Source organism: Prevotella sp. AM23-5 (genome assembly GCF_003473645.1).
Classification (GTDB): Bacteria; Bacteroidota; Bacteroidia; order Bacteroidales; family Bacteroidaceae; genus Prevotella; species Prevotella copri_A.
Genome location: NZ_QUCG01000007.1, coordinates 7079 through 64749, shown reverse-complemented (window position 1 = coordinate 64749; position 57671 = coordinate 7079). Strand labels below are relative to the sequence as shown.

The following is a 57671-nucleotide window of genomic DNA, read 5'->3' as shown; positions in this document are numbered from 1 at the left end:
AGCTCTCTCGTGAGCTCCTGCCACAGAAAACACGTGGTAGAGTGGCTGTAATCGGTTCGGGTCCTGCAGGACTTACCGTAGCCGGTGATTTGGCAAGACAGGGATTCAATGTAACGATTTTTGAAGGACAGGCTGAACCGGGTGGCGTACTGATGTACGGTATTCCGGAGTATCGCTTGCCAAAGACTGTGGTGCGCGATGAGGTGAGCAAGATTGCTGCCTTGGGCGTGCAGTTTATCACAAACTGTATGGTGGGCGAAAACAATGTCACCATCGACAGTCTCTTCCGTGCCGGTTATGATGCCATCTTTATGGGTACGGGTACCAGTGTGCCTCAGAATATGGACTCTACACCGGGCAGCAAGCTCCATGGTGTAAGCCAGAGTACCTACTTCCTGCACAATGTAAATGCCTATAACGAAGGTGCCCTGACCCGCGATATGGTTCCTTTGCGCGATGGCGAGAAGGTTGGCGTAATCGGTGGTGGAAATGTGGCGATGGATGCTGCCCGAACTGCCATCCGTCTGGGTGCTGACGTTACCGTATTGTACAGAAAGACCCAGGAGGAAATGCCTGCCATCAAGAGCGAATACGAGGATGCTGTAAAGGAAGGTGTGAAGTTTGAATGGAAAACTACCGTAGAAGCCTTTCTGAAGGGCAAGAATGGCAGACTGGGAAGCTGCGTGCTGAATACACCTGAGGGCGAAAGGGTAGAGAAATTTGATAGAATCTATCTGGCTATCGGTTCGCGACCAGCCAACCGTATCGTTTCTACTACTGCCGGAATCGAGGTGGATGAGAAGGGATATGTGAAGGTGGTAGATCGTCCTTTCGGAATGACTACCCGTCGTGGCGTATTTGCAGGAGGTGATGTGGTGCATCGCCCTCAGACCGTAGTGCTGGCGATGAAGGCTGCCAAGGAGGTGGCTCAGGGTATCGCGCAGTATGTGGATGCCATCAAGCTCCTGGAAGAAGCCAAGCGCATCGAAAAAGAAGGTACCTGTTCGTAGAGGTTAATATCTGCTTAATCTGGTTAATATCTATTGCAATATTTTGCGGAATGAAGGATTCTTGTTATTTTTGCCTACAAAAAAAGCAAAGATTATGAAGAAAATTATATTTTTGATGATAACCCTGTTGTCAATGGCTTCCATGGTCTATGCGCAGAAAACATGCGTCATCGCATCTGCCGAGGATCATGTGCCTATCCGGGAAGCCCTCATTCATACGAACAATAACCATTGGGCGCGTACTGACTATCGGGGCTACTGGAACATGCGCTACCAGTTTGATTCTGCTACCGTATCCAAACCGGGCTATATCAAGGCAACCATCCGCTATCAGGAGTTGCCTGATACTGTTTTTCTCCTTCCCGAAGCCAAACAGATTGGTGAAGTGACCGTTTGGGGCAAGAACCAGGAGCATATCGACAATATGGAAGAGCAGATACAAGAGAAGGTGAATTCTGTGCCAACATCACCGGGAGGAATCGGCTTCGATGCCTTCGGCTGGATGGACAAGCAGGGCAGCCGCGACCGGAAGCACAAGAAGCAGGCTCAGGAAATCTTCAAGAAGATGGACAGAAAGGATCCTATCGTCTCTGCCTACGAAAAGGCTACGGGAAAGAAGTATGAACTGAAAAATCCTATCAATCTGAGCGCTAACAAGAAAGAAACTTTGGAAAAGCAGGATGAGACCAGGCAGGAATCATCAGAGAAAACGCTTCCAAATGTTCAAAATGAAGCAAAAGAGCAAGAAAATGAAAAATAATCGAGATTGAGTTGGCTTTCTCGGAAAAAGTTCGTAACTTTGTGCCCGAAATAAAAAAGTACAATTAAGAACATGTTTGAAAATTTAAGTGATAGATTAGAACGTTCCTTCAAAATTCTGAAGGGTGAGGGTAAAATTACCGAAATCAACGTGGCTGAGACCATGAAGGATGTGCGCCGTGCACTCCTCGATGCCGATGTTAACTATAAAGTTGCCAAGGAATTCACCAACAAGGTGAAGGAAAAAGCACTCGGCATGAATGTTTTGACAGCCGTGAAGCCAGGCCAGCTGATGGTGAAGTTGGTTCACGACGAGCTCGCTGAGCTGATGGGAGGCGAGGAAGCTCCATTGCATTTGGAAAGTCGCCCTGCTGTAATCCTGATGAGTGGTTTGCAGGGTTCTGGTAAGACTACCTTCAGCGGTAAGCTTGCCAATATGCTCAAGAACAAGAAAGGTAAGAAGCCTTTGCTCGTGGCTTGCGACGTATATCGTCCTGCTGCTATCCAGCAGCTCCATGTAGTAGGCGAACAGGTGGGTGTGCCTGTATATAGTGAGCCTGATAACAAGGATGTACTCAGCATCGCTGACCACGCTTTGCAGCAGGCTAAGACCAACGGCAACGATGTGGTCATCGTCGATACAGCCGGTCGATTGGCTGTGGATGAGCAGATGATGCAGGAAATCAGCAACCTCAAGAATCATCTCAACCCGGATGAGACTCTCTTCGTAGTTGACTCAATGACGGGTCAGGATGCTGTAAATACAGCCAAGGAGTTCAACGACCGCCTCGACTTCAATGGTGTAGTTCTCACCAAGCTCGATGGTGATACCCGTGGTGGTGCTGCCCTCAGTATCCGCACCGTGGTTACCAAGCCTATCAAGTTTATCGGTACCGGCGAGAAGATGGAGGCTATCGATGTGTTCCATCCTGCTCGAATGGCAGACCGTATCCTCGGAATGGGTGACGTGGTTTCGCTGGTAGAGCGCGCACAGGAACAGTTTGACCTGGAGGAGGCTAAGAAGTTGGAGAAGAAGATTCGCAAGAACCAGTTCGATTTCAATGACTTCTACAATCAGATTCAGCAGATCAAGAAGATGGGTAACATCAAGGATCTGGCTGCGATGATTCCGGGTGTAGGCAAGGCTATCCGTGATGTTGATATCCCAGAGGATGCCTTCAAGGGTATCGAGGCTATCATCCAGAGTATGACTCCTAAGGAGCGTACCAATCCATCTATCCTCAATACATCTCGCCGCCAGCGTATTGCCAAGGGTTCTGGTACCAATATCCAGGAGGTAAACAAGCTCATCAAGCAGTTTGAACAGACACGCAAGATGATGCAGATGATGACTGGCAACAAGATGGCGCAGATGATGGGCCGTATGAAGGGTATGCCAGGTATGCCTAAGATGCCAGGTATGTAATTCTGAAGCAGAGAGCCAAGGCTCGAAGCTTATCAATGTAAAATTCTTAAAATAGAAAAAGTAAGATGCAGCTAATAGACGGAAAGGCGACAGCAGCCGCCATAAAGGAACAGATTGCCCAGGAGGTGGCTCAGATTGTAGCCGCAGGAGGCAAGCAGCCACATCTGGTGGCTGTGCTGGTGGGCCACGATGGTGGCAGCGAAACCTATGTGAAGAACAAGGTGCTGGCATGCGAAAAGTGCGGATTCAAATCTACGCTGATCCGTTTTGAGGAGGATGTTACTGAGGAGGAGCTTCTGCAGTGTGTAGATAAGCTCAACAAGGATGCTGACGTGGATGGTTTCATCGTGCAGCTGCCTTTGCCGAAGCACATCGACGAGCAGAAGATTACCATGGCGATAGACTATCGCAAGGATGTGGATGGCTTCCATCCCGTGAATGTGGGTAGAATGTCGCTGGGTATGCCTAGTTTCATCTCGGCTACTCCGCTTGGAATCCTCACCCTGCTACAGCATTATCAGATAGAAACCAGCGGTAAGAAGTGTGTTATCCTGGGCAGAAGCAACATCGTGGGCAAACCTATGGCCCAGCTGATGATGCAGAAGCAGTATGGAGATGCTACGGTTACCGTGTGCCACTCGCACTCCAAAAATCTGAAGGAGGAGTGCCGGGAGGCGGATATTATCATTGCGGCTATCGGTAAGCCTGATTTCGTAACAGCCGATATGGTGAAACCGGGAGCTGTTGTCATCGACGTGGGTACGACTCGTGTTCCTGACACCACCAGAAAAAGCGGATTCCGCTTGAATGGTGACGTGAAGTTCGATGAAGTGGCTGAAAAGTGTTCTTTCATTACTCCTGTACCGGGCGGAGTGGGTCCGATGACCATCTGCTCGCTGATGAAGAATACGCTTGCCGCAGGAAAAAAAGAAATATATGATTAGATCTCTCTATTCCATTAGGGAGTTTATTAGGTTTAGTTGTTAGGTTGGGGGCAGGTTGCTGTGAAGCATTCTACCCCTTTTTTGTTAACTTTATACGATTTAAGTCGTATCATCGTATATGTATTGTAATACAATTGAGAATCTAAAAACAAGCAAAAAATAAATAAGAAGTAATATGATGAAACCAAAGTATCTACTCTTCTCGGCTGCCCTGTTGGCTATGACCCAAGCTGTGGCGCTGACTCCTGTCAGAAAGCAGACTCAAATGCCAGCTGCCAAGAAACAAGTTAATAAGGCGACTTTGTCTGTTGCAGATAAGGATGCACCTGCCTATACCATTGTGGGTAAGGATTCTACCTGTCAGATTTTCGTGTATTCGCCAGCTCCCAACCAGGGACTGCATCTCGCTTATCTTACAGACGATGAAAGATGGGTGGATGTAGGTCAGCTCTGTGCCTCTGACTTCGGACCTTGGGGCAGTGAGAAAAAGATGTATCGCCCATTCGTTCTCAAGGCAAATGATGGTACCTGGCGGGCTCTTTGGAGTGTAAATAAGACCTCACCACAGTTTGCTGTGGCTTATTCTGAAGATCTCGTAACCTGGCGACCACAAGATTATCCTATCATGAAGGAAAAGAATATCAGTGATGTGGCTGCCTATCAGATGGAAGATGGAACCTTCGACCTTTATCTGAAGACGGAGAAAGGTAAAAGATACGTTCATGCCGACAAGGATTTCCGTACCTTCCAGGAGGATTCGCTGGAAGCTTCTGCCGATGAAATCCTCTGGCAGCGAGATACGGCTACCATCAATGGTAAACTGATAGAGGGTAACGACTTTGAAATTCCGGCCATTCATCTGAACTATATCCGTGCCTGGCATAAGGCTCTGGCTGAGGAAGCAAAGGAAAACAGCCGGAAACTGCCTAAGAATGAGGCTGATCTGAAGGCTTATATCGCTGATGTAGAGGAGAAAATCAAGAATGAGCAAGGTGAGGAGGCTGTCCTTCAGCACGCTAAAATGGTAAAGGAGGCGGATGCAGCAGATGCTTTCACGGCTAAGCTCACGGTGAATCCGAAGCAGAGCCATCGCATCAGCGACAAGCTTATCGGCATCTTCTTCGAGGATATCAGCAGAGCTGCCGATGGCGGACTCTGTGCAGAACTCCTGCAGAATGGCGACTTCGAATACAATGGTGAGCGAAAAGGCTGGAATGCTGCAACTGCCTGGATGGGAATTGAGGCTTCATCTTCTTCAGCATCTTCTTCTGTATCGTCATCCTCTTCTGCCATCATTTCTACAGAAAATGGGGTAAGCGTGAATAATCCGCATTATGCCATTCTCTCATCTACACCTATTTATAATATAGGATGGGAGGGAATCGTCATCAAGCGTGGTGCCGCTTACGAAGTGAGTCTGTATGCCCGTTGTATCGACGGCAAGAAAAAGCAGCTTACTGTAGCACTCGTAGATCAGGAAGGACTTCCGATAGCCCAGGCTAAGCTGAAGGTGCAGGGACCTGATTGGGCTGAATACAAGGCGCAGCTTGTCATCACAGACAAATATAAAGGTGAACTGGGCAAGGATACCCGTTTTGCCCTCTTGCCTAAGGGGGAGGAAAAGGTAGCCGTAGATATGGTGAGCCTGATGCCGCAGGATACCTACAAAGGTCATGGTCTGAGAAAGGATCTTGCTGAGACCATCGCGGAGCTGAAGCCTCGCTTCGTGCGTTTCCCTGGTGGATGTATGCTCCACGGACAGGGACTCGGAAACATCTATCATTGGAAGGAGAGTATCGGTGAACTGAAAGACCGAAAACCGGCTCTCAATATCTGGAACTATCACCAGACCCGTAAGCTGGGATTCTTCGAGTATTTCCAGTGGTGTGAGGACATGGGCGCGGAGCCTCTGCCTGTATTGGCTGCTGGTGTACCTTGTCAGAACTCCCAGCCTAATGCGCAGGGCATCTGCGGACAGCAGGGTGGAATCCCAATGGCAGAAATGCCAAAGTATGTGCAGGATGTTCTCGACCTGATTGAGTGGGCGAATGGTGATCCTGCCACATCGAAGTGGGCAAAGATGAGAGCGGATGCTGGACATCCTGCTCCTTTCAATCTCAAGATGGTAGGTATCGGAAACGAAGATCTGATTTCCACCGATTTCGAACAGCGCTATCTGATGATCTGCAAGGCTCTCAAGGAGAAGTATCCGGAAATTGAAGTAGTGGGCACAGTAGGTCCATTCCATTATCCATCTTCCGACTATATCGAGGGCTGGAAGATTGCAAAGGAGAATAAAAAATGGATTGATGCGGTAGATGAGCACTATTATGAGCAGCCAGGATGGTTTATCAATCATCAGGATTACTACGATCATTACGACCGTAAGGCTCCGAAGGTGTATCTGGGCGAGTATGCTGCAAATGGCAATAATGAATTAGACCGCGCTTTGGCAGAGGGTATTCATCTCTGTAATGTGGAGCGTAACGGAGATGTCGTGGAAATGACCTCTTATGCTCCTCTGCTCTGCAAGGATGGCTATCATAACTGGAACCCGGATATGATCTACTTCGATAATTCGGAGAAAATCCGACTCACCGAGAGTTACAAGATGCAGAAGATGTTTGGTCAGCATTCCGGTGATACTTATATTGTATCTAGCCTGAACCTTCCTGCGGCTCTTAAGAAGTACGTGGGCACCAGCGTGGTAAAGGATTCCAAGACCGGTAAAACCTGGCTCAAGGTGGTGAATGCCTTGCCTCGTACGTTGAAACTCCAGGTGGAAGCACAAGGAGCTGGTGCTGGTAACAAGCAGGTTGAGGTGAAGGCTCGTTCTGCCGAGGTATTTGAACTCTAATCTGTTTGTATAAGACATATATGGACCCTTGTATTATTGCACAATCGGGCTGCTTTTGTGTAATGGTTCTAATAAATTGTAAGCAATTTAGCTTATTTTCTAACAAAAATCCGCAAAAAATGAAAGTTTTTGCGGATTTTGTTGTTTGTTTCATAAATTCTCACTATCTTTGCAGTCAAAATTGTAAGAAGAAGGCTTGAGAGAGACCTTCTGGCAATAAAGAACAAGATAATATAAAGAGATAATAACGATATGAAACATCCATTAAGAAGTAGCGTCTGTACTGAAGGCAGAAGAATGGCAGGTGCCAGAGCTCTCTGGGTAGCTGCAGGTATGAAACATGAGCAGTTTGGCAAACCTATTATCGCCATCGTGAACAGCTTCACACAGTTTGTTCCGGGTCATACTCATCTTCACGAAATCGGTCAGATTGTCAAGAAGGAAATTGAAGCTATGGGTTGCTATGCAGCTGAGTTCAATACCATTGCTGTTGACGACGGTATCGCTATGGGGCACGACGGAATGCTCTATTCACTCCCAAGTCGCGATATTATTGCTGATTCTGTGGAATATATGGTGAATGCGCACAAGGCTGATGCTATGATCTGCATTTCCAACTGTGATAAGGTTACCCCAGGTATGTTGATGGCGTCTATGCGTCTGAATATTCCTACAGTGTTCTGTTCTGGTGGTCCGATGGAGGCTGGTCGCTGGAAAGGCGAGAATGCTGACTTGATTACCGCTATGATTAAGGGTGCTGATACCAGTGTCAGCGATGAGGAAATGAAGCAGATTGAGCAGTGTGCTTGCCCTGGATGTGGTAGCTGCTCTGGTATGTTTACCGCTAACTCTATGAATTCTCTCACAGAGGCTATCGGTTTGAGTCTTCCTGGCAATGGTACTATTCTCGCTACTCACAAGAACCGCATCGAACTCTTCAAGGCTGCGGCTCGTCAGGTTGTAAAGAATGCCTACGCTTATTATGAGGATGGCGATGAGAGCGTATTGCCACGTAGCATTGCTACCCGTGATGCCTTCCTCAATGCCATGACTCTCGATATCGCAATGGGTGGTAGTACAAATACAGTGCTCCATCTCTTGGCTGTGGCTCAGGAAGCAGGTGCCGATTTCAAGATGGAAGATATCGATCAGCTCAGTCGCAAGGTTCCTTGCCTCTGCAAGTTGAGTCCTAATACTCAGAAGTATAGCGTTCAGGAATGTAACCGTGCCGGTGGTATCCTGGGTATCCTGAATGAACTTAATAAGGGTGGTTTGATTAATGGTGCTGTGAAGCGTGTGGATGGCAAGACTCTCGATGAGCAGATGAAGAAATACGATATCACAGGTGCCGAGATTGATCCTGAGGCTGACCGCATCTATCATTCTGCTCCAGGCAGAAAATTCTCTACTCAGATGGGTAGTCAGGATGCACAGTGGGAGAGTCTTGATACAGATAGAGAGAATGGCTGTATCCGTGATCTCGAGCATGCATATACCAAGGATGGTGGTCTTGCAGTACTCTTCGGTAATATCGCGCAGAATGGTTGCGTAGTGAAGACTGCAGGTGTGGATCCTGTGCTTTGGCATTTCGAGGGTCCAGCAGTATGCTTCGATTCTCAGGAAGATGCCTGCGAGGGTATTCTCGGTGGTAAGGTGAACTCTGGTGATTGTGTTGTTATCACACACGAGGGTCCTAAGGGTGGTCCTGGTATGCAGGAGATGCTGTATCCAACTTCATACATCAAGAGCCGTCACCTCGGTAAGGAGTGTGCCCTCATCACAGATGGTCGATTCTCAGGAGGTACATCTGGCTTGAGTATCGGTCACATTAGCCCAGAGGCTGCTGCTGGTGGTAACATCGGCAAAATCAAGGATGGCGATATCATCGTTATCGATATTCCTAGCCGTTCTATCAATGTGAAGCTTTCCGACGAGGAACTTGCTGCTCGTCCACAGCAGCCGCTGAAGCGTAATCGTCAGGTTAGTAAGGCTTTGCGTGCATACGCACAGAGCGTAAGCTCTGCTGATAAGGGTGGTGTAAGAATCATCGACTAATCCTTTCCTGGTTTCCCAGGCAAGAAGGTTTGTCTTTGACAACAAAGAAAATAAAGTTTTTGAATTATTCAGAATAAGATATAGATAAATGGCAAAAGAAGTAATAACAGGAGCTGAAGCATTGATGCGCTCCCTGCATAACGAAGGGGTTAAGACCATCTTCGGTTACCCAGGTGGTAGCATCATGCCAGTGTTTGATGCACTGTATGGTTACACGAGAGGAGAGAAGAAGATGTTTGATCACATCTTGGTTCGTCACGAGCAGGCTGCTGCTCACGCTGCACAGGGCTACGCCCGAGTCAGCGGCGAAGTGGGTGTTACTCTCGTTACTAGTGGTCCTGGAGCAACTAATACGCTCACCGGTATTGCGGATGCCATGATGGATTCTACACCTATCGTGGTCATCGCCGGACAGGTGGGTGTGGGCGCTTTGGGTACTGATGCCTTCCAGGAAGTTGACCTGGTGGGCGTTACCCAGCCTATCTCTAAGTGGTCTTATCAGATTCGTCGTCCTGAGGATGTGGCATGGGCTGTAAGCCGTGCCTTCTTCATCGCTCGTAGCGGTCGTCCGGGACCTGTGGTACTCGACTTTACCAAGAACGCCCAGATTGCTACTTGTGAGTGGGAACCGGTGAAATGTGAGAAGGTTACATCTTATAATCCATATCCGAAGATTGATGAAAAGGCAGTGGCTGAAGCTGCTGAACTCATCAATCAGGCAAAGCGCCCTTTCGCTCTCGTCGGTCATGGCGTAGAACTGGGTGGTGCTCATAATGAACTGGTTGAATTCCTGGAGAAGGCTGATATCCCGGCTGGTCGTACCCTGCTCGGTCTTTCTGCTCTTCCTAGCAACCATCCGCTTAATATGGGTATGCTCGGTATGCATGGTTCTTATGCTACCAATATGAAGACTCAGGAGTGTGATGTGCTCATTGCCATCGGTATGCGATTCAGTGACCGTATCACGGGCGTTCCTTCCAAATATGCTAAGCAGGCTAAGATTATCCATCTTGATATTGATAAGTCGGAAATCGATAAAGTCATCAAGACTGATGTGGCTGTGATTGGCGATTGCAAGCAGACGTTGCCTGCCATCACTCGTCTCTTGAATAAGAATGTTCATCGCGAGTGGAGAGATTCCTTCGAGGAATATCGCAAGCAGGAGCAGGAGAAGGTTATCGAGAAGGATATTCATCCTACTGAAGGCCCTCTGCTGATGGGTGAGGTAACCAATGTGGTGACTGAAGCTACCAATAATGAGGCTGTTCTCGTGAACGACGTTGGTCAGAACCAGATGATCAGTAGCCGCTACTTCAAGTTCACCAAGAAACTGAGTATTGTTACCAGTGGTGGTTTCGGAACCATGGGCTTTGGTCTTCCTGCTGCTATCGGTGCAACATTCGGCGCACCAGACCGTACCATCTGCTGTTTCTTCGGTGATGGCGGTTTCCAAATGAACATCCAGGAATTGGGTACCATCATGGAGCAGCAGGCACCAGTGAAGATGATTCTCTTGAACAATAACTATCTGGGCAATGTACGCCAGTGGCAGGATTTGATGTTTGAGGGACGTCGCTCTTTCACCCACATGCTGAACCCTCGTTATGAGGAAATTGCCAAGGCTTATGGCATTCCTTACGATGTGGTAATCGACCGCAAGGATCTGAAGGCGAAGGTTGAGAAGATGATCAGCACCAAGGGACCTTACCTTTTGGAATGCGCCATCAAGGAAGATGAGGATATCGTTCCTATGACTCTGCCTGGAAAGAGTGTGGACGAAATGCTGCTTGAGCTCCACTATTAATGGCTTTCGGCTATATATATAATAAGGTGTAACTATACATTTTAAATAATAGAAATAAAATGGAGAATAACAACGATAAGAAATTATATACATTGCTTGTCTATTCTGAGAATATTGCAGGTATCCTGAATCAGATTACCGCTGTATTTACAAGAAGACAGGTGAATATCGAGAGCTTGAATGTGTCGGCTAGCAGTATCAAGAACATCCACAAATATACTATCACGGTATGGAGTGATGCTGAGCAGATTGAGAAAATCAATAAGGCAATAGAGAAGAAAATTGATGTGGTGAAGAGTGATTATTATGCAGATGATCAGATTTTCATCCACGAGGTAGCACTCTACAAGATTTCTACTCCTATTCTCTTGGAGAATCCTGAGGTTTCCCGTACTATCCGCAAGCACGATGCCCGTATGATGGAGGTGAATCCTACCTACAGTACTGTGCTCTTGGCGGGTCTTACTGAGGATATCGCTGATCTTTTCCATCAGCTCAACAGTTTCGATTGTCTTTTGCAGTACAGTCGAAGTGGTAGAATTGCCGTTACAAGAAGCTTCGATGAGCCTATCTCTGATTATCTGAAAAAGAATTCAGAAGAATAGTCTCGGACAGGAATTCTGAAAGAATATATTGATTCTGGAACAAACAGATTTAAACGAGGAAAATCCCTTTGCTTACCTGGTTGGAAGACCAAGAGCAGAGGGATTTTTAGTTTCTTGTATGTAATAAAGATATAGGGGACTTCGTTATATATATATATAATAAGGTATAAAACAATAAATCAAAAACCGAAGAATATGAAACAGGAATTATTAGATAAGGTAGGTTGCTACGAGTTTCTGGCAGAACCTTTTCATTGCGATTTTGCAAGTCGTCTGTTTATGGGGCATTTGGGAAATCATCTTCTGAATGCTGCCGATTTCCATAGTAACGATCGTGGTTATGGAATGAACTATCTGATGCCCCGACACAAAACCTGGGTCTTGAGTCGTCTCGCTATCGAGATGCAGGAAATGCCAAAGTCTTATGATAAGTTTTATGTAGAGACCTGGGTAGAGAGTGCGATGAAGTACTTCACTAGCCGAAACTTTAAGATCTGTGCATCAGTTTCGGATGGTTCTGAAGCTGAGAAGGTATATGGCTATGGTAAAAGTGTCTGGGCGATGATTGATACTGAGACCCGTCAGCCAGTGGATATTTTCAGTATCCATGATGGACTTATCAAGGAATATATAGAAACAGAGAAACCTTGTCCTATTGCAGCCAGCTCTCGTGTCAAGATGGGTAAGGATGCAGAATTGGTACGTACTATTCATACCTATTATAATGATGTGGATGTAAATGGCCATATTAATTCTGTGAAATATATCGAGCATGTACTCGATCTTTTTGACCTGGATTATTACAAGACTCATTTTTTACAGCGCTTCGAAATCGCATACGTAGCAGAGAGTCATCAGGGCGATCAGCTGAATTTCTACGTAGAGAAGGTGGGTGATGGGGGAAAAACAGAAAAAGACGCTTCTGTTAACGAACCTCAAAAAATGGAAGAATTTTGCATAAAAATAACAAAAATAAGCCAAAATAGCGATATTGAGGTAGAAGTTGTAAGAAGTAAGGTGAAATTTATAAAAAAATGAAAGAAAAATTTGGTGGTTTCATAGAAATTCATTACCTTTGCACTCGAAATAAAAAATAAACCCAGTGCCGCTTCCTCGTGTAGGTGGTGGACGGATCAAACAGGCTCTCTTTGGATAAGAATACAGCTCGCATCCGTATGGACAAGTATAACCCGCGGCTCCACAATAGGCAAGCCGCACAAAAATTAAGTTACAATTATGGCAGAAATGAATTTCGGTGGCGTAATGGAAACTGTTGTCACCAGTCATGAATTTTCATTGGAGAAAGCACGTGAAGTATTGAAGAACGAAACTATCGCAGTTATCGGTTACGGTATCCAGGGTCCTGGTCAGGCTTGCAACCTTCGCGATAATGGTTTCAACGTCATCGTCGGACAGCGTCAGGGTAAGACCTACGAGAAATGTTTGAAGGATGGCTGGGTACCAGGCAAGACTTTGTTCTCTATCGAGGAAGCTGCTGAGAAGGGTACTATCATCTGTATGTTGCTTTCTGATGCCGGTCAGATTGCTTGCTGGCCAAAGATTAAGCCACACCTCACACCAGGTAAGACTTTGTATTATTCACATGGTTTCGCTATCAACTGGAGCGATCGCACAGGCGTTGTTCCACCTAAGGATATTGATGTTATTATGGTTGCACCTAAGGGTTCTGGTACTTCTCTCCGCACTATGTTCTGCGAGGGTCGTGGTTTGAACTGTTCTTACGCTGTTTACCAGGATGCATCTGGCAAGGCAGAGGAAAAGACTATTGCATTCGGTATCGGTATCGGTGCAGGTTATCTGTTCAAGACTACATTCCAGCGTGAGGCTACTTCTGACCTTACTGGTGAGCGTGGTTCTTTGATGGGTGCTATCGAGGGTCTCTTGGAGGCTCAGTACGATGTACTCCGTGAGAATGGTCACTCTCCATCTGAGGCATTCAACGAGACTGTTGAGGAGTTGACTCAGAGCCTTGGCCCTCTCTTCGGTGCTAAGGGTATGGATTGGATGTATGCTAACTGTTCTACAACAGCTCAGCGTGGTGCTCTTGATTGGGCTCCTCGTTTCCGTGAGGCTATCAAGCCTGTTATGGAATGGTTGTATTACTCTGTTAAGACTGGTAATGAGGCTCAGATTTCTATCGACAAGAACTCTCAGGCTGATTACCGTGAGAAGTTGAACGCAGAACTCGAGGCTATGCGCAACAAGGAGATGTGGCAGGCTGGTGTTACTGTACGTAAGCTTCGTCCTGAGAATAACTAATTTTTTTCTCGTACATAATGTTATAAAGGGAGCGGTCCGCGATGGGTCGCTCCCTTTTACGTATATGATAAAGCCGAAAGGAGGTTGCTTTTCCAATCATCCTTTCGGCTTTCAATCATCCTTTTATCTTTTCAATCATCCTTTCGTTTTTCTATGACTTTGAGGTCTTCTATGATGATTTCTTCTTCTGCAATCTTTCTGCGGAATTCCTTTTCTTTCTCTTCCGTTTCCTTCGCCAGGCAAACATCACACTGCTGGCATTTCGTTTCATTATGTTCACCAAAATAGGCGAGCAACTGGCGTGAGCGGCATATCTCATCATTTTTGGCATATTGCAGCATGCTTTGAATACGCTTCATATATTGCTCTCTTCGGCCTTCCCATACCTCTTGCGGAATCTGTACCTTGTTGCCATCTACTCGGTCGCGTGTATAGCTGATGAAAGGTATCTTGCGGCGGGGGATGAATTTGATGATGTGGCGGGCTGCCAGGTTCTTTAATGCAAAATATACCTGCTGGATGTTTAATTCCGCCTGGCGGGCAATAAGATGCTCGTCTATGAAGGTAAGATCCACAAACAGACTGCCGTAGCTGCGCAGTAATGCTGTGATGACCGCCTCCAGTGTAGGAGGAAGCTGATCGAGTATATAAAGTTCGTTTCTGCCCAGGAGAAACATAACGCGGGCTTTACCATCTGGATCGTCCTCGTAGTGCAGATAGCCGCTTCGTTCAAGAATCCTGAGGGCAGAATCTACTTTGGTAGGGAAAAACTTGTAGGTGATGCAGAATTTATCGATGTCAAACTCGAAGGTCTTGCCACATCCGCTACCTACACCTATCTGGTAGAAGTAGGCAAGATGTTCGTAAACGTCCTGTATCATTTCTTTAGGAGGAAAGGTATCATCTATTCGTTTCTTGAGTTTCGACTCGTCGCTTCTGTCAAAAAGCAGTACTGCATAGGATTTCTCCCCATCTCTTCCGGCACGTCCAGCCTCCTGGAAGTAAGCCTCAAGTGAATCGGGACAGTCTATGTGAATCACCATCCTCACATCGGGTTTGTCTATTCCCATTCCAAAGGCGTTTGTGGCGCACATCACCCTTACTTCGTCTGCCTGCCAGGCTTTCTGTCGCACATCCTTCTCATCAGGAGCTAGTCCGGCATGGTAAAAGGTGGCGGAAATACCTTTCTTAGACAATAGTTCAGCCATTTCCTTGGTGCGTTTTCTACTTCGGGCATAGACTATGGCTGAGCCTTTCACGCTTTGCAGGATATGCACCATTTCACCCTGCTTATTGGAAGTGTTGCGTACAACATAAGCGAGGTTCTTGCGTTCGAAGCTCATCTTAAACACATTCTTTTCTGCAAAATGGAGTCTTTCCTGTATATCATCCACAACTTCTGGAGTCGCAGTCGCTGTAAGAGCAAGGATAGGTACCTGGGGAATCATTTCCCTGATTTTGGCTATCTGCAGGTAAGAAGGGCGGAAATCGTAGCCCCATTGGCTGATACAATGGGCTTCATCTACTGTGATGAAACTTACATGGATGTGTTTGAGCTTGGTCTGAAAGAGTTCTGATGCGAGTCGTTCTGGTGAAACGTAGAGAATCTTTACGCCCCCGAAGATACAGTTGTCGAGCGTCTGAAGAATTTCGTTTCTCGATTTGGCTGCATAGATGGCATCAGCCAGTATACCGCGTTCTCTAAGATGCTGTACCTGGTCTTTCATCAGGGCGATGAGAGGGGTGATGACGATACATACACCTTCCTTGACCAAGGCAGGCACCTGGAATGTGATGGATTTGCCGCCACCTGTCGGCATAAGACCGAGGGTATCCCGTCCGCAGGCAATGCTTTCGATGATATTGCGTTGAATGCCTCGGAAATCAGGATACCCCCAATACTTTTGCAGAATAAGTTGAAATTGATCTGCCATTTTTTCTTAGTCATTTGGCCTGATAGCCTCTATTTGAAGTTGGACTTGATTCTTCTTGAAAATATTGTCCTCAATGGTGTATGCAATGTCGAAACTGCGGCGGCTTTTGATGTATCGGGCAGCCGCGCTTTGCCCGAAGGCAATTCCGTTCATTACGGTACTCGATTTAGAATCTACCAATTCCAGTTTGATATGCTCTTGCTCTCTGCCCACCACCTTGCTGGTGCCGTAATCATATACGTTCTGCGTGCAGAATACGGGTTTGCTATTGCATGGACCAAAAGGTGAGAACTTCTTTAAATCTGAGTGCAGCTGTTTCGTTATGTCCTTGAAGTCTATCATCGCATCTATGTTGAGCATCGCTTCCGTCTGTTCGGGAGCGATATGTTCTGCCACGTACTGGTGGAATCTGTCTCTAAACTCCTTCACGTTTTCCCATTTCATCGTAAGTCCGCAGGCATAGGTGTGACCTCCGAAGTTGATAAGCAGGTCGCGGCAACTCTTGATGGCAGAATATACATCGAATCCTGTTACGCTGCGAGCCGAACCTGTTGCAAGGTCTCCGTCACGGGTCAATACTACGGTAGGACGGAAGTAGATTTCCGTAAGTCGGGATGCAACGATGCCGATGACTCCCTTTTTCCAACCTTCATCATAGAGTACGATGCTGGAGTTGTGTTTCTGTGTCTCCAGTCGTGACACGATTAGATTGGCTTCTTCTGTCATCTGCTTGTCTATGTCCTTGCGTTGTTCGTTGTACTCATTGATGTGCTTTGCCATTTTCAGAGCCTGACCGAAGTCTCGCTCTACCAGCAGATCCACGCTTTCCTTGCCGTTCTCCATACGTCCTGATGCATTGATGCGTGGTCCTAGCTTGAAGACAATGTCACTCATAGACAGCTCTCTTCCGTTGAGTCCGCAGATGTCGATAATCGCCTTGAGTCCGATACTTGGATTGGTATTGAGAAGTTTGAGTCCGTGGAAGGCAAGGATTCGGTTTTCATCCACCACAGGCACTATGTCGGCAGCAATGCTCACGGCACAGAAGTCGAGTAATGGGATGAGGCGTGAGAATGGAATGTTGTTGTTCTTGGCAAATGCTTGCATGAACTTGAATCCTACGCCACAACCGCAGAGATGCTTGAATGGGAATGGATCATCCGGGCGTTTGGGGTTAAGTATGGCCACAGCTGGTGGCATCACGTCGTCAGGGACATGATGGTCGCAGATGATGAAGTCTATGCCAAGACTCTTGGCATATTCTATCTCCTGGATAGCTTTGATGCCGCAATCCAGGATAATGATGAGTTTTACACCTGTTTCGTGCGCAAAGTCTATTCCCTTTTTGCTTACTCCATAGCCTTCGTCGTATCGGTCTGGTATGTAGTAATCAATGTTGGAATAAAACTGTTGCAGAAACTTGTACACCAATGCTACAGCCGTGCATCCATCCACGTCATAGTCTCCATAGACCATGATGCGCTCCTTTCTTCCCATAGCATCGTTGAGGCGATCAACAGCGATATCCATATCCTTCATCAGGAATGGATTGATGAGATCAGACAGCTGGGGACGGAAAAACCGCTTGGCTGCAGATTCTGTCGTAATGCCTCTATGGATGAGAAGCTTGGCTAGGATAGGGCTGATACTGAGTTTGTCGGCTAGTTCTTTAGCCGATTTCTCCAGCTCTGGTGTCGGTTCTTCGTAATTCCATTTAAAATGCATTTTAATTATTTTTTATTTCTGCCCCCAAAGTTACGAAAATAAAGTGACAATCGAAAATGTTTATGAAGTATTTTATTTAAAAATACCTAGATTTAAGTAAAAATAATACTTGCAGGTAAACAAAAAGGCAGCAAACTCTACTGTTTGCTGCCTTTGGTTATGTTTATTTTGAATAAATTAGATGCCGAGCTTCTTGCGGATATCCTTAGGAATGGCATTCTTGTTTACCATGAAGTCCATTGTCTTGTAAGCTACGAAAGCCTTGGTCATATACCATGTTCCCTTGTAGTCACCATACTCACCCCATGAGTTCTTTACCATATAGTACTCCTTGCCGTTCTGGTCCTTAGCGATACCATAGATGTGCATACCATGGTCATCGGTAGTCTCCCAGTTGTCGAAAGCTTCCTGGCGCATAGCCTGGGTAGGAACAACTTCTGGTGCGTTTACACCAAGTGAATCGAACTTCTCCTTCTTCTCGTCCTTAGAGAGTTTGAACCAGTGGTCTGCGTCTGTACCTGCCATAGAACGAACCTTCTTGACGTCGTATGCGATACCGAGACCCTTACGAGTGAAGCCGTCCTCTGTTACGTCGCCACCCCAAGCTACTGTGTAGCCGTTGTTGATAGCGTTGTCGATGATTTTGCAAAGGTCATCCATTGGTACGTTGTAGCTCAAAGGCCAACGCCAGTTATCCTGTACCTCAACAGCAAACTTGCTCCACATTGGGTGGTGAGTGTAGCTGGTGATGGTAACATAATCATCGAGGTTCAAGCCGAGGCTCTGGCAGAATGACTGTGGAGTGTACTGCTTGCCCTGATATGTGAACTTCTCAGGAGTCTTACCGATATATGAGTCGATGATACCCTGAAGACCGCTCTTCCAGGCAGAAGAAATCTTCTTAGCGTTGCTCTTAGCTACAGCCTCTACGTATGGAGTCATTACATCGAAGAACTCACCGAAGTTAGCGAGTGAGTCGCCTGTCAAAGTACCAGGAGCTGGCATTGCGCCCTCCGGTACGATTCCGTAGTGCTGCAAAGCATAAAGTACATCGTATGCGCTACCGCCCTGAGAGAAGCTTACGTCACCGTGCATTCTTACAGCCATAGTGGCGCGGTCCATATAAGTCTTGTTAGCTACGAACATCTCGCTGAGGTCGTAGGTTTTACCTGTATGCTTCAGAATCTCGCTTTCGAAGTAGCTGAGTGTAGAGTAAGCCCAGCACGTACCGCTGCGGTTCTGGTCCTTGATGCTTGTAATAGGATTCTGTTTCACAACTGTGAATACAGGCTTGTTCTTTGCAATAGTTGCAGAATCAGTTGCTGATTTCGCATTTGCGCCAGTGGCAACCATGGCCAACATAGCTGCAACGATCATTGATTTCTTCATGAAATTTTTCTCTTAAATTAATAATGTTATTCTATACTTATATCTCTCTATGAAGAATCCTCAAGTATTGAAAACCTTGAGGGTTCTTCGTTCATTTGCTTGAATGGATTTTTCTATTTAAAGAATCTCTCCTCTGTGGGCAGCCATATACTCCTCTACATCCTTTGGATGGTAAGGTATACGGTCGGTTCCGAGGAATCGGCAACCATCCTTGGTGATGAGTACATCATCCTCGATACGGATGCCTCCGAAGTCTTTGTAGGTCTCAATCTTATCGAAGTTGAGGAACTCTGCACAATGACCTGAAGCTTTCCATTCGTCGATGAGAGCTGGAATGAAGTAAACACCTGGCTCATCTGTTACTACGAAGCCTTCTTCAAGGCGACGGCCCATACGCAGGCAGTTTGTACCAAACTGTTCCAGGTTAGGGCGAACTTCATCATCAAAGCCAACGTTTATCTGGTCGAGGTTCTCCATATCGTGAACATCCATACCCATCATGTGTCCCAATCCGTGAGGCAGGAACATAGCGTGGGCACCAGCACGTACAGCCTCTTCTGTATCACCTTTGGCAAGACCTAACTCTTTCATACGGTCGAAGAGCAAGCGGCATACGGCAAAGTGGACATCAGCCCACTTCACACCTGGCTTTGCAACTTCCAGAGCGTAGTCGTGACATGCCTCTACGATAGAGTAGATTTCCAGTTGGCGCTGGCTGAACTTACCGCTGACTGGCATTGTACGAGTATGGTCTGAACAGTAATTGTTCATAGTCTCTGCACCTGCATCACAAAGTGCCAGTCTTCCTTCCTCGAGCAGATTCATAGATGGATAACCATGCTGAATCTCTCCATGCTGGCTGAAGATAGTAGGGAAACTAACCATTGCTCCATAAGAGTGAGCAATTCCGCTTACCTGTCCTGCTACATATTTTTCTGTGATTCCTGGGCGGACGAGCTTCATAGCAGTGGTGTGCATCTTATATCCGATAACAGAAGCACGCTCCAATTCCTCAATTTCCTCAGGAGTCTTGGTAGAACGCATCTTGACAACCGCCTTGATGAGATCCATGCTGGCTTCCTCTTTCTGCTGGTTTGGATGAATTCCAAGGAGGTCAAATACCTGAAGCTTGATATCATAGCGGTAAGGTGGCAAGAAGTGAATCTTGCGTTTCTTCGCCATAGCATCATTGCAGATGGTCTTCAGACTCTTCATTGGTGCAGAATTATGTACGCCCACCTGCTCTGCGAGATTGTGGACGCTATCTACGCTTCCGTACCATACGATATCTACCAAGTCGATATCATCACCGATTAAAGTTTCGATGTCGTTATCTATGTCAATTACACCAACCAAACCGTCTCGCTGCAAACCGAAATAGTACAGGAATGTTGAGTCCTGGCGGAATGGGTAATATCCGTTATTAGGGAAATTACAAGGTGAATTGTTGTTTCCGAAAAGAATGATGACGCCGCTTTTGACGAGCTTCTTAAGCTCTTGTCTGCGGCTGATATAAGTGTCCTTGCTAAACATATTTTTAGAATTTTACTTTATTTTGCTGCAAAGTTAGCAATTATTTCGCAAAAATGTATTATCTTTGCAATCAAAAATAGAAAAAACTAGCGAATTTATAAATAATTAATATAAAAATGCTCTTTTTGAGGGACAAAATGTAAGAAAATGAGTTTTCTCAGAGTGCAAATCGTTAGTAATGCAGAGAGTGATAATCTGTAAGAGTATGAATCTTGATTAGTGTAATGCAATCAAAAAACAGTGGAAGAATAAAGGTTATGAAGTTGAATTTGGAAAAAACTGGTTTGGTCTTGGAAGGTGGAGGTATGCGTGGCGTCTTTACCAGTGGCGTACTTGATGCTTTTATGAAGCATGATGTTTATTTCCCATATACGGTGGCGGTGTCGGCAGGTGCATGTAATGGTATGTCGTACATCAGTCGCCAGCCGCGTCGTGCCCGTATCTCAAATATCGATTATTTGGCGAGGTATCAGTATATCGGCATCCGACATCTGGTAATGCAAGGGTGTATTTTCGACCGTGAGTTGCTCTACGATAAGTTTCCGAATCTGTTGCTTCCTTACGATTTTGATACCTATTTTAAATATGCCGACCGATTCGAGATGGTTACCACGAATTGTCTTACGGGCAAGCCTATGTATCTTTCGGAAAATCATGATCGGCAGCGTGCCCTCGATATTGTACGGGCTTCCAGCAGTTTGCCATACGTGAGTAAAATCGTGGATGTGGATGGTATCCCAATGCTCGATGGTGGAATATCAGACAGTATTCCCGTGATGAGAGCTATAGACAAAGGTTATGAGCACAATGTGGTTGTCTTGACCCGCAACAAAGGTTGGAGAGATACTGGCAAAGATAGAAAGCTACCTTATTTATATAAGAACTATCCGCGCCTGCGAGTGGTCTTGAGTCATCGGCATAAGGTTTATAATGAGCAGATTCAACTGATTGATGATTTGGAGGCTGCTGGCAAAATAACTTGTATCCGTCCGATTCGTCCAATGGAAGTAGGGCGCATAGAGAAGGATACGGATAGGTTAGAGCGTCTCTATGAAGAAGGATTTATGCTGGGAGAAAAGTTTTGTGAGAAATTCCTATGATGAAGTTTGCATCATAGATTCCTAGTTTGAAATTCTCATTATAAAACAGCCTGTTCTCAAAACAAAAAGTCGTGTTTTGAGAACAGGCTATTCTTGTATATATGTTCACCTTAATATATACTCCCCTTAATATATGTACTTATCTTTTATATATGCCCATCCTGCAGATTGGCTTCTGCCTATCAGCCTATTATTCTTTAAGCAAGTCGGGTCTTAATCGCTTGGTTCGTTCCATTGCCTGGTCAAATTCCCACTGGCGGATTTTTGCTTCATTGCCGCTAAGCAGGATTTCAGGAACCTTCCAACCCTTGTAGTCTGAAGGACGGGTGTAGATAGGAGCAGAAAGAATGTCGTCTTGGAAGCAGTCGGAGAGGGCACTCTGTTCATCGCTGATGACTCCTGGTACGAGTCGGATTACCGCATCTGAAATAATTGCTGCTGCCAGTTCGCCGCCCGTGAGCACATAATCACCTACGCTGATTTCTCTGGTAATAAGATGGTCGCGCACGCGCTGGTCGATTCCCTTGTAGTGACCGCAGAGGATGATGAGGTTTCCACCCAGCGACATTTCGTTGGCTATCTTCTGGTTGAAGGTCTCGCCATCCGGAGATACATAGATGACATCATCGTAGTCACGCTCTGCCTTCAGGGCTGTGATGCATCGGTCTATTGGTTCGCATTGCATCACCATTCCGGCGCTTCCTCCGTATGGATAGTCGTCCACTCGTTTCCATTTATCTAATGTATAGTCGCGCAAGTTGTGGAGATGGATCTCTGCGAGGCCCTTCTTCTGCGCACGTGCCAGGATGGATTCATTGAAGAATCCCTCCAGCATCTCTGGTAATACTGTAATAATGTCTATTCTCATAACATCTGCAAAGATAATAAATAATGTGTATAGCGCCAAATGTTTTATCGTTTTTCTTTTTCTTCTGCGATTGTTTTCTGATTTTCTTCTGCTTTTACTATTGTTTTCTTGCTTTTCTGATGTTTTTACTTTGAATTCTTTATTTATAGTGGAAAAACAGCAATCTTTCGTATAAATATGCAACAAATTCATCAAGAATCAAGAAAAATGCTAGCAAAATGATAAATTTTCGATAAAATGTGCTACTATTTGCAGAAAAAGTCGTATATTTGCAAACAAAAAAGTTCGGTAGTGCGTATTTTGCTGTTGTATGGTGTGCGCACACGAGTGTATAATTAATCAAATAATTAGTGAATAAGATGATACTGGACATTGAAATGCTGAGAAGCTTTTATGCTTCGTATTCGGAAAGTGTAAAACAGGCTAAGGCTACTGTGAAACGACCTCTCACTTATGCCGAGAAGGTGCTCTTTGCGCATCTTTTCGACCCTGCTGAGTTGCGCCCATATAAAAGAGGTATAGAATATGTGGATTTCCGACCTAACCGCGTGGCGATGCAGGATGCTACCGCTCAGATGGCGCTCTTGCAGTTTATGAACGCAGGTAAGGATAAAGTGGCTGTTCCAGCTTCAGTACATTGCGATCACTTGATTCGTGCAGACGTGGGTGCTACTCAAGACCTTCCTGAAGCATGTATGACCAACAAGGAGGTATATGATTTCTTGAAGTCGGTATCTCAGAAATATCACATCGGGTTCTGGGGACCAGGAGCTGGTATCATCCACCAGGTGGTACTCGAGAACTATGCCTTCCCAGGCGGTATGATGGTGGGTACAGATTCCCATACTCCAAATGCCGGCGGTCTCGGTATGGTAGCCGTGGGCGTTGGTGGTGCTGATGCCGTGGATGTACTTACAGGTCAGCCTTGGGAACTCAAGATGCCTCGCCTCATCGGTGTGCATCTCACGGGTAAGCTCTCTGGCTGGGCTACTCCAAAGGATGTGATTCTCGAAATCTTGGGCATTCTCACTGTGAAGGGTGGTACCAATGCCATCCTCGAATACTTTGGCGATGGCCTCGACGGCATCTCTACCACGGGTAAGGCTACCATCTGTAACATGGGTGCAGAGCTGGGTGCTACCTGCTCTATCTTCCCATTCGACCAGAATGCCAGCGAATATCTCCGCAAGACGGGTCGTGAGGAGATTGCTTCTCTTGCCCAGAAGAACGCTGCCGAACTTCGTGCTGATGACGAGGTGCTTGCCAATCCATCTGCCTTCTACGACCAGATTGTAGAAATCGACCTCTCTAAGGTCGAGCCACATCTCAATGGTCCGTTTACTCCAGATGCGGCAACCCCTATCTCTCACATGAAGGCGAAGGGTCCTGCTAATGATTATCCTATGGTGGTAGAAGTTGGATTGGTAGGAAGCTGTACCAACTCTTCCTATCAGGATTTGGCCCGTGCGGCAAGTGTGGCACGCCAGGCTTACGAGAAGGGCATCCAGGTAAAGGGGCAGCTCATCATCAACCCTGGTTCTGAGCAGATTCGCTATACTGCCGAGCGTGATGGTATCCTCGATGACTTCAAGAAGATTGGTGCCTTGATCATGACCAATGCCTGCGGCCCTTGCATCGGACAGTGGAAGCGTCACACTGATGACAACACCCGCAAGAATGCCATCGTCACCTCTTTCAATAGAAACTTCCGCCGTCGTGCTGATGGCAACCCTAATACATTTGCCTTCATCGGTAGCCCTGAGCTCACCGTGGCACTCACCATTGCCGGCCGCCTGGATTTCAATCCAGCCACCGATACCTTATTAGATAAGGATGGCAATAGCGTGAAGCTCGATGCGCCTGCTGGTTTCACCTTCCCTCCTAAGGGATTTGCTGTAGAAGACAAGGGCTTCATCGCTCCTAGCGAAGCAAATGCTAACATTGAGGTGGTAATTGCTCCAGATAGCAACCGCCTGCAGAAATTGGCTCCATTCGCTCCTTGGGATGGAAAGGACCTGGTAGATATGCCTCTCCTCATCAAGACCGAGGGCAAGTGTACCACCGACCATATCTCAATGGCTGGTCCATGGTTGAAGTTCCGCGGACATCTTCAGAATATCTCTGATAACCTGCTGATGGGTGCCGTCAACGCCTTCAATGGCGAGAGCAACAAGGTGAAGAACCAGTTGGATGGCAAGTATGTGGAGGTTTCTACCGCAGCCAAGGCTTACAAGGCGCAGGGCATCAGCAGCATCGTGGTGGCTGAGGATAACTACGGTGAAGGCTCATCTCGTGAGCATGCAGCCATGGAGCCTCGTTTCCTGAACGTGAAGGTGATTCTTGCCAAGAGTTTCGCCCGTATCCACGAAACCAACCTTAAGAAGCAGGGTATGCTCGCCCTTACATTCTGCAATAAGGATGATTATAATAAGGTACAGGAAGACGACCGCATCTCACTCACCGGTTTGAAGGAGTTTGCTCCAGGTTCTAAACTCACCGTCACCTTGAAGCACAAGGATGGATCTGAGGATAGTTTCGAGGTAGAGCATACTTATAATGATACACAGATTGCATGGTTCAAGGCTGGTTCTGCATTGAACTTTGCTGCAAAGAAGTAACAGTTATGAATAAAGAATATTTGATATATAAATTAAGCGATGAGGTAAAGAACTCATGCAAGATAGATAAGGATGCATTCACCAAGTTCAATGTAAAGCGTGGACTTCGTAATGAGGATGGCTCTGGTGTGCTGGTAGGATTGACCAACATCGGTAACGTTGTGGGTTACGAGCGCGATGAGAATGGCAAGCTGAAGCCTACCGAGGGTAAGCTCTATTATCGTGGCTACGAGCTTGACGACCTCGTTACTCCTCTCTTGAAGGAGAAACGATTCGGATTTGAGGAGGTTGCCTTCCTGCTCCTTTCCGGTCAGCTGCCGGATAAGGAGGAGTTGGAGGCTTTCAAGGAACTCCTGAACGACAACATGCCGCTCGACCACCGTACCATTACTCACATCATCGAGCTGGAGGGTTCTAACATCATGAACATCCTGGCTCGTTGCGTGCTCGAAATGTACACCTTCGATCCGAACCCTGACGATATCAGCCGCGACAACCTGATGCGTCAGAGTGTGGAGCTGATTGCGAAGTTCCCAACGATCATCGCCTATGCATACAACATCTATCGTCACTCTGTACAGGGCAGAAGCTTGCACATTCGCCATCCACGCGAGAATCTCTCTATCGCAGAGAACTTCCTCTATATGATGAAGCACGAGAACTACTCTGAGCTGGATGCGCGTATGCTCGATCTGCTCCTCATCATCCAGGCAGAGCATGGTGGTGGTAACAACTCTACCTTCACGGTGCGTGTCACCTCTTCTACCCGCACGGATACCTACAGCTCTATTGCTGCCGGTATCGGTAGCTTGAAGGGTCCTCTTCATGGTGGTGCCAACATCAAGGTTATCAATATGTTCCATCATCTGAAGGAGGCTATCAAGGATTGGACCAATGTCAACGAACTCGATATCTACCTGAAGCGCATGCTCAACAAGGAGGCTTATGATAAGACGGGTCTTATCTATGGTATCGGCCATGCGGTTTATACCTTGAGCGATCCTCGTGCCGTAGAGTTGAAGCGCCTGGCTGGCGAGCTTGCCAAGGAGAAGGGTAGGGAGGATGAGTACAACTTTCTGAAGCTTATTGAGCAGGAGGGTATCAAGTGCCTGCAGGAGCATCGTGGCGGCAGCAAGCCTGCCTGTGCCAACCTCGATTTCTACAGCGGTTTCATCTATGAGATGATTGGTCTCCCTCAGGAGATTTATACTCCTATCTTTGCCATGGCTCGTATTGTGGGTTGGACAGCTCATCGTATCGAGGAGCTCAACTTCGAGGGTCGCCGCATCATCCGTCCTGCTTACAAGAATATTCTGGGTGAGTTGGATTATACTCCATTGGGTGAGAGATAAAAAATACATCAAATAATAAATACATAGTATTTAAAAAGGGCAATGCTTCTATGAGTATTGCCCTTTTATTTGGTGTGTACAGGGGGAATATGCTTTTCTTTTTGGCTGTAGTCTTTTTTTCGATACTAAATAGCGTATCTTGTTTTAAAAACGGCTTTAAAAAAATATTTTAGTGAAATATAGTTAAGAAACTGATGCTTGGAGATAAATATTTGCGGATTACAGATAAATGTAGTATCTTTGTCGACGAATTGCATGAAATGCAAGACTACAATAGTAAATTGTTATAATAAATAAGAGTATAAGAGAATAGGTGATGTCTGTAGATAGCCTATTAGACTGGTACCTAAATAAGAGGAGTAATAAAAGTTAATGGAAAAAGAATTTGAAGAGTATTGGAGCGCACACAGCAAGAGAATGCTTTTGAATGCTCCTGGCAACCTGCGGCAGGAATACCTGGAATCAACGAAATTAGATACGCCTATGGATTGGGTGTGTTATATCCTTCCCGTGGCTGCAGGTATTCTCATTCAGCCTCATGTCAATCTGAAGAGTGAGGTGCTGTCTTGGGCCATTATTTTATTGATAGTGGTGGTACTGTTTGTTCTTTTGCAGATGATAAAACCTTTTTTTCAGAAAAAGAAGTCAACCATTCAGGCAATTGATCAAATTAAACAGTATTACTACGAAAGATATAAGAAATATGGTCTTGATAAAATGGAGCCTTGGAATTAAGGCTCCATTTTTTGTGTGATGATGTATTTTTATACGATCATAAAGTCGCTCATGATGTCATCTGATATATAGAGACCTTCATGGGTAAGTGATAGCTTCCCGTTGCTTATCTTCATGAGTCCTCTATGAATATGCTTCTCAGCTTCCTGCATCATCTGTGAAGCTAATTGGTCACCAAACTCCTTTTCCATCTTTTCTATATCAATACCATCGCTTGTCCGTAATGCCGTGGTGATAAGGTCATTGTATCTTGTAGAAAGATCCAGGGATTCGGTTTCACTAGGCAATTCTCCCTTTTGGATGGAAGCGATGTATTCCCTGATATTGTCCACATTCCAGCTTCTGGTGGCTTCAATCTTGTTTTCTTCACCTCTTTTTGTCTCTCGTCTGTAGGAGTGGGCGGCTGCACCTATTCCGATATAGGGCACTTCATGCCAATAGCTGCTGTTGTGGCGTGATCGGTAGCCTGGCTTGGCGAAGTTGCTTATTTCGTAGTGCTCGTATCCGGCAGAGACGAGTTGGGTGATGAGTAGCTCATACATCTGTCGGCTGGTTTCCTCATCGATTTCCTCTATCTTTCCCTGTTCCAGCATTCTGTAGAGAGTCGTTCCTTCTTCGTACATCAAGCTGTAGGCAGAGATGTGTTCTACCCCCAGTTTGATGGCTTCATCAATGTCTTTTTTCCAGTCTTCCAGAGTTTCGCCAGGAAATCCGAACATCAGGTCGATGCTGATGTTGTGGATGTCGATGCCACGCAACCTTTTGATGGCAGCCTTGACATCTGCAGCCTTGTGGCGGCGGTGAAGAAAGCCCAGGCGATGGTCTGAGAAAGTCTGTGCTCCCATGCTTACCCTGTTTACGGGCAGCTGCAGGAGAGTCTTGCAGAATTCTTCTGAGACATCATCGGGGTTGCATTCCATCGTGATTTCCATTTTAGAGAATTCTTCTTCCGGATGATCTGGAGGAAAATAAGCCTTCTTGATACCTTCGAAAAGGTGGATGAGCTGATCGTGGGTAAGCTGGCTGGGAGTTCCACCCCCCAGGTAGATGGTTCTTAAACTGTAATCGTAATCAGTTGCCGTTTTGAAGGGGCGCATCTTCATTTCCTTGCACAGAGCATCAACGTAATCATCCCGCATGCTGAGGGATGTGGTGCTGTAGAAACCGCAGTAGATGCAGCGGCTCTCACAGAATGGGATATGTATGTATAGTCCTGCCATGTTTTTTAAAGTCTGAATTCCTAATCGGCATTTCTGGCTTTAGTCTTATCTTTCTCTATATATAATAAGGTATAAGCCTAGAAGTATGTCTTAACAAGATGCAAAATTACTAATATAATTTAATTTAGAGCAAGTTTTTTGTGAAAAAATTTGCTGGATTGCCGAAAAATGTGTAATTTAGTAGCACGAAACAGAAAAATCGTATGATTGGACTGTCGAATAACTAGCAATTTTAAGTATAACCCTTAAAAATCTATAAGCGTCATGAGAGTATATCAGACTAATGAGATTAAAAACATTGCATTGCTGGGCAGTGCGGGTAGCGGCAAGACTACACTTGCCGAGAGTATGTTATTTGAAGCAGGCGTTATCAAGCGTAGAGGCTCTGTAGAAGCGAAGAATACGGTGAGCGACTACTTCCCAGTAGAGTTGGAGTATGGCTACTCAGTGTTCCCTACCGTTTTTCATGTGGAGTGGAACAATAAGAAGCTTAACATTATAGATTGCCCTGGTAGCGATGATTTCGTAGGTGGTGCCATTACATCACTCAATGTTACCGATCAGGCAGTCATCCTTATCAATGGTCAGTATGGTCCAGAGGTAGGCACCCAGAACAACTTCCGTTATACCGAGAAGTTGAACAAGCCTGTTATTTTCCTCGTTAACCAGCTTGACTCAGACAAGTGCGATTTTGACAACCTCATTGCCACCATGAAGGACATTTATGGTTCTAAGTGTGTGCAGATACAATATCCTATCGAGACAGGTCCTGGCTTCAATGCTCTCATTGACGTGTTATTGATGAAAAAATATTCCTGGAAACCAGAAGGCGGTGCTCCTATCATCGAGGATATTCCTGAGGAGGAAATGGACAAGGCAATGGAACTTCATGCTGCACTCGTTGAGGCTGCTGCCGAAAACGACGAGGGCTTGATGGAGAAATTCTTCGAGAGTGAAAGCTTGACAGAGGAGGAACTTCGTGAGGGTATCCGCAAGGGATTGGTAACTCGCAGCATCTTCCCAGTATTCTGCGTTTGCGCAGGCAAGTCTATGGGTGTTCACCGCCTGATGGAGTTCTTGGGCAACGTTGTTCCTTTCGTAAGCGAGATGCCTAAGGTGCATAATACCCGTGGTGAGGAAATTACTCCTGATACCAATGGTCCTGAGAGTGTTTACTTCTTCAAGACAGGCTTGGAACCACATATCGGTGAGGTAAGTTACTTCAAGGTGATGAGTGGTTCTATCAAGAGTGGTGACGACCTGACCAATTCTGACCGTGGTTCCAAGGAGCGTATCGGACAGATTTATGCCTGTGCGGGTGCCAACCGTGTGCCTGTAGATCAGTTGAATGCCGGTGATATCGGTTGTACCGTGAAGATGAAGGACGTGAAGACGGGCAATACCTTGAATGGAAAGGGTGCTGAGTGGCGCTTCGATTTCATCAAGTATCCTAATCCTAAGTACTCTCGTGCCATCAAGGCTGTCAATGCCCAGGATACAGAGAAGCTGATGGCTGCTCTTCTCAAGATGCGTCAGGAAGACCCAACATGGGTTGTGGATCAGAGCAAGGAGTTGCGCCAGGTGATCGTACGCGGTCAGGGTGAGTTCCACCTCCGTACATTGAAGTGGCGTCTGGAGAACAACGAAAAGCTCAATGTAGTCTTCGAGGAGCCTCACATCCCATATCGTGAGACCATTACCAAGAAGGCTCGTGCCGACTATCGTCATAAGAAGCAGAGTGGTGGTGCTGGTCAGTTTGGTGAGGTTCACCTCATCGTTGAGCCATACGCAGAGGGTATGCCAGATCCGACATCATTCACCTTCAACGGTCAGGAGTTCAAGATGAACATCAAGAGCCGTGAAGAAGTTTCCCTGGAGTGGGGTGGCAAGTTGGTATTCCTCAACTCTGTGGTTGGTGGAGCTATCGATGCCCGTTTCATGCCGGCTATCCTGAAAGGTATCATGGATTGTATGGAGCATGGACCTCTTACAGGTTCTTACGCCCGTGATGTCCGAGTTATCGTATATGATGGCAAGATGCACCCGGTAGATAGCAATGAGTTGTCATTCATGCTGGCTGCCCGTCGTGCTTTCAGCGATGCCTTCAAGCAGGCAGGTCCAAAGATTCTGGAGCCTATCTATGATTTGGAGGTTTACGTGCCAGCCGACTATATGGGTGATGTGATGAGTGATCTTCAGGGACGCCGTGCCCTTATCATGGGTATGGATTCTGAGGCAGGTTACCAGAAGTTGAGTGCCAAGATTCCACTCAAGGAGCTTGCCAACTATTCTATCTCCCTCAGCTCGCTTACCGGTGGTCGTGCTTCGTTCACCACCAAGTTTGCCAGCTACGAGTTGGTTCCTACCGATATCCAGAGCAAGCTGATTGCCGATCATGAGGCTGAACTGGCTAAGGAGGCTGAATAGAGTAGAAAAGATATTTCATCTTTATGATAAAAATGTTGTTTGAAATATAACTTCGAATTATCTCTCTTATATAAATTAAAATTTTATGTTGATATGACCAATGGGGAGCCTGCATGTGATATGTCGGCTCTCTTTTATTTTTATATATGCAATTATAACCGTTTATTTTTGTTAATTTGAGCAAATTGAAATGAAATAATTAACTGTTTTGTGTTAACCAATTAAGAAATTTCCTATCTTTGCCCCTATGAAAAAGAAAACGATTTGGACCATAGCCGTTATTATGGGCTTTTCGTTCCTTGCGCTGCTATTCCTGCAGCTCAGTTACATCCAGGAAATGGTGAACATGAAGAAGGAACAGTTTGACGAGTCGGTCAACAGAGCCCTATATCAAGCTTCAAGAAACTTGGAGCTGAATGAAACTTTGCGCTATCTTGAAAAGGATGTCAATGAGACTGAACGCAAGGCTAGTAAGAAGGATTCTGTGGGAACCCGCAGCGGTCAGCTGGATGGAACCATCCAGCACTCTCATCAGTATTCTGTGGTAGGTAAGGATGGTACGGTCTATTCATCCTTCGAGTTGAAGACCATTGCAACCAATCCTGCCAACAAGCCGAAGGCGATGATTCTGCGCAGCGACAAGAACTCGCTTAATGAGACTCAGAAGTCCTTGCAGGAGATTGTGAAGAATCGCTATGTGTATCAGAAAGCGTTGCTCGACGAAGTGGTTTATTCCATTCTCTACTCGGCATCCGATAAACCATTGAAGGAACGAATCAACTTCAAGCAGTTGGATCAGGATCTCAAGGCAGAGATGATGAACAATGGAATCAATATCCCTTATCACTTTACGGTAACAACCCAGGATGGCAGGGAGGTGTACCGTTGCCCGGATTATACCGACGAGGGTGAGGAATACAGCTATTCTCAGGTACTCTTCCGCAACGACCCGCAGTCGAAGATGGGAGTCGTAAAGGTTCACTTCCCGGATATGAACAGCTACATCTTCTCCAGTGTGCGCTTCATGATTCCTAGTGTCATCTTTACGCTGGTATTGCTCATTACCTTTATCTTCACCATCGTGGTCATCTTCCGGCAGAAGCGATATACGGAGATCAAGAATGACTTCATCAACAATATGACCCATGAGTTGAAGACGCCTATTGCCAGCATCAGTCTGGCGGCACAGATGCTCAACGACCCATCGGTTTCCAAGAGCGAGCAGATGCAGAAGCATCTGGGTGGTGTGATAGATGATGAATCGAAGCGCCTCCGCTTCCTGGTAGAAAAGGTATTGCAGATGAGTATGTTCGACCGCAAGAAGGCAGTGTTCAAGAAGAAGGAGCTCGATCTGAATGAAATCGTTGAGAATGCGGCTCACTCTTTCGCCCTCCGCGTAGAGCATACGGGAGGAAAGATTTACGTGGATATCGAGGCGATAGACTCTACGCTCTATGTGGATGAGGTGCATTTCCAGAATGTGATTTTCAATCTGATGGACAATGCCGTGAAGTACCGTAAACCCGAAGAGCCTCTGTTTGTCACGATGAAGACATGGAATGATGAGCATCATCTCTATCTCTCTATCAATGATACGGGTTTGGGTATGAAGAAGGAGAACCTGAAGAAGATCTTCGACAAGTTCTACCGCGTACATACGGGCAATGTGCATGATGTGAAGGGCTTCGGCCTCGGTCTCGCCTATGTGAGGAAAATCGTGGAATTGCATGGTGGAGAAATCAAGGTTGACAGCGAATTGGGCAAGGGTACTACCTTTACCATCAAGCTGCCGGTGATACATGATTAAAAGACAATGATAAATAGAATATTAACAAGTAAAAATAATAAGAATATGGAAGAGACAGTAAAAATCCTGCTTTGCGAGGATGATGAGAATTTGGGTATGTTGCTTCGTGAGTATCTGCAGACCAAGGGCTTTGCTACAACATTGTGCCCTGACGGTGAGGCAGGCTTCAAGGAGTTCACCAAGAACAAGTATGATATTGCCGTACTCGATGTGATGATGCCTAAGAAGGATGGCTTTACCCTGGCTCAGGAGATTCGCCAGCAGACGGCAGATCTGCCAATCGTATTCCTTACTGCCAAGACTTTGAAGGAGGATATTCTGGAAGGTTTCAAGATAGGTGCTGACGATTATATCACCAAGCCTTTCTCTATGGAGGAGCTGGTGTTCCGTGTAGAGGCTATCCTTCGCCGTGTACGTGGCAAGAAGACCAAGGAATCTACCATGTACCACATCGGTAAGTTTACCTTCGATACACAGAAGCAGCTACTTACCATCGGTGATGAGCAGACCAAGCTGACAACCAAGGAGAATGAGCTTCTTGCTCTTCTCTGTGCTCATGCCAACGAGATTCTTCAGCGTGATTTCGCATTGAAGACCATCTGGATTGACGACAACTACTTCAATGCGCGCTCTATGGATGTGTATATCACCAAACTCCGCAAGCATCTGAAGGAAGATCCGCAGATTGAGATTATCAATATCCATGGTAAGGGCTACAAGCTCATCGTTCCGGATATGGATTAGGATATGGATTGACAGAAAAGCTGTAAACTGTATAAAGCAGTAGAAAGCTATCTATGGAAAAAGAGAAAAGGGATAAGTTTGCAGAAAACCTATCCCTTTTTTTCTTTCATTTCTGAATCGTCTTATCTGAAACATCATGTCCAGGTTCCGTTTCTTATCCCTTCTTCAGCGAATAGACAAATCCGGCAATGCCAGCCAGGATGAAGAACAGACCTGCAAACAGCATGATGTTGTTCTTGATGGCAAAGGCGAAGCTTGCCGCAAGCAGCAGAACGCCCAAAACGATGAAGGTCATACCCATGGAAGGGAGGGTATGGAGCGATTTTTTGAGTCTTTTATCCATATTTTCTTGCAATTAACAATTATTTTCTGCAAAAGTACAAAAAATATTTGGTTAATTCAAGAAAAAGTTGTAATTTTGCACCGCAATTCGTGAAAAGGTGTGTGTTTACGCACACATTTCTATGTTTTGCAAGAGAATTTTAATATTAATTTTTTAATTATTTACAAAAGTAGTATGAATCAATACGAAACCGTTTTCATTTTGACTCCCGTTTTGTCTGATGAACAGATGAAGGAAACGGTCGCTAAGTTCGAGAAGGTACTCACCGATAATGGTGCTGAGATTCTGAACAAAGAGGCTTGGGGTTTGAAGAAGTTGGCTTACAACATCGAGAAGAAGACATCAGGCTTCTACAGCTTGGTTGAGTTCAAGGCTGAGCCAACTGTTATCGCTAAGCTCGAGACAGCTTATCGCCGCGACGAGAAAGTAATTCGTTACATGACTGTTAAACTTGACAAGTATGCTGCCGCTTACGCAGAGAAGCGTCGTGCAAAGCTTGGTAAAAAAGAGGAGGCTTAATCATGGCAGATCAGAAATCAGAAATCCGTTATTTGACCGCTCCTTCTATCGACACAAAGAAGAAGAAGTATTGCCGTTTCAAGAAGAGCGGTATTAAGTACATCGACTATAAGGACCCAGAGTTCTTGAAGAAGTTCTTGAACGAGCAGGGTAAGATCCTTCCACGTCGTATCACAGGTACATCTTTGAAGTATCAGCGCCGCGTGGCACAGGCTGTTAAGCGTGCTCGCCAGATCGCTTTGCTTCCTTACGTAACCGATTTGATGAAGTAATTTAAGGAGGAGAAGAAGAATGGAAATTATTTTGAAGCAAGATATTATCGGTCTTGGATACAAGAACGATATCGTAAATGTAAAGAGTGGTTATGGTCGTAACTTCCTTATCCCTACAGGTAAGGCTGTTATCGCTTCTCCATCTGCTAAGAAGCAGTTGGCTGAGGATTTGAAGCAGCAGGCTCACAAGCTTGAGGCTATCAAGGCTGAGGCTGTTAAGAAGGGCGAGGCTCTCAATGGCATCGTTCTTACTATCGCTGCTAAGGTTAGTGCTACTGGTCAGCTCTACGGTTCAGTTAACGCTGCAACTGTTGCTGAGGAGCTCGCTAAGAAGGGCATCGAGGTTGATCGCAAGATCATCACTATGAAGGATGCTAAGAAGGTAGGCGAGTACGAGGCTACTGTACACTATCACAAGGAGGTTGAGGTTAAGGTTCCAGTTAACGTTGTTGCTGAGAACGCTCCTGTTGCAGCTCCTGCTGCTGAGGAGGCTCCAGCTGAGGCTGTAGCTGAGGAAGAGGCTCCAGCAGCTGAGTAATCCTCAATAATATAATCTCAAATCGACACAAGTACGAAAATTTTCGCACTGTAAAGCAAATTAATATAAAGATCCCTTTTGCCGAAAGGCATTAGGGATTTTTTTTGTTTTCTAGGTATTCTGCGAAGCTTTTGCTCGGTAAAATCGTATAATAGAATGGTAATTTAGTATATATATAACTTTATTTTAGCTTATTCTCTCCCGATTCTCAGAAAAATATTGTATCTTTGCAGCCGAATTCATGGAATTCGCTTTTAAAGAAGAAATTATTAATAATAAATTTTTAAAATAGATAAAAATGAAAGCATTTGTTTTCCCTGGTCAGGGTTCTCAGTTCGTAGGTATGGGTAAGGACCTCTACGACAACAACGCATTGGCAAAAGAACTTTTCGATAAGGCTGATGAGATTCTCGGCTTTAAGATTACTGATATCATGTTCGCTGGTACAGATGAGCAGTTGAAGGAAACCAAGGTTACCCAGCCTGCAGTATTCCTCCACTCTGTTATCTCTGCTCTTTGCCTGGGCGATGAGTTCCAGCCTGCTATGGTAGCTGGTCACTCTCTCGGTGAGTTCTCAGCCTTGGTAGCTGCAGGTGCTATGGCCTTCGAGGATGGCTTGAAGCTGGTGGCTGCACGTGCCAACGCTATGCAGAAGGCCTGCGAGGCTAATCCTGGAACTATGGCTGCCATCATTGGTTTGCCTGATGAGAAGGTTGAGGAAATCTGCGCTCAGGTTAGCACAGAGGGCAACGTTGTAGTTGCTGCCAACTACAACTGCCCTGGTCAGCTCGTTATCTCTGGTAATGTTGATGCTATCAATGCTGCCTGCGAGCAGTTGAAGGCTGCTGGTGCTAAGCGTGCTTTGCCTTTGAAGGTAGGCGGTGCTTTCCACTCTCCATTGATGCAGCCAGCTAAGGACGAACTTCAGGCAGCTATCGAGAAGACTGCTTTCTCAGCTCCTAAGTGCCCTGTTTATCAGAATGTAGATGGCAAGCCTCATACAGATCCAGCTGAGATTCAGCAGAACCTCATTGCTCAGCTTACAAGTTCAGTACGCTGGACAGCTTCTGTTCAGGCTATGATTGCTGATGGTGCTGACGATTTCACAGAGTGTGGTCCTGGCAAGGCTTTGCAGGGTATGATCGGTCGCATCGACAAGACTGTAGGTAATCACGGTATTGCATAATCATCTATCAGAATAATCAAGCGTTTTATCTTCCCGGCAAAGGCGTTGCCGGGAGGGTAAAGCGTTTTATCATTTAAGTAACGACCGCTAAATGAAGGAAAAAATAGTTATTTATCAGGTGCTCCCCCGATTGTTTGGTAACAGGAATACCACTCGTAAGGAGAATGGCACCATTGAAGAAAACGGTTGCGGAAAGCTTAATAACTTTAGTGATGAGGTGTTGGCCCGTATTCATGACATGGGTTTCACTCATATCTGGTTTACAGGTGTGATCCGTCACGCTACACAGACAAACTACTCATCTTATGGTATTCCTACCCAGCATGCTGAGGTGGTAAAGGGCAAAGCTGGATCGCCATACGCCATTACCGACTATTATGACATTGACCCTGATCTGGCCGTGAATGTCAGCCTGAGAATGAAGGAGTGGGAGACTCTTATCGAGCGTACGCACAAGGCTGGTATGAAGGTCATCATGGACTTTGTGCCGAATCATGTGGCTCGTGAGTATCATTCCATCTGCAAGCCGGCAGGTGTACGAGATTTAGGAGAAGATGATGATACCAATATGCACTTCTCTACGAAGAATAATTTCTATTATGCATGGGGCGATCTCGACCTGAATGAAGTTCGCCGCTCTAAACCGGAGTTCAAGGCTTATAATGCTAAGGATGCCAGAATCTATGAGCCATACGAGGAGAGTCCGGCAAGAGCTACGGGAAACGACCGTTTCGACAACCGCCCGGGTTGCAACGACTGGTATGAGACCGTGAAGCTCAACTATGGTGTGGATTACTGCGATGCAGGTGGCAGAAGCTATCACTACGAGCCGGTGCCAAGCACCTGGGGTAAGATGACGGATATCCTGCTCTACTGGGCAAGCAAGGGTGTAGATGGATTCCGCTGCGACATGGCAGAGATGGTGCCTACGGCATTCTGGTCATACGCTACAGCGATTCTGAAGTCTAAGTACCCTCATATCATCGTTATCGGCGAGGTATATGATCCTAACCAGTATCGCAACTACGTGAAGGCGGGATTTGATTATCTCTACGACAAGGTGGGCATGTATGATTGTCTTCGCGGCGTGATTCGTGGTGAGCGTCCGGCAGCCAGTATCACTCACGAGTGGCAGGTGGTGGATGATATCCGCGAGCACATGCTCTATTTCCTGGAGAATCATGACGAGCAGCGCATCGCCAGCGACTTCTTCTGCGGCAGCGCCATGAAGGCGATTCCTGCAGCAGCCATGAGTCTCTTCTTCCAGAAGAATCCTTTCATGCTCTACAGCGGACAGGAGTTTGGCGAGATGGGTATGGACAAGGAAGGATTCAGCGGCAGAGATGGCCGTACTACGATATTCGACTACTGGAGTCCGGAGACCCTGACCCATGCTTATCAGGAAGGAGAGGAGGAAGCATATACTGCAGAGCAGAAATATCTGGCTGCTACCTATCGCCAGCTTCTCCGTCTTGCCAATGAGGAGAAGGCGCTTCGCGAAGGTGATACCTTCGACCTGATGTATGTGAATCCGGGTTCAGAGGGCTTTGATCCACGTACCAATTTTGCCTTCCTTCGCAAGAAGGATAATGAGGTGATGCTCATCGTGCTCAACTTTGCCCAGGAGGCTCGCCAGCTGCAGGTATGCATCCCCGGTCATGCTTTCGATTTTTTCCAGATCACGGAAGAGGAGGTTCTGGTAACTGAACTGTTCTCGGGAGGCAAGAAGAAGGTAGAGTTGAAGAGGGATGGAGTATTCCCGATATTAATGGATGCTAACGGAGTAAGAATCTATAAATTCAATGTCAAGATGGAGGAAAGTGATATCATATTGAATGAGCATCATAAGGAGGAATTCCCTCCTGCTCATACGGCTGAGCATCTGCTCAATCAGTTGATGGTTCGCCTGTTTGGCTGTGAGCGCAGCCGCAATGCACATATTGAGCGCAAGAAGAGTAAGATGACCTTCGTAGTCGATCACAAGCCTACCCGCCAGGAGGAGAAGGAGATTGAGACGGAGATGAATCGCCTGATAGAGCTTGATATGCCTGTGACTTACGAGTTTGTGGATCGCGACCACATTCCTGCAGAGGTGAAACTCGATCGTTTGCCTGATGATGCTAGTGAAACCTTGCGTCTGGTTCGTATCGGCGATTATGATGTTTGTCCATGTATTGGCAAGCACGTCCGCTCAACAGCTCAGATTGGCAAGTTTGTATTGCTTGGTACCAATTGGGATGAGCATGCGCATTCTTTGCGTATCCGCTTCAAGATTGTGCAATAATATAAAAAAACAGCAATGGAGTAGTAGCCATTGCTGTTTTTTTCTTTATATCATCACCGTTTTCTTTCTTTCTTTCCTTTTCTTTCGTGCACATAAAAGTTTTTCTCGAAAAAAGTCTCAAAGTCTCATTATTTGTGGCTAAAACCGATGTATATGATTGATATATAATGGTTTATGAAAATGAGGCTTTTCTGTTTATTTTACAAAGAAGTATCATAGTAGTATCATAAATTCAATAGAAGTATCATAAAATTCAGGTAAGTCGCTTACAAGAAAGCCTTTTTTGAGGATTTATGTCTAGAAAAATAGGAGCAAAAACTAAGAAATGTCTACTATTTCAGTTCTATAGAATTGATAATGTCTACTATTTCTGTTTTATAAAACTGATAGTGTCTACTTTTCTAGTTTATTTAGTATGTCAATATTAACCAGGAATAAGTTGGAAGACTGACAATTGTAGTTAGGAATAAGCACATTGGCTGGTCTCTGAGTGCCCGTCACACGGGCACTCAGAGACCATGTGATGGGCATCGACAGAACAAGTGATGGGCACTTATTGCCCGTACTGTGGGCATCGAGTGCCCATTTTGTGGGATGACTTTTGGGCACTATTTTGAGTAAGCGAATTCGTATTTTTTCTATATGTAGTTGACTACAATTTTGTGTTTTTGTACAATGCTTTATGGTGATTTGATGATACTTCTATCGAAATGTAAGCGGCTCCTCACATCATTTTCATGAAAAATACAGAAAGTTAGAAAAAAACTCTTGAAAGTTTGTCAGTCTCATTTCTTTTTGTTATATTTGCATCCGTAAATATCAGTATATTGAAGATAAAGGCTGATATAATGGATAAATATCATTATAATGATAGATAAATAAATGAAAGAATATGGCAGATTTATATGAATATTCTACTCCAGAGTTGGTACGCTTGCTGGGAGTGAGATTCAAGGAATATAGAATGAGATGCAATCTCACCCAGAAAGAGGTAGCCGAGCTTACTGGGCTTGGCTTGACCACCATCCATAAGTTTGAGAATGGAACAGCAGGCAATCTTTCGCTTGCCACTTTTCTTCTCTTGCTGAAGGTGGTGGGGCAGATTGATGCCATAAATGATGTGCTTCCAGAACTACCCCCTTCACCTTATTTGATGAGAAAGGATGAGAAGAAGGCACAGAGAATACGTCATACAAAACGATGATAGGTGGATCAGTTCCATAGAATCAGCGATAAATGCTCATCTCGTTTCATGGGGGTTGGAGGATAAAGACAACAGTTCTGCTTCTTTTGAGATAGATGGCAAAAGTTGTACTGATGTTCGCATAGAGCAGGCTTACAAAGGCAACTTCCATTTGTATGCAAGCATAGATGGGCGAGACTGTAAGTTTGTCATCGGAAAGAACAAGCCAGAATATGCTACGATTCAAGAGACGGGATTGTCGAATCTTCCGGAGACGATGCTCAGAGATTTGGTTGCGAAATATCTGGTGAGATAGAAGATATTTGATTTAAAATAGAAAAAGCAAAGAAATCCACTTTGCTTTTTCTATTTTCTTTCTAAAAAGTTTGTATAATCAAAGATTATTCGTATTTTTGCACCGTCAGTCCCCCACCAAGCCTCTCAACGATGCTCAAATGTGCGGGTCGTTTTTTAAGGCAGTTACCGCCCCGTTTCAAGCATGTTTTGTTGAATTGCGGTTCTATTTTTGCAGTGATATATTGTTAATAATCAGAAAAACGCTTGTTTTCTGAAATATTATCTGTATCTTTGTACATTAATTATTAAGAGTAAGATTATGGCTTCAAAGAGATATCCTTTGGGAATACAAACGTTCTCCGAAATCGTGAAGGGGAATTACTTCTATGCTGACAAGACGGCTATCGTCTATCAGCTGGCTCATTATGCCAAGTTTCATTTTCTGAGTCGCCCACGTCGATTCGGAAAATCCTTGTTTGTATCTACCCTCCAGGCTTACTTCGAGGGTAAGAAAGAACTGTTCAAGGGACTTGCCATCGAACAGATGGAGAAGGAGTGGACGGCATATCCCGTCATCCACTTGGATCTGAGCTGCGGTAAGTATTATAGTTTGGAGAATACATATTCAATTCTAAACGGAATACTAGAAATAGAAGAGAAAAAATATGGTTTAAAGGTTAATCCGATAGATGAGAAGTCTTTTGGCGCACGTCTCAAGAATATCTTGCTGGCTGCCACGGCTCAAACCGGTAAGCAAGTTGTCGTTCTCATTGATGAGTATGATGCCCCGATGCATGATTCTGTAAGTGACGAAGACTTGCAGAAGACCATCCGCAACATCATGCGAGATTTCTTCAGTCCCTTGAAACAGCAAGAGGGAAACATTCGCTTTGTATTCATCACAGGCATCTCTAAGTTTAGTCAGCTCAGCATCTTCAGCGAGTTGAATAATCTCAAGATTCTCACGTTGAAGGATGAATACAGTAGCTGTTGTGGTATTACCAAGAGTGAATTGTCTCAGTATTTCCGTGAGGGTATTGAGGAGATGGCTGAACATAATGGGCTTACTTATGAGGAGACCTTAGAACAACTCAAGCTGCATTATGATGGCTACCACTTCAGTATCAATAGCGAGGATATCTTCAATCCTTACAGCATCATCAATGCTTTGGACGATAAGGAGTTTAATAGCTATTGGTTTACATCCGGTACGCCTACGTTCCTGGTAGAGTTGTTGCAGCAGAAAAATTTGGATATGCTCAATCTGGACGACCTTTGGGTTAATGACGATCGTTTTGATACCCCTACAGAAAAGCTTACAGACCCGATTCCAGTTCTTTTCCAAAGTGGTTATCTTACCATTAAAGGATATGAGCGAAGAGGAAAATTGTATCATCTCTGTTTCCCAAATCAGGAAGTAAGACAAGGCTTCTCGAAAAGTCTCGTCAGGTATTATACTGCGCAAGACATGAACAGATATGATGCCATTGTGTATGCTTATTCCAAGAATGTGCTCATCAATGACGACATGGGAGCCTTTATGCCTCACTTGAAGGCATTCTATGATAAGTTCCCATATACGATTATCAACAATAATGAGCGTCACTATCAAGCCGTGATATTCACCATCTTCACCATGCTTGGCGAAGATGTGAAGGTGGAGCATACCACTTCTGATGGAAGAATAGACCTTGTGCTCAAGACGGATAAGAGTATCTTTATCTTTGAGTTGAAATATAAGAAGTCTGCCGACATCGCCATGGCGCAAATCAGCGACAAGGACTATGCCAAGGCTTTTGCTGATGATGGGCGGAAGGTTGTGAAAGTGGGTATTAACTTCTCTGAAAACCAGCGAAGTATAGAGGATTGGGTGATAGAATAAATGAAATAGAAGAAAGTTGGTGACCTTCATCAGGTGTATGTCACCACACTATATAGATAAAAATATATCTGAACAGGGGCGGTAACTCGATTTTTTAGGTAGTTACCGCCCCATTTCAAGCATGTTTTGTTCTTTTGTACAGTCGCAGAACTTAGATAATCACCGCTGTTCCGCTGCACGTTACCATCAACATGGAACCGCTGTTGCCCACGGTTTCGTAATCCAGGTCGATGCCTACGATGGCGTTGCAGCCTAGGGATGCGGCACGGTCGACCATCTCTCTGAGGGCTGTATCCTTGGCTTCGCGGAGTGTACTTTCGTAAGAACCGCTTCTGCCACCGATTACGTCACGAACACTGGCAAAGAAATCCTTTACAAAGTTGGTACCGATGATGGTCTCGCCAGTCACTACGCCACGATATTCACGGATAGGGTGCCCTTCTATAGTTGGAGTTGTACTTAAAATCATAATCTTTTCCTTTCTTTTTATGTTATTATCAATATTAATTATAGATTAGACGATAAAAGATAGCAAAAGGTTGCAGGAAATCCAAAAATATTTGTTACTTTTGCATCGAAAGTTTAATATTTATAGGTTATATGAACAAAAAATTGATGTTTTCGGCAGCACTTGTGATGGCGCTGCTTTCGGCAAACGCTCAGAAAAGGGCGTTTACCATCGAGGATTTGTACAAGGTGAAGGGCGTATATTCTGTGAGCCTTTCGCCAGATGGTAAAACTATCTGCTATACCTCCAGTTCTTCCGACCTGAAGAACCAGAAGTCTAGCTCCGACATCTACATCATGAATGCAGATGGCTCTCATGCCAAAGCTTTCACCGAGGATGGCAAAAGCAGTTCTGCCGTGTGGAGTAAGGATGGAAAGAGTATCTTCTTTACCAATTATGAGAAGGGGACGGCTCAGATCTATCGCATGAATCTGGCTACCTGCGAGGCGGAACAAGTAACTGATTATGAGCTTGGTATAGATAATCCGGTTATCTCACCTGATGAGCGGTACATCGCCTTTACTGCCGAGGTGTATCCCGACCTGGGGGCTGATGCCAAGGCCAACATAGCCCGGATGGAGAAGAAGGACAAGGGACCTGTGCAGGCGCATATTGCCGACAAGTTGCTCTATCGTCATTGGACGAGCTATAGCGATGGCAGATGCAGTCATCTCATCCTTTTCGATACACAGACGAAGACTTACAGGGATCTGACTCCGGGTAATTATTCGCTGATATTCATGGCCGGTGGCGGAATCGCCTATGATTTTTCTCCAGACAGCAAGGAGATCTGTTTTGTCTCCAACCACGATGAGCATCAGGAGGCTAGCACCAATGCCGACCTTTGGACGGTTTCTGTGAATGGGGGAGAGCCAGTCTGCATCACGAAGGAAAACAAGGCATGGGATGGTACTCCAACCTATTCGCCCGACGGCAAGTATATCGCTTACCGCTTGCAGCAAGTACCTGGCTATGAGTCTGATCGTTTCCGTCTTGCCATCTACGACCGTGCTGCAAGGAAATCTACTATCCTGACAGAGAAGTTTGACAACTGGGTGGATGATTACAAATGGGCACCAGACAGCAAGAGCATTTTCTTCTTGGGTGAGGTGCAGGGTGCACAGCCTCTCTACAAGCTTGACATTGCCCGGAAGACCATCTCGCCAGTAGTGACAGGCAAGGCTATCTCTGAGTTTGATTTCGACAATAAGGGCATGGTATATTATACTTACAGTACGACAGGCAAGCCATCGGCTCTGTATCGTCAGCAGATGAAGAAGTGGAATGGAACTCCTGTGGCTCGCGGTAAGGAACAGCAGATAACCTTCCTCAACCAGAAGTTGGAGGATGAGGTGGATATCCGTCCATCTGAGAGCATCTGGGTGGAGGGCGCTGGCGGCGACAAGGTTCAGGTATTCATCGTGAAGCCACACAACTTTGATGCCAGCAAGAAGTATCCACTTATCATCAATGTGCATGGCGGTCCGCAGATGCAGTGGATGAATTCCTTCCGTGGCGACTGGCAGGTTTATCCTGCTGCCGGTTATGTGGTGGCTTATCCTAACCCTCACGGTTCTACAGGATATGGGCAGGCCTTTACACGTGCCATTTCCGGCGACTGGGGCGGAAAGGTATTTGAGGATGTGATGAAGGTTACCGACAAGCTGGCAACCCTGGAATATGTTGACTCCACCAGGATGGGAGCGATGGGATGGTCGTATGGCGGCTACATGATGAACTGGCTGCAGGGCCATACCAAGCGATTCAAGTGTCTGGCTTCCATGATGGGCGTATATGACCTGCGTTCTATGTGGGGCAGTACCGAGGAGGTATGGTTCCCTAACTTTGAGCTGGAGGGACAGCCTTACAATTCCGATCTCTATGAGAAGTGGTCGCCATCCTCATACATCAAGAACTTCTCTACGCCAACTCTCGTGATGACGGGCGAGTTAGACTATCGTGTACCTTATACGCAGAGCTTGCAGTATTTCACGGCATTGCAGACCCTGAACATTCCTTCTCGACTGATAGTCTTGAAGTATGATGGTCACTGGCCAAGCAACCTGAAGTCGATGCCGCTCTATTACAATGCGCACCTCGATTGGTTCCATCGCTATCTCGGCGGTGCTCCTGCACCTTGGGACACAGAGAAAATGGTGAATAATGAGATAGAGTACTAAAATGCCTTATATATAATAAGGTGTAGAGAAACTGAAATAATAAAAGCTCCATTCGCATCTGAAATGGCGAATGGAGCTTTTTTCTGAGAATTAAAAACTTACTTTGTTTCCTGTTCTTCCTGCATATCCAGATACTGGTTGTCCTTGTCGTAGAATTCATACTGGAGGAACGCCAGTTTCTGAGATGGAATTACATTGAAGCCGAAACCATACTTAAACTGCCATTTGCGCTTCAGGGAAATGAAGCCCTTGTTGATGAAGGCAGCTACGTAAGGATTCACATACAAAGTGAATTTCTTGACGCCAATCTTGTTGACTAGGCGGTCGATTTTTCTTTCCAACTGGTCGGTGAAAAGGATGCTCGATTTGATCTTGCCCGAACCGAAGCAGGTAGGGCAGGTCTCCTCTACGTTTACGTCCATGGCAGGGCGTACACGCTGGCGGGTAATCTGCATCAGTCCGAACTTGCTCAGAGGCAGGATGTTGTGCTTGGCACGGTCCTTCTGCATGTTCTTGCACATGCGCTCATAGAGCAGCTGTCGGTCTTCGGCAAGATTCATGTCGATGAAGTCCACCACGATGATTCCTCCCATATCACGGAGTCGCAATTGTCTGGCCAATTCATCGGCAGCGCCGAGGTTTACATCGAGAGCATTCGCTTCCTGACCTTTCTCACGAGTACGGTTGCCGCTGTTTACATCTACCACATGCAGGGCTTCGGTATGCTCGATGATGAGATACGCACCATGCTTGTAGTTGACAACTCTTCCAAAACCAGCCTTGATCTGCTTGGTGATGCTGAAGTTGTCGAAGATAGGCACCTTACCGGTGTAGAGCTTGACTATGCCCGCCTTTTCAGGGGCTATTAGAGAAACATAGTCCTTCACCTCGTTCATCACACCTTCATCGTTGACGAAGATGTTCTCGTAAGATGGGTTAAACAAGTCACGCAGGAGAGCGACGGCTCTTCCGGTCTCCTCGAAAGCGAGTTGCGGGCGCTGCTGGGTCTTCTGCACCTTGGCGATAGCATCCTCCCATCGCTTCACCAGGACTTTCAGCTCAGCATCGAGCTCAGCGACTCTCTTTCCCTCAGCCACAGTGCGGACAATTACACCGCAATTCTTTGGTTTTACGCTGTGAATGAGTTGTTTGAGTCGGGAGCGTTCTTCACCGCTTTTGATTTTCGACGAGACAGAAACTTTATCACCGAATGGCATGAGTACCAGGTATCGTCCTGCGAATGAGATTTCGCCCGTAAGACGAGGACCCTTGGTAGAGATTGGTTCCTTTACGATTTGTACCAGCACTTCTTGTCCCACTTTGAGAACATTCTGAATGCTGCCGTCCTTTTCCAATTCAGGCAGTTTGCTGGCTTTAGAGAATGGGAAAAGTTTCTTTCTGTCGCTCTGTACTTGTTTAAGGTACTTCTGGTAGGAATTAAAATGACTTCCCAGGTCAAGATAATGAAGAAAGGCGTCGCGTTCATAACCTACATCTACGAAGCATGCGTTAAGTCCCGGCATGAGTTTCTTAACCTTTGCGATGTAGATGTTTCCCACAGAGAACGAAGCCTCACGGGGTTCATTCTGGTATTCCACCAGCTGCTTATCCTCCATGAGAGCGATAGAAATGTCCTTCTGCTGGACGTCAATTACAACTTCGCTTGTCATACTCTTCAATAATCTTTTTACTTAAAGTTACTAATAACACTTTACAAAAAGGGGCATGCCTATCCATGTTGATATGACACGCCCCCTCAGTCTGTGGAACCGACTGAGAGCATTTTCAGCTTCTAGAAAAGCTTACTTGCTCTTATGTCTGTTCTTACGTAATCTCTTTTTACGCTTGTGAGTAGCCATCTTGTGGCCCTTCTTTTTCTTTCCGTTTGGCATGATTTTAAAATTTTAAAATATTGTTATTATAAAAATGTTAATTCTCTTACTGAGCGTTCTGCATCTCCTCGATGAAGCTCTTAGATGGCTTGAAGCTTGGCAAATCGTGAGCTGGGATGGTGAGAGTGGTGTTCTTAGAGATGTTGCGAGCGGTCTTAGCTGCACGGTGCTTGATGTTGAAGCTACCGAAGCCACGCAGGTAAACATTCTCCTTGTTCTGGATGAGGCTCTTCTTTACCTCCTCCATGAACGACTCTACTACTATGCTAACTTCCTTCTTAGCCATACCAGTAGCGATTGCTACTTCATTTATGATATCTGCTTTGGTCATTTCTCTTCTTTTATTTATTTTTATACTTAATAATCTCAAATCGGTGTGCAAAGATACAAGTTTTTTGCGATATAACAAAATAGTTAAGGCTTTTTTTGCAAAAAAAATGCTCTAAGTATTTGCATATTAGGTTTTTATTCTGTATTTTTGCACTAAAATTGAGAATTTATGGCTTTTAAGAGACATTTTTTAGTGATGATATGGATGGCTTTCAGCGTATTATCGCTGTCTGCCAAAGAGGAGTGGAATGCGGATAATGTGCCGATTCCCTTCCTTCAGGACTCCACGCAGTATGTTTCCGATCCGGATGGATATGTAGATAAGGCGCTGAAGGATTCGGCTAATTTCTACCTGCAAAAGCTGAAGCTGGAGTGTGGCGTGCAGAATGTGCTCATCATCGTGGGCAGGGTGGCTAACCAGGATGCTTTCAGGATGGCGCAGGATGTGGGCAACAAGTATGGCATCGGCTACAAGAAGAGCCGCAGGGGACTGGTTATCGTGATTGCAGTGGAAGACCACAAGTACTTCATCGCTCCCGGCAGCGGACTGGAGGGAGAGCTGACGGATGTGGACTGCGATGATATTGCCCGTGCCTGCATCGTGAAATACATGCGCGAGGATGATCCCGGAGCGGCTGTAACCTCTGTGAGCCGTGCTATATATAATAAGGTGAAAAGCGGACGTACCGGAATTGAGTCGGTAGATGAGGGGACGGTGAATGGTGAAGAGGATTGGGCACTGGTCGTTATTCTGTTCTTTCTCTTTTTCGGAATCCCGATCTATTACCTCGTCCGTTACATCCTGGAGCAGGTGGGTCTGGTTAAACCAAGACCGAAGGGCAAGGGTAGAAACCAGTCGCGAAGAAGGAATGATGATGACGACTGGTTGCCTCCGTTCTTCATGGGCGGCGGAGGTTTCTCCGGCGGTGGAGGAGGCGGCTTCTCGGGCGGCTCCTTTGGTGGCGGAACATTCTCTGGCGGTGGCTCCGGCGGAAGCTGGTAGTTGCTGATAGCTAATAGTTTATAATTGATAGCTAATAGTTTATAATTGGTAGATAATAATTAATCAATAATCATTAATCAATAATAAAAAAGTATGAAGAAAACAGGATGGATTATCTTAGGCGTCATCGTAGTGTTGGTGCTCTGGGTGTTCAGTGGTTATAATGGTATGGTAGGAGAGCAGGAGAAGGCTACTACCGAGTTGTCTAACATGCAGGCTCAGTATCAGCGTCGTGCCGATATGATGCCTCAGTTGGCTAAGATCGTAAAGGCTTATGCCAAGCACGAGAAGGAGACCTTCGAGGAGGTGACCAAGGCTCGTGCTTCTGTAGGACAGGTGAAGCTGGATGTGAATAATCTCACGGAGGCTAGTATGAAGCAGTATGCAGCTGCTCAGGGTGAGTTGGCAAATGCCTTCTCCAAGCTGATGCTGGTGGCTGAAAGATATCCTGAGTTGAAGGCAAGCGAGAATTTTAAGGCTCTCCAGGTTCAGGAGGAAGGCACTGAGAATCGAATCAGCGAGGCTCGCCGTAAGTATAATGAGGCTGTACAGTCTTATAACCAGACGGTTAGAAAGATGCCTAATGCCATCATCGCCGGCATTTTCAATTTCAATGTAATGCCTAAGTTTGAGGCAGCAGCTGGTGCAGAGAAGGCTCCAGACTTGGATATCTAGGAAAATATTATTCAGTCAAGAATGTCGCCCTGTAGTGGCAAAAGTATTGAACATGTGATGCTTTTGTCCTTGCAGGGCGTGTTTGGTTTTCTTTCAATCTGTTACAATCGCCATATTTTATATATATTTTGTATTTCAGATGATTCGTATTTCAGATTTTCTTTGTATCTTTGCACAAAATTTGAGAAAAGTGGCAGAAATGTCACGATAACATTGAAATTTCTATAAGGTAATTACAAATATGAAACAAACAAAGATTGTTGCTTCCATCAGCGATCGCAGATGCGATCAAGATTTTATCCGAAAACTGTTTTTTGCGGGTATGAACGTAGTTCGTATGAATACCGCACATGCTACAGAAGATGGAATCCGTACCATTGTCAAGAACGTTAGAGCTGTATCTCCACATATTGGTATCATGATTGATACCAAGGGTCCGGAGGTGCGCACTACCGACGTAAAGGAGCCTATACATTATAATATAGGTGACGTGGTGAAAATCTTCGGTCGTCCTGATGTAGATTCTTCTCATGATACCGTGAACTTGAGCTATCCTGATATTGCTGCCGATTTGAAGGTGGGCGACGACATCTTGTTTGATGATGGCGAACTCGACATGAAGGTTGTTGATATTCAGGGTCCTATGCTCGTGGCTGAGGTGCAGAACGAGGGAATACTGGGGGCTCACAAGAGCGTGAACGTACCGGGCGAGCACATCGACCTGCCTGCGCTTACTGAGAAAGACCGCAGAAACATCGAGCTTGCCATCGAACTGGATATTGATTTCATTGCTCACTCATTCGTGCGCAATGCAGCTGATGTGAAGGCTGTGCAGGATATTCTCGATGCTCATCACAGCGACATCAAGATCATCTCCAAGATCGAGAACCAGGAGGGTGTAGATAACATTGATGAGATCATCGACGCCTGCTATGGTATCATGATTGCCCGTGGTGACTTGGGTATTGAGGTGCCTATCGAAAGAATCCCTGGTATCCAGCGCCGCATCATCGCCAAGTGCGTGAAGGCTCAGAAGCCGGTAATCGTAGCTACACAGATGCTCCACACCATGATCAAAAATCCTCGTCCTACACGTGCCGAGGTTACAGATATTGCCAACGCAATCTTCTACCGTACAGATGCCCTGATGCTTTCTGGCGAAACAGCCAGCGGTAAGTATCCGGTAGAGGCTGTTCAGACCATGGCGCGCATTGCAGAGCAGGCAGAGAAGGACAAGTCGCCTCTCAACGACATTGATCCGATGGAGGATGGAATGATTGACCAGAAGCTCTTCCTGGCTCATGCTGCCATCGAGGCAACCAAGAAGTTGGGCGTTGCCGGCATCATCACCGATGGTGAGACGGGTCAGACTGCCCGCTGCCTGGCTTCGTTCCGTGGTCCTAACCCTGTGCTTGCCATCTGTTACAAGGAGAAGCTTCAGCGCTGGTTGAACCTGAGCTATGGTATTATTCCAATCCATCAGAAAGATCAGGTTTCTGCCAAGGCTATGTTTACCGCAGCGGTACGTATGCTCCGCCAGAAGGGTTACCTGGGCGAGGAAGATAAGATTGCTTACCTGAGTGGTAGCTTCGGTGAGGGTGGAGGAACCACCTTCGTAGAAATCAACAAGGTGAAGAAGATCTTCGATAACAGCTATACCTTCAATTTGCCATCAAACGGCATTGAAGACTAGTAAAAAGGGCATTATTTTAAGAAAAATAATGTGATGGAGTAAATATTGGTGCAAAAATTTGCAGTATTCAAAAAAATGCTGTAATTTTGCACCAATATTTTATAACGAAATTTGTTGAGAATGAAAAAAGTCATTTATTCAGCGCTTGTCGCTTTGACAATGGTCTTGATGCTTAGCAGTTGCGGAAGCACCAAGAACGTAGCTTATTTCCAGAATGCTGATCAGGTGAGTCTAGCAGCTTCAAAGATGCTTTATGACGCCAAGATTATGCCTAAGGACGAATTAACTATTACCGTTTCTACTACCGATCCAAAGGCTGCAATGCCTTTCAACCTTACTGTCTCTAAGACCACTGGTATGGAAGGACAGTTGACAAGTACCCCAACCCTCTTGGGTTACCTGGTAGATAACAATGGTAATATTCAGTTCCCGGTTGTAGGTCAGCTTCATGTAGCTGGTTTGTCCAAGAACCAGTGCGAGGAATTGATCAAGAATAAGGTTCGTCCATACATGTCAGATAAGGAGAATCCTATCGTTACGGTAAGAATGGCAAGTTACCGTGTAGTAGTTACGGGTGAAGTCAATGCTCCAAGAGTAGTAACCGTCCCTCAGGAAAAGATGAGCATCATCGAGGCCTTGGCTTCTGCTGGCGATTTGACCATCTATGGTAAGCGCGAGAATGTGATGCTGATCCGTGAGGATGCTCAGGGAGAGAAGCATATTCATTATCTGAACTTGAATGATGCTAACATCATCAATTCTCCATATTTCTATCTGCAGCAGAATGATGTTATCTATGTAGAGCCTAACAAGGTGAAGGCACAGAACTCAGCTATTGGTTCTGCCACATCACTCTGGTTCTCTGCTGTAAGTATTTTGACATCAGTTGCATCATTGGTTGTCAACATCCTGCGATAACAGCAAGGGATAAAAGGTCAGGAATAACAAACGGAAATACAACATAAATATAGATAAGTATGTGTGGCATAGTAGGATATTTAGGTAAGGGTGACGCTTATCCAGCCCTCATCAAGGGCTTGAAGCGTCTGGAGTACCGCGGATACGATTCTGCGGGAGTTGCCCTTATTAGCAATGACGGCTCTTTGAATGTATATAAGGCAAAGGGCAAGGTGGCAGATTTGGAAGCGTTCTGCGCTGACAAGGATATTTCAGGACATGTAGGTATTGCCCATACACGTTGGGCTACCCATGGAGAGCCTTCAGCTGTGAATGCTCATCCTCATTATTCTTCAAGCAAGAACCTTGCCATGATTCATAATGGTATTATCGAGAACTATGCCGACATCAAGAAGAACCTGATGGCAAAGGGTGTGGAGTTCAAGAGCGAGACCGATACTGAGGTGCTCGTACAGCTCATTGAATACATCCAGGTGAAGAAGGATCTTGATTTGTTGACCGCCGTTCAGGTTGCGCTCCGTCAGGTGATTGGCGCTTACGCCATCGCTATTCTCGACAAGCGTAACCCTGACCAGATTATCGCTGCCCGCAAGCAGAGCCCGCTGGTGGTGGGTATTGGCGAGGACGGAGAGTTCTATCTCGGTTCGGATGCCAGCCCTATCATCGAATATACCGACAAGGTGGTTTACCTGGAGGATGGCAACATCGCCGTGATGCGCCTCGGACAGGAATTGCAGGTAGTGAATATCCAAAACGTAAAGCTCAACCCTGAGGTGCAGACCGTGGATATCGACCTCGGCCAGATTGAGAAGGGTGGTTTCCCTCACTTCATGCTGAAGGAAATCTTCGAACAGCCTGAGTGCCTGCGCAACTGTATGCGTGGCCGTGTGGTGAGCCGTACCGTGGAAACCCGTGTGATGACCGATGGCGACGATACAACCTGTAAGACGGAGACAGAGATGGGCGTAGTGCTCAGCTCTATCACCGACCATCGCCAGCAGCTCCTCAATGCCAAGCGAATCATCATCGTGGCTTGTGGAACATCATGGCACGCCGGACTCATCGGCAAGCAGATGATTGAGAACTACTGCCGCATCCCGGTGGAAGTGGAATATGCATCAGAGTTCCGTTATCGCAATCCTGTGGTAACGAAGGATGATGTGGTCATCGCCATTTCCCAGAGTGGCGAAACCGCTGATACCCTGGCTGCCATCAAGCTTGCCAAGGAGAGCGGTGCGTTTATCTATGGTATCTGTAACTCCATCGGTTCTTCCATCGCACGAGAGACAGATACGGGTACCTATATTCATGTAGGTCCGGAGATCGGTGTTGCCTCTACCAAGGCGTTCACCGGTCAGGTTACCGTCCTTATCCTCCTGGCACTCGCCATAGGTAAGGAGAGGGGAACCATCAGCGAAAACGAATATCAGAAGATTACAGAGCAGCTTTGGAACATTCCTGCCAAGATGAAGGAAGTGTTGAAGCTCAACAATAAGATAGCTGACTTGAGCCGTACCTTTACGTATGCGCGCAATTTCATCTATCTGGGTCGTGGATTCCAGTATCCAGTAGCCCTGGAGGGTGCATTGAAGTTGAAGGAGATTAGCTACATCCATGCTGAGGGCTATCCTGCTGCGGAGATGAAACATGGTCCTATCGCATTGATAGACAGCGATATGCCAGTGGTAGTCATTGCCACCCACAACTTCATGTACGAGAAGGTCTTGTCTAATATCCAGGAAATCAAGGCCCGTCAGGGTCGTGTCATTGCTATTGTCAGCAAGGGCGATGAAACCATTTCCAAGATTGCCGACGAAGTGATTGAACTCCCTGAGACCCTGGAGTGTCTGGAGCCATTATTGGCTACTATTCCTTTGCAGCTGCTGGCTTACCATGTAGCTGTATGTAAGGGTAAGAATGTTGACCAACCAAGAAACTTGGCCAAGTCGGTTACTGTAGAATAAAATAATAAAGGGAATCGTCGTTTCTTGACGTTTCCCTTTTTTTGGAGGGGTGTCCCTCGGATAGGAATATTCAGATTTAACTAAATAAGATAAAGGATAATAAAGAGTATGGAACCATTGAAACATGAGTGTGGCGTGGCAATGATCAGATTGCTCAAGCCACTAGAGTATTACCAGCAGAAGTACGGTACTTGGATGTACGCACTCAACAAACTCTATCTGATGATGGAGAAGCAGCACAACCGTGGACAGGAGGGTGCTGGTATGGCTTGTGTCAAACTGGGCGGAAAGCCGGGACATGAGTATATGTTTCGTGAGCGTGCGGAGGGCAAGAACGCCGTGACCGAAATCTTCGGCAAGGCAAATGCCAATTTCAAGAACTTGACTCCCGAGCAGCTTGCTGATGCTAAGTTTGCCCAAGAGGAACTGCCTTTCGCAGGCGAACTCTACATGGGACATCTGCGTTACAGTACCACCGGAAAGAGTGGTATCCAGTATGTGCACCCATTCCTGCGCCGCAACAACTGGAAGGCGAAGAACCTCTGCCTTTGCGGTAACTTCAATATGACCAACGTAGATGAAATCTTCGAGGAACTGACCAAGCAGGGCCAGAGTCCACGCATCTACAGCGACACCTACATCATGCTCGAACTGATGGGCCACCGACTTGACAGAGAGGTGGAGCGCAACTTCGTGGCTGCAAAGGCGATGGAGATGGAGAACACCGACATCACCAACTACATTGAGGACCACGTGAAGATGAGCAACGTGCTCAAGACCACGATGAAGGACTTCGACGGCGGTTATGTGGTCTGCGGAATCACCGGTTCGGGAGAGATGTTCTCCATGCGCGACCCTTGGGGTATCCGTCCTGCATTCTACTACAAGAACGATGAAATCGTGGTAGTAGCCAGCGAGCGCCCTGTACTTCAGACCACCTTCGACCTGGAGGCTGAGGATGTGAAGGAGCTGATGCCGGGCACGGCGCTTCTCGTGAAGAAGAACGGCGAGTGCAGCATCGAGCGCATCATGGAGCAGAAGGGCGATTCAGCCTGCTCATTCGAGCGCATCTACTTCAGCCGTGGTTCCGACAAGGATATCTACCAGGAGCGTAAGCAGTTGGGCGAGCAGTTGACCCAGCCTATCCTGAAGGCCGTGGATTACGATGTAGATCACACCGTGTTCAGCTACATTCCGAACACAGCCGAGGTGGCTTACTATGGTATGTTGAGCGGTTTCAAGAAGTATCTCAACGAAAGCAAGATTGAGCAGATTGCCAACCTCGACCATATTCCATCTAAGGAAGAATTATACGATATTCTCGGTGACTTCGTCCGTTCGGAGAAGATAGCATGGAAGGATATCAAGCTCCGTACCTTCATCACCGAGGGCAACAGCCGCAACGACCTGGCGAGCCACGTGTATGATGTAACCTACGGAAGCATCGAGCCGAATGTGGATAATCTCGTTATCATCGACGACAGTATCGTGCGCGGTACAACCTTGAAGGAGAGCATCCTGCGCATCCTCGACCGTCTGCATCCTAAGAAGATTGTAGTCGTATCCAGTGCCCCTCAGATCCGTTATCCGGATTATTACGGCATTGATATGGCAAGACTGGAAGAGTTCTGCGTGTTCCGTGCAGCCATCCAGCTGCTGAAAGACAGAAAGATGGAGGACCTCATCGAGCAGACCTACGAGGCATGCAAGGCAGAACTTGCCAAGCCGAAGGAGGAGCAGATTAACCCGGTGCGTGCCATCTACAAGCCATTCACCATCGAGGAAATCAACGAGAAGATAGTAGAGATGCTTCGCCCAGAGGGCATGACCACTCCTATCCAGCTTGTGTTCCAGAGCATCGAGGGCTTGCGCGAGGCGATTCCAAACCACAAGGGCGACTGGTATTTCACCGGTCATTATCCAACCCCAGGCGGCACGAAGCTCTGCAACCAGTCGTTTGTGAACTATATCGAAAACGTTTATCATAAATAAGTGAAGAGTGTAGAACGAAGAGTGAAGAATTCATTTGCTCTTATAAGTATGAAATAAAAGAATCAAATGTCAGATATGAAAAAAGTAACCTTAGTTTTGAGCGATGGAACCAAGTTCCATGGCAAATCTTTTGGATATGACGCTCCTGTAGCGGGCGAGGTTGTGTTCAACACAGCCATGATGGGATATCCAGAGAGTTTGACCGACCCTTCTTACGCCGGTCAGTTGATGACACTTACATTCCCTCTCGTGGGCAACTATGGTGTGCCACCATTTACTTTCGAGGAGAACGGTTTGCCAACCTTCATGGAGAGTGACAAGATTTATGCTTCTGCCATCATCGTGAATGATTACAGCGAGCAGTATAGCCACTGGAATGCAGTGGAGAGTCTTGCCGACTGGTTGAAGCGCGAAAAGGTGCCAGGAATCACAGGCATCGATACCCGTGAGTTGACTAAGGTGCTTCGTGAGCATGGTGTGATGATGGGTAAGATTCTCTTTGATGATGAACCAGACAACATCCCTGAGGCTAACTACGAGGGTGTAAACTTCGTTGACCAGGTGAGCTGCAAGGAGATTATCCGTTACAACGAGGGTGCCGGCAAGAAGGTGGTACTCGTTGACTGCGGTGTGAAGGCAAACATCATCCGTTGCCTCATCAACAGAGGCGTAGAGGTGATTCGTGTGCCTTGGAATTACGATTACACCGATATGGACTTCGACGGCCTGTTTCTGGCCAATGGTCCTGGCGATCCAGACATGTGTGAGGATGCTGTGAATATTATTCGCAAGCAGATCAGCCAGAGCCGCAAGCCTATTTGCGGTATCTGTATGGGTAACCAGTTGCTTTCCAAGGCAGCCGGTGCTACCATCTACAAGTTGAAGTATGGTCACCGTTCACACAACCAGCCAGTGCGCATGGTAGGAACCAACAATTGCTACATCACCTCTCAGAACCACGGTTATGCCGTTGATGCCAAGACATTGGGCAACGACTGGGAGGAACTCTTTGTAAATATGAATGATGGCTCTAACGAGGGTATCCGCCACAAGGTGAACCCTTGGTTCTCAAGCCAGTTCCACCCAGAGGCTTGCTCAGGCCCTGTGGATACTGAGTTCATGTTTGATAAGTTTGTAGAAACACTTAAATAATTAGGAAAAAAGATGAAAGACGAAAATATAAAGAAGGTGCTCCTCTTAGGTTCTGGAGCCTTGAAGATCGGTGAAGCAGGTGAGTTCGACTACTCAGGTTCGCAGGCCCTGAAGGCATTGCGCGAGGAAGGTATCGAGACTGTGCTCATCAACCCGAATATCGCAACCGTACAGACATCAGAAGGTGTTGCCGACCAGATTTACTTCCTGCCAGTGCAGCCATACTTCGTAGAGCGTGTCATCCAGAAGGAAAAGCCAGACGGAATCCTCCTCAGCTTCGGTGGTCAGACAGCCCTCAACTGTGGTGTGGAACTCTATCGCCAGGGCATCCTGGAGAAATATAATGTCAAGGTGTTGGGTACTCCTGTTCAGGCTATCATGGATACTGAGGACCGTGAGCTCTTCGTAGAGAAGCTGGATGAAATCAACGTGAAGACCATCAAGAGTGAGGCTTGCGAGAACATCGAGCAGACCCGCAAGGCTGCTGCCGAGCTCGGTTATCCTGTCATCATCCGTGCTGCTTATGCACTGGGTGGACTCGGTTCTGGTTTCGCTGACAACGAGGAGGAGCTGAACAAGCTCGCAGAGAAGGCCTTCTCATTCTCTCCACAGGTATTGGTAGAGAAGAGCTTGAAGGGCTGGAAGGAGATTGAGTATGAGGTGGTTCGCGACCGTTACGACAACTGTATTACAGTTTGTAACATGGAGAACTTCGACCCACTGGGAATCCATACCGGTGAGAGTATCGTCATCGCTCCATCCCAGACCCTGAGCAATGCTGAGTATCATAAGCTCCGTGCCCTCGCCATCAAGATTATCCGTCACATCGGAATCGTGGGTGAGTGTAACGTGCAGTATGCCTTCGACCCTAAGAGCGAGGACTATCGCGTTATTGAGGTGAATGCCCGCTTGAGCCGTTCATCTGCCTTGGCATCTAAGGCTACCGGTTATCCTCTTGCCTTCGTTGCAGCCAAGCTCGGTATGGGTTACGGTCTGTTCGAGTTGAAGAATTCTGTAACCAAGACTACATCAGCTTTCTTTGAGCCAGCATTGGACTACGTGGTTTGTAAGATTCCTCGTTGGGACTTGTCTAAGTTCCGTGGCGTAGATAAGGAGTTGGGTTCATCTATGAAGTCAGTAGGTGAGGTAATGGCCATCGGCCGCAACTTCGAGGAGGCTATCCAGAAGGGTCTTCGTATGATTGGTCAGGGCATGCACGGTTTCGTAGAGAACAAGGAGCTTGAAATCGATGATATCGATGCAGCTTTGCGCGAGCCAACAGATAAGCGTGTATTCGTGATTTCAAAGGCAATGCACAAGGGCTATACCGTAGATCAGATTCACGACTTGACCAAGATTGACAAGTGGTTCCTGGAGAAGTTGAAGCACATCATCGACATCGACGAGGAGATGAAGAAGTGCAACATCAATACCATCGGTCAGGATCTGCTCCGTTCTGCTAAGGTTTACGGTTTTACCGACTTCCAGGTTGCTCGTGCCGTGGGCTTGGAGCAGGAGTTGGGCAACATGCACAAGGCTGCCCTCCTGGTTCGCAACAAGCGCAAGAGCTATGGCATCCTGCCTGTAGTGAAGCAGATTGATACCTTGGCAGCAGAGTATCCTGCCCAGACCAACTACCTCTATGTAACCTACGCAGGCGTGAAGAGT

General features: G+C 46.2%; 44 protein-coding genes (1 of these 44 cut by a window edge). 34 read left to right on the top strand and 10 right to left on the bottom strand.

Going from position 1 to position 57671, the window contains the following annotated elements; translation table 11 throughout:
- The 10 genes from DW657_RS03230 to ilvC all read left to right on the top strand — a co-directional run.
- Positions 1–1010, top strand: partial view of an NAD(P)-dependent oxidoreductase gene (locus tag DW657_RS03230; protein WP_118311382.1) — the 3' portion only. 370 nt of this gene lie to the left of the window's left edge; only the last 1010 of its 1380 coding nucleotides appear in the window; its start codon lies beyond the left edge, outside the window; the stop codon is at positions 1008–1010.
- 94 nt (positions 1011–1104) lie between these two features.
- Entirely contained in the window at positions 1105–1770 is a 666-nt protein-coding gene (locus tag DW657_RS03225) for a hypothetical protein (protein WP_142990570.1), read from the top strand.
- 72 nt (positions 1771–1842) lie between these two features.
- Positions 1843–3195, top strand: coding sequence for a signal recognition particle protein (ffh, locus tag DW657_RS03220; RefSeq protein WP_089543557.1), 1353 nt, complete (start codon positions 1843–1845; stop codon positions 3193–3195).
- A gap of 65 nt (positions 3196–3260) precedes the next feature.
- Positions 3261–4139 carry a bifunctional methylenetetrahydrofolate dehydrogenase/methenyltetrahydrofolate cyclohydrolase FolD gene (gene folD, locus DW657_RS03215; RefSeq protein ID WP_118311381.1) on the top strand — a complete coding sequence of 293 codons (879 nt, stop codon included), beginning with the start codon at positions 3261–3263 and terminating at the stop codon, positions 4137–4139.
- A gap of 265 nt (positions 4140–4404) precedes the next feature.
- On the top strand, positions 4405–6996 hold the full coding sequence (locus tag DW657_RS03210) for an alpha-L-arabinofuranosidase C-terminal domain-containing protein (protein WP_369973461.1): 2592 nt from the start codon (positions 4405–4407) through the stop codon (positions 6994–6996).
- A 252-nt stretch (positions 6997–7248) separates the two neighbouring features.
- Positions 7249–9051, top strand: a complete 1803-nt coding sequence (gene ilvD, locus DW657_RS03205) for a dihydroxy-acid dehydratase (protein ID WP_089543560.1) — start codon at positions 7249–7251, stop codon at positions 9049–9051.
- A gap of 88 nt (positions 9052–9139) precedes the next feature.
- Positions 9140–10855, top strand: coding sequence for a biosynthetic-type acetolactate synthase large subunit (gene ilvB, locus DW657_RS03200; RefSeq protein ID WP_089543561.1), 1716 nt, complete (start codon positions 9140–9142; stop codon positions 10853–10855).
- Between the two features lie 59 nt (positions 10856–10914).
- Entirely contained in the window at positions 10915–11460 is a 546-nt protein-coding gene (ilvN, locus tag DW657_RS03195; RefSeq protein ID WP_089543562.1) for an acetolactate synthase small subunit, read from the top strand.
- 195 nt (positions 11461–11655) lie between these two features.
- Positions 11656–12498 carry an acyl-[acyl-carrier-protein] thioesterase gene (locus DW657_RS03190; protein WP_118311379.1) on the top strand — a complete coding sequence of 281 codons (843 nt, stop codon included), beginning with the start codon at positions 11656–11658 and terminating at the stop codon, positions 12496–12498.
- 198 nt (positions 12499–12696) lie between these two features.
- Positions 12697–13740, top strand: a complete 1044-nt coding sequence (gene ilvC / locus DW657_RS03185; protein ID WP_118311378.1) for a ketol-acid reductoisomerase — start codon at positions 12697–12699, stop codon at positions 13738–13740.
- Between the two features lie 131 nt (positions 13741–13871).
- On the opposite strand, the gene DW657_RS03180 is transcribed toward ilvC, so the two are convergent.
- The 4 genes from DW657_RS03180 to DW657_RS03165 form a co-directional block, all read right to left on the bottom strand.
- Entirely contained in the window at positions 13872–15674 is a 1803-nt protein-coding gene (locus tag DW657_RS03180; RefSeq protein WP_118311377.1) for an ATP-dependent DNA helicase RecQ, read from the bottom strand.
- 6 nt (positions 15675–15680) lie between these two features.
- The gene (gene recJ, locus DW657_RS03175) at positions 15681–17399 is read right to left on the bottom strand and encodes a single-stranded-DNA-specific exonuclease RecJ (protein WP_117661922.1); all 1719 of its coding nucleotides are present in this window, start codon (positions 17397–17399) and stop codon (positions 15681–15683) included.
- 177 nt (positions 17400–17576) lie between these two features.
- Positions 17577–18788 (bottom strand): aminopeptidase C, encoded by a 1212-nt coding sequence (locus tag DW657_RS03170; protein ID WP_089543567.1) that lies wholly within the window; start codon positions 18786–18788, stop codon positions 17577–17579.
- Positions 18789–18905: 117 nt separating this feature from the next.
- Positions 18906–20321 carry an aminopeptidase P family protein gene (locus DW657_RS03165; protein WP_118311376.1) on the bottom strand — a complete coding sequence of 472 codons (1416 nt, stop codon included), beginning with the start codon at positions 20319–20321 and terminating at the stop codon, positions 18906–18908.
- Positions 20322–20578: 257 nt separating this feature from the next.
- Here DW657_RS03165 and DW657_RS03160 point away from each other — a divergent pair, with 257 nt between their 5' ends.
- Positions 20579–21421, top strand: a complete 843-nt coding sequence (locus tag DW657_RS03160; RefSeq protein WP_118311375.1) for a patatin family protein — start codon at positions 20579–20581, stop codon at positions 21419–21421.
- Positions 21422–21611: 190 nt separating this feature from the next.
- Here the strand turns inward: DW657_RS03160 and trmD are convergent, their stop codons facing one another.
- On the bottom strand, positions 21612–22289 hold the full coding sequence (trmD, locus tag DW657_RS03155) for a tRNA (guanosine(37)-N1)-methyltransferase TrmD (RefSeq protein WP_089543570.1): 678 nt from the start codon (positions 22287–22289) through the stop codon (positions 21612–21614).
- Between the two features lie 359 nt (positions 22290–22648).
- On the opposite strand from trmD, the gene DW657_RS03150 reads away from it, so the two are divergent.
- The 3 genes from DW657_RS03150 to DW657_RS03140 all read left to right on the top strand — a co-directional run bounded on the left by DW657_RS03150 (position 22649) and on the right by DW657_RS03140 (position 26994).
- The gene (locus DW657_RS03150; protein WP_118311374.1) at positions 22649–24907 is read left to right on the top strand and encodes an aconitate hydratase; all 2259 of its coding nucleotides are present in this window, start codon (positions 22649–22651) and stop codon (positions 24905–24907) included.
- 5 nt (positions 24908–24912) lie between these two features.
- Positions 24913–26259: a citrate/2-methylcitrate synthase gene (locus DW657_RS03145; protein ID WP_089543572.1), complete on the top strand. Its 1347-nt coding sequence runs from the start codon at positions 24913–24915 to the stop codon at positions 26257–26259.
- Positions 26260–26631: 372 nt separating this feature from the next.
- Positions 26632–26994: a hypothetical protein gene (locus DW657_RS03140; RefSeq protein ID WP_118311373.1), complete on the top strand. Its 363-nt coding sequence runs from the start codon at positions 26632–26634 to the stop codon at positions 26992–26994.
- Positions 26995–27023: 29 nt separating this feature from the next.
- On the opposite strand, the gene hemW is transcribed toward DW657_RS03140, so the two are convergent.
- Complete coding sequence (hemW, locus tag DW657_RS03135; RefSeq protein ID WP_118311372.1) at positions 27024–28214, bottom strand: radical SAM family heme chaperone HemW; 1191 nt, start codon at positions 28212–28214, stop codon at positions 27024–27026.
- 264 nt (positions 28215–28478) lie between these two features.
- Here hemW and DW657_RS03130 point away from each other — a divergent pair, with 264 nt between their 5' ends.
- The 3 genes from DW657_RS03130 to DW657_RS03120 all read left to right on the top strand — a co-directional run bounded on the left by DW657_RS03130 (position 28479) and on the right by DW657_RS03120 (position 33192).
- Positions 28479–30641, top strand: coding sequence for a translation factor GTPase family protein (locus tag DW657_RS03130; RefSeq protein WP_118311371.1), 2163 nt, complete (start codon positions 28479–28481; stop codon positions 30639–30641).
- Between the two features lie 247 nt (positions 30642–30888).
- Complete coding sequence (locus tag DW657_RS03125) at positions 30889–32448, top strand: sensor histidine kinase KdpD (protein WP_089543576.1); 1560 nt, start codon at positions 30889–30891, stop codon at positions 32446–32448.
- A 45-nt stretch (positions 32449–32493) separates the two neighbouring features.
- On the top strand, positions 32494–33192 hold the full coding sequence (locus DW657_RS03120) for a response regulator transcription factor (protein ID WP_089543577.1): 699 nt from the start codon (positions 32494–32496) through the stop codon (positions 33190–33192).
- Between the two features lie 154 nt (positions 33193–33346).
- Here DW657_RS03120 and DW657_RS03115 read toward each other — a convergent pair whose 3' ends face one another.
- On the bottom strand, positions 33347–33535 hold the full coding sequence (locus tag DW657_RS03115) for a hypothetical protein (protein WP_089543578.1): 189 nt from the start codon (positions 33533–33535) through the stop codon (positions 33347–33349).
- A 174-nt stretch (positions 33536–33709) separates the two neighbouring features.
- On the opposite strand from DW657_RS03115, the gene rpsF reads away from it, so the two are divergent.
- The 8 genes from rpsF to DW657_RS03075 all read left to right on the top strand — a co-directional run bounded on the left by rpsF (position 33710) and on the right by DW657_RS03075 (position 41696).
- Positions 33710–34054 (top strand): 30S ribosomal protein S6, encoded by a 345-nt coding sequence (rpsF, locus tag DW657_RS03110; protein ID WP_006847398.1) that lies wholly within the window; start codon positions 33710–33712, stop codon positions 34052–34054.
- A 2-nt stretch (positions 34055–34056) separates the two neighbouring features.
- Complete coding sequence (gene rpsR / locus DW657_RS03105) at positions 34057–34326, top strand: 30S ribosomal protein S18 (RefSeq protein ID WP_006847399.1); 270 nt, start codon at positions 34057–34059, stop codon at positions 34324–34326.
- 19 nt (positions 34327–34345) lie between these two features.
- The gene (gene rplI, locus DW657_RS03100) at positions 34346–34864 is read left to right on the top strand and encodes a 50S ribosomal protein L9 (RefSeq protein WP_118311370.1); all 519 of its coding nucleotides are present in this window, start codon (positions 34346–34348) and stop codon (positions 34862–34864) included.
- Positions 34865–35162: 298 nt separating this feature from the next.
- Positions 35163–36050 carry an ACP S-malonyltransferase gene (fabD, locus tag DW657_RS03095; protein WP_089543580.1) on the top strand — a complete coding sequence of 296 codons (888 nt, stop codon included), beginning with the start codon at positions 35163–35165 and terminating at the stop codon, positions 36048–36050.
- A gap of 91 nt (positions 36051–36141) precedes the next feature.
- Positions 36142–38334 (top strand): alpha-amylase family glycosyl hydrolase, encoded by a 2193-nt coding sequence (locus tag DW657_RS03090; RefSeq protein ID WP_118311369.1) that lies wholly within the window; start codon positions 36142–36144, stop codon positions 38332–38334.
- A gap of 892 nt (positions 38335–39226) precedes the next feature.
- On the top strand, positions 39227–39538 hold the full coding sequence (locus DW657_RS03085; protein ID WP_118311368.1) for a helix-turn-helix domain-containing protein: 312 nt from the start codon (positions 39227–39229) through the stop codon (positions 39536–39538).
- A complete protein-coding gene (locus tag DW657_RS03080; RefSeq protein ID WP_158577306.1) occupies positions 39498–39833 on the top strand; it encodes a hypothetical protein in 336 nt (111 codons plus the stop codon). The genes DW657_RS03085 and DW657_RS03080 overlap by 41 nt, the downstream gene beginning before the upstream one ends.
- A 300-nt stretch (positions 39834–40133) precedes the next feature.
- Positions 40134–41696, top strand: a complete 1563-nt coding sequence (locus DW657_RS03075; RefSeq protein ID WP_118311366.1) for an ATP-binding protein — start codon at positions 40134–40136, stop codon at positions 41694–41696.
- Between the two features lie 151 nt (positions 41697–41847).
- On the opposite strand, the gene DW657_RS03070 is transcribed toward DW657_RS03075, so the two are convergent.
- Positions 41848–42165, bottom strand: coding sequence for a heavy metal-binding domain-containing protein (locus DW657_RS03070; protein WP_118311365.1), 318 nt, complete (start codon positions 42163–42165; stop codon positions 41848–41850).
- Between the two features lie 131 nt (positions 42166–42296).
- Here DW657_RS03070 and DW657_RS03065 point away from each other — a divergent pair, with 131 nt between their 5' ends.
- Positions 42297–44384: a S9 family peptidase gene (locus tag DW657_RS03065; RefSeq protein WP_118311364.1), complete on the top strand. Its 2088-nt coding sequence runs from the start codon at positions 42297–42299 to the stop codon at positions 44382–44384.
- Positions 44385–44482: 98 nt separating this feature from the next.
- Here the strand turns inward: DW657_RS03065 and DW657_RS03060 are convergent, their stop codons facing one another.
- Together DW657_RS03060 and DW657_RS03055 are read right to left on the bottom strand one after the other, a co-directional pair.
- Entirely contained in the window at positions 44483–46054 is a 1572-nt protein-coding gene (locus tag DW657_RS03060; RefSeq protein ID WP_117661859.1) for an Rne/Rng family ribonuclease, read from the bottom strand.
- Positions 46055–46322: 268 nt separating this feature from the next.
- Positions 46323–46607, bottom strand: a complete 285-nt coding sequence (locus DW657_RS03055) for an HU family DNA-binding protein (RefSeq protein ID WP_089545246.1) — start codon at positions 46605–46607, stop codon at positions 46323–46325.
- A gap of 168 nt (positions 46608–46775) precedes the next feature.
- Between DW657_RS03055 and DW657_RS03050 the strand changes: the two genes are divergently transcribed.
- The 8 genes from DW657_RS03050 to carB form a co-directional block, all read left to right on the top strand.
- Positions 46776–47609 carry a TPM domain-containing protein gene (locus DW657_RS03050; protein ID WP_118311363.1) on the top strand — a complete coding sequence of 278 codons (834 nt, stop codon included), beginning with the start codon at positions 46776–46778 and terminating at the stop codon, positions 47607–47609.
- A 93-nt stretch (positions 47610–47702) separates the two neighbouring features.
- The gene (locus DW657_RS03045; protein ID WP_089545244.1) at positions 47703–48284 is read left to right on the top strand and encodes a LemA family protein; all 582 of its coding nucleotides are present in this window, start codon (positions 47703–47705) and stop codon (positions 48282–48284) included.
- 241 nt (positions 48285–48525) lie between these two features.
- Positions 48526–49977, top strand: a complete 1452-nt coding sequence (pyk, locus tag DW657_RS03040; protein ID WP_118311362.1) for a pyruvate kinase — start codon at positions 48526–48528, stop codon at positions 49975–49977.
- Positions 49978–50097: 120 nt separating this feature from the next.
- Positions 50098–50895, top strand: coding sequence for a polysaccharide biosynthesis/export family protein (locus tag DW657_RS03035; RefSeq protein WP_089545242.1), 798 nt, complete (start codon positions 50098–50100; stop codon positions 50893–50895).
- A gap of 59 nt (positions 50896–50954) precedes the next feature.
- Entirely contained in the window at positions 50955–52859 is a 1905-nt protein-coding gene (glmS, locus tag DW657_RS03030) for a glutamine--fructose-6-phosphate transaminase (isomerizing) (RefSeq protein WP_118311361.1), read from the top strand.
- 108 nt (positions 52860–52967) lie between these two features.
- Positions 52968–54851: an amidophosphoribosyltransferase gene (locus DW657_RS03025; RefSeq protein WP_118311360.1), complete on the top strand. Its 1884-nt coding sequence runs from the start codon at positions 52968–52970 to the stop codon at positions 54849–54851.
- Positions 54852–54926: 75 nt separating this feature from the next.
- On the top strand, positions 54927–56003 hold the full coding sequence (gene carA, locus DW657_RS03020) for a glutamine-hydrolyzing carbamoyl-phosphate synthase small subunit (protein ID WP_040553026.1): 1077 nt from the start codon (positions 54927–54929) through the stop codon (positions 56001–56003).
- Positions 56004–56015: 12 nt separating this feature from the next.
- Positions 56016–57671: carbamoyl-phosphate synthase large subunit (gene carB, locus DW657_RS03015; RefSeq protein ID WP_118311388.1), on the top strand; the 1656-nt coding region annotated here is incomplete at its 3' end.

Excerpts from the sequence above, each read along its gene's own strand:
- DW657_RS03035 (WP_089545242.1), top strand. The coding sequence starts at position 50,098 with ATGAAAAAAGTCATTTATTCAGCGCTTGTCGCTTTGACAATGGTCTTG.
- DW657_RS03160 (WP_118311375.1), top strand. The coding sequence starts at position 20,579 with ATGAAGTTGAATTTGGAAAAAACTGGTTTGGTCTTGGAAGGTGGAGGT.
- DW657_RS03190 (WP_118311379.1), top strand. The coding sequence starts at position 11,656 with ATGAAACAGGAATTATTAGATAAGGTAGGTTGCTACGAGTTTCTGGCA.
- DW657_RS03170 (WP_089543567.1), bottom strand. The coding sequence starts at position 18,788 with ATGAAGAAATCAATGATCGTTGCAGCTATGTTGGCCATGGTTGCCACT.
- trmD (WP_089543570.1), bottom strand. The coding sequence starts at position 22,289 with ATGAGAATAGACATTATTACAGTATTACCAGAGATGCTGGAGGGATTC.
- DW657_RS03080 (WP_158577306.1), top strand. The coding sequence starts at position 39,498 with ATGAGAAGAAGGCACAGAGAATACGTCATACAAAACGATGATAGGTGG.
- glmS (WP_118311361.1), top strand. The coding sequence starts at position 50,955 with ATGTGTGGCATAGTAGGATATTTAGGTAAGGGTGACGCTTATCCAGCC.
- DW657_RS03125 (WP_089543576.1), top strand. The coding sequence starts at position 30,889 with ATGAAAAAGAAAACGATTTGGACCATAGCCGTTATTATGGGCTTTTCG.
- DW657_RS03045 (WP_089545244.1), top strand. The coding sequence starts at position 47,703 with ATGAAGAAAACAGGATGGATTATCTTAGGCGTCATCGTAGTGTTGGTG.
- DW657_RS03140 (WP_118311373.1), top strand. The coding sequence starts at position 26,632 with ATGGAAAAAGAATTTGAAGAGTATTGGAGCGCACACAGCAAGAGAATG.
- rpsR (WP_006847399.1), top strand. The coding sequence starts at position 34,057 with ATGGCAGATCAGAAATCAGAAATCCGTTATTTGACCGCTCCTTCTATC.
- hemW (WP_118311372.1), bottom strand. The coding sequence starts at position 28,214 with ATGGCAGGACTATACATACATATCCCATTCTGTGAGAGCCGCTGCATC.
- DW657_RS03115 (WP_089543578.1), bottom strand. The coding sequence starts at position 33,535 with ATGGATAAAAGACTCAAAAAATCGCTCCATACCCTCCCTTCCATGGGT.
- ilvC (WP_118311378.1), top strand. The coding sequence starts at position 12,697 with ATGGCAGAAATGAATTTCGGTGGCGTAATGGAAACTGTTGTCACCAGT.
- DW657_RS03065 (WP_118311364.1), top strand. The coding sequence starts at position 42,297 with ATGAACAAAAAATTGATGTTTTCGGCAGCACTTGTGATGGCGCTGCTT.
- rplI (WP_118311370.1), top strand. The coding sequence starts at position 34,346 with ATGGAAATTATTTTGAAGCAAGATATTATCGGTCTTGGATACAAGAAC.
- ilvD (WP_089543560.1), top strand. The coding sequence starts at position 7,249 with ATGAAACATCCATTAAGAAGTAGCGTCTGTACTGAAGGCAGAAGAATG.
- DW657_RS03070 (WP_118311365.1), bottom strand. The coding sequence starts at position 42,165 with ATGATTTTAAGTACAACTCCAACTATAGAAGGGCACCCTATCCGTGAA.
- DW657_RS03225 (WP_142990570.1), top strand. The coding sequence starts at position 1,105 with ATGAAGAAAATTATATTTTTGATGATAACCCTGTTGTCAATGGCTTCC.
- DW657_RS03145 (WP_089543572.1), top strand. The coding sequence starts at position 24,913 with ATGAATAAAGAATATTTGATATATAAATTAAGCGATGAGGTAAAGAAC.
- DW657_RS03120 (WP_089543577.1), top strand. The coding sequence starts at position 32,494 with ATGGAAGAGACAGTAAAAATCCTGCTTTGCGAGGATGATGAGAATTTG.
- fabD (WP_089543580.1), top strand. The coding sequence starts at position 35,163 with ATGAAAGCATTTGTTTTCCCTGGTCAGGGTTCTCAGTTCGTAGGTATG.
- ffh (WP_089543557.1), top strand. The coding sequence starts at position 1,843 with ATGTTTGAAAATTTAAGTGATAGATTAGAACGTTCCTTCAAAATTCTG.
- DW657_RS03180 (WP_118311377.1), bottom strand. The coding sequence starts at position 15,674 with ATGGCAGATCAATTTCAACTTATTCTGCAAAAGTATTGGGGGTATCCT.
- DW657_RS03050 (WP_118311363.1), top strand. The coding sequence starts at position 46,776 with ATGGCTTTTAAGAGACATTTTTTAGTGATGATATGGATGGCTTTCAGC.
- folD (WP_118311381.1), top strand. The coding sequence starts at position 3,261 with ATGCAGCTAATAGACGGAAAGGCGACAGCAGCCGCCATAAAGGAACAG.
- DW657_RS03085 (WP_118311368.1), top strand. The coding sequence starts at position 39,227 with ATGGCAGATTTATATGAATATTCTACTCCAGAGTTGGTACGCTTGCTG.
- ilvB (WP_089543561.1), top strand. The coding sequence starts at position 9,140 with ATGGCAAAAGAAGTAATAACAGGAGCTGAAGCATTGATGCGCTCCCTG.
- ilvN (WP_089543562.1), top strand. The coding sequence starts at position 10,915 with ATGGAGAATAACAACGATAAGAAATTATATACATTGCTTGTCTATTCT.
- DW657_RS03150 (WP_118311374.1), top strand. The coding sequence starts at position 22,649 with ATGATACTGGACATTGAAATGCTGAGAAGCTTTTATGCTTCGTATTCG.
- recJ (WP_117661922.1), bottom strand. The coding sequence starts at position 17,399 with ATGCATTTTAAATGGAATTACGAAGAACCGACACCAGAGCTGGAGAAA.
- DW657_RS03055 (WP_089545246.1), bottom strand. The coding sequence starts at position 46,607 with ATGACCAAAGCAGATATCATAAATGAAGTAGCAATCGCTACTGGTATG.
- carA (WP_040553026.1), top strand. The coding sequence starts at position 54,927 with ATGAAAAAAGTAACCTTAGTTTTGAGCGATGGAACCAAGTTCCATGGC.
- rpsF (WP_006847398.1), top strand. The coding sequence starts at position 33,710 with ATGAATCAATACGAAACCGTTTTCATTTTGACTCCCGTTTTGTCTGAT.
- DW657_RS03090 (WP_118311369.1), top strand. The coding sequence starts at position 36,142 with ATGAAGGAAAAAATAGTTATTTATCAGGTGCTCCCCCGATTGTTTGGT.
- DW657_RS03165 (WP_118311376.1), bottom strand. The coding sequence starts at position 20,321 with ATGTTTAGCAAGGACACTTATATCAGCCGCAGACAAGAGCTTAAGAAG.
- pyk (WP_118311362.1), top strand. The coding sequence starts at position 48,526 with ATGAAACAAACAAAGATTGTTGCTTCCATCAGCGATCGCAGATGCGAT.
- DW657_RS03025 (WP_118311360.1), top strand. The coding sequence starts at position 52,968 with ATGGAACCATTGAAACATGAGTGTGGCGTGGCAATGATCAGATTGCTC.
- DW657_RS03075 (WP_118311366.1), top strand. The coding sequence starts at position 40,134 with ATGGCTTCAAAGAGATATCCTTTGGGAATACAAACGTTCTCCGAAATC.
- DW657_RS03060 (WP_117661859.1), bottom strand. The coding sequence starts at position 46,054 with ATGACAAGCGAAGTTGTAATTGACGTCCAGCAGAAGGACATTTCTATC.
- DW657_RS03210 (WP_369973461.1), top strand. The coding sequence starts at position 4,405 with ATGCCAGCTGCCAAGAAACAAGTTAATAAGGCGACTTTGTCTGTTGCA.
- DW657_RS03130 (WP_118311371.1), top strand. The coding sequence starts at position 28,479 with ATGAGAGTATATCAGACTAATGAGATTAAAAACATTGCATTGCTGGGC.